Source organism: Anaerovibrio slackiae (assembly GCF_009695585.1).
In the GTDB taxonomy this organism is placed as follows: domain Bacteria; phylum Bacillota; class Negativicutes; order Selenomonadales; family Selenomonadaceae; genus Anaerovibrio; species Anaerovibrio slackiae.
Genome location: NZ_VUNR01000020.1, coordinates 1 through 49,376, shown reverse-complemented (window position 1 = coordinate 49,376; position 49,376 = coordinate 1). Strand labels below are relative to the sequence as shown.

The window sequence follows — 49,376 nt, the reverse complement described above, 5'->3', positions numbered from 1 at the left end:
GTAGGAATTACGGAAATTAACGCCCACGGAGAGTGTGTAAGTCCTTTTGCCAAGGCAGAAGGCTGTTCTCGTAGAAGTGGGAATCTCCCTCCTCAAACGCCTAGGCGTTAGGAGGGAGTAATTCAAAAATTGCCGGAGTTGTGATATGATTATAGCCAGGGGAATATAATTGTACTAGTGCTGTTGTTTTTGTTATGTGTGCTGCTAAACTGAGCGGCTTATGCTGCGAAATGAAAGTGGGGATGAATATGATGCGAAGCAGAAGAATAATCAGAACCAGAACCTTGAAACATAAGCTCATGCACTATGCCGGCATTGCTCTGGGCTGCCTGATTGCCAGCAGCTCTATCAATCTTTTTCTGGTGCCATCTCATCTTTTGACCGGTGGTGTGACGGGCATTGCCATCATATTTTATTATCTGGCAGACTTGCCTATTGGCGTGCAGACACTTGTATATAATGTGCCTTTATTGCTGGCGGCATGGAGGCTGATGGGGAAGAAGTACACGATTGATATAGTTATTGGTACGGTGCTTTTTTCTTTGTGCCTGGATGCTACGCGGTTTCTGAACGGGTATCTGCCGGTGGAGGATTTGATGCTGGCGGCGATTTTTGGCGGTGTGTTCAATGGTATAGGCTATGGTATTGTCTTTCGTATGGACGGCAGTACAGGAGGCTTTGATATTATTGGTGCCATTGTCAAGAAATATTATTCTTTGCACATGGGCGGTGTGATTTTTGGCTTTAACTGCCTGATTATGCTGGTTGCAGCATTTTTGTTCGGCGTGGCACCGGCCATGTTCACTCTTATCAGCATGTTCATCAATGCAACTGTTACTGACAGGGTGATTGCCGGTTTCAATAGCCGCAAGGCGGTGCTGATTGTATCTGAGAAGGCGGAGGAGATTGCAGAGGAAATCATCGTGGAGCTGGGGCGTGGCGTGACCTTTCTGCATGGGCAGGGAGCCTTTACCCACAAAGAAAGGGATGTGATTTTTGTGGCGGTGAAGCTTACCCAGGTGGCAAAGGTAAAAAGGCTGGCCAATGAGGTGGATGGTAATGCCTTCATGATTATCATGTCTGCCAACGAGGTAATGGGCAGGGGCTTCAGCAAGCCTGCCTCCCGTCCTGTCAGCACGGTAATTCATGAGCCTGACAACAGGATAGAGTATAAGTGATTGGTTAGCAATTGGCTGGTAATGGCTGAATAATGGCTTGCTGTAGTCTGCCCCGGAGCTGCAAGCATTAATCTGTTTTGAATAAAGTGCGGTATTTTGTGGCACTTTTGGCTTAATAGTAGTATAATGTCCGTATATGATATAATAATGCATTGTAATGTGTCAGGATGCAGCATAGATAGGGGATGTGATATTTTTGATAGATTTGCATGTTCATTCCACGGTTTCTGATGGTAGCTACAGCCCGGCAGGCTTGGCTAGGCTGGCGAAGGAAACGGGCGTGGAGGCTTTTGCCCTGACGGATCATGATTCTATTGCCGGTGATGATGAGGCGGCGGCAGAGGCGGAGAGGCTGGGCGTTGGCTTTATTAACGGCATGGAGATGACCATGGCGTATCGCGGCCGCAAAATCCATGTGGTGTGCCTGGGATTTAACCCTGAAAATAGTGAATTTCAGAAACTTTACAGCCGTTTGCGCTATATTAAAGAGGACTCGATGGCAGATGTGGTGGAGGTGCTTCGCCGCAGGGGCATTGAGATAGATATGGAGATGGTCAGGAGACATTCTGCTGTGCATCTGGACAGGTATGCCATCATGCGTACCATAGTGGATATGAATATCTTTGACGGCATTCAGTATATCTGGGACAACTACCTGAACCCGGCTGTCAAAGAGGTCGGCGTGGCAGGCGATATTCCGGCGGAGGAGGCCCTGCCTATCATCCGCGGGGCCGGTGGCGTGACATCCCTGGCGCATTTCCACAAGCTGATTGGCCTGAAGGGGCAGTCACGGCCGGAGCAGGAGGATTCCCTCCGGGAGCTGATGAGTTTCGGGCTTACCGGCATGGAGCAGTATTATCCAAATTATACTGATGAGGACAGGGCTTTTGCCAGGGCAATGATTGAGAAATACGATATGCTGCCGACGGGAGGCACGGATTTTCATGGTGCCAACCGGCCAGGTATCCTGCTGGGAACCGGCTACGAAAAAAATATGTCTGTGCCGCTTAAATTTTTAGAGGATATTCGGGAAAGATGTCGAATATAATCATGTGTGTGATGTAGGCTGCTCTGCCATGCTATGCATATGTTATGTTATGCTATGTAATGTAGTGCATATATTATGCCGATGTGTTCCGTATCTGTAATGGGGCAGGAGGCGTTGGCAGGGAAGCCGTATGATATAATATTTAGGAGGTTTGATTAATTATGAAGACTTGGGTTTGTGACGTATGCGGATGGGTTTATGATGAGGCTGCCGGTGATGCTGACAACGGTATCGCTCCAGGCACTGCTTTTGCTGACTTGCCGGAGGATTTTGTTTGCCCGCTGTGCGGCGTAGGCAAGGACCAGTTCTCTGAGCAGTGAGATTGTAAGAGAAAAACTATCCTGGCTATGCAACCCCGTAATGTGGTAACTGTGATGAAGTAACGGTTATGTAATGGTTGCAACTGAAAAAGCTATCCTTTATGAGATGTGATTCTCGTTGAAGGATAGCTTTTTTGTGTGCCATCGCTGTTGGCACTTGCATAGGATATCCATGATTAAGTTTGTTTATATCCACCATAGCTAAATATAGCATTTTTTACTCGTGTGGAAACGTTATGGCAATACTTTTGTATCAATGTACTTATTTAATGTACATTTTTTTGCACATAAACTTTGTTATCATGAGCTTAAAATGAATGCAGGGGGGATGTGTAATGGAGGAGCAGGGCATGAAAAATTGTGATGAATATTGGGATATTGAAACAGCTTTTCTTAGAGGCAGGGATGTCTTGGTGGTGATAAAGACCGGGGCAGGCGGTACTGTAAACGGCTATCAGGACAAGTATAAAAAATTGGCAGAGTATATTCATCACAGGACGGGATATGCAGTGCTGACCGTGGATAATCCTGCCGGTGCAGATAAGGAAGAAAATTTTGAGGTCACCATGACGGCGGCGGAATTTGCCAATGATGTAACGGAAGCTGCTGATGGGGGAGAAGTGCCAGTGTATTATATTGGTTTTTCCCTGGGGGCTTCCTTGGGTGCTATGTATGGCTGGCAATATCCATATATCAGGAAAATGCTTCTGATCAATCCGCCGCTGATGATAAATTGGCACAGGCAGAGGAATGGGCTGGAACAGTTTGACGGGGAACAGGCAGTGGTTGCCATTGGCTCCAGTGACCCATCCTATCAATTTGCAGGGCTGGTAGACTGTATTGATAATCCCTGTGTGGAAAAAACAATTTTGTATGATACGGGGCATAATCTTTCCGTGGATATGAATGCAATAATTTTCGGCATGTTATTTTCAAAGCAGGGGGATATGCCATGAGATATTTAGTTTACTTGAGTGCAGCAATGATTGTATAATTGAATAGGGATGGTGCTTTGATGGAAGAAAATGCGGAAAACTATGGTTTTGTACTTTGTAAAAACATAAAGCACTGAGAGTGAAAGATAAGCTGCTGCAGGAATGTAACTGTTGGCAGATATGTGATGGGGGGAGAAGGCGGTGCCAATGCAGGGCATTGAGACGCGCCTCGGTGCTTAGCAATACGCGAGCCGAAGGCGAAGCGTGAGCTTAGCATCCGCTAGGCGTGGATAATAGCGCGAGCGTGCCCGCATTGGCATTGCCTCTCCGCCCATTGGAGTATAGATGAAAAACAAATAAATTTACAAATAAATTTACAGATAAATTACTGGATGAATTTCCAAATAAATTGCCGGAGAATCGGATAATTTGACAGGGGAGTGAGTGTATGCTGGAGATTATTTCAGGCCGGGCTGGCAGCGGCAAAACCGCTTATTGCCTGGAGCAGATAAAGAATAAGCTTTTGGCGCAGCCGGTAGGAGATGCCATTATCCTGCTGCTGCCGGAGCACATGACATACAAGGCAGAGCGTGAGCTGGCAGCTATGCTGGCGAAGGAAGGCAGGGGCTTTTGCCGCTGCTATGTTTATGGCTTCCGCCGCTTTGCCTATCAGATTTTGCAGGAAACAGGCGGCGGTCTGGAGCCGGGGCTGACAGACCTGGGCAGGCAGCTGCTGTTGCGGCAGCTTTTGGACAGGCGGCTGAAGGACAAGAGCCTGTCCGCCTTTGCCAGGGCGGCAGGACAGCGGGGCTTTGCCGCGGAGCTGGGGGATATTATCAACGAGCTGAAAAGCTATTGCATTTCGCCGGAGCTCTTGCAGGAAATCGGCAGCCAGGTGGCAGAAAAGGATAAGCGTCTTTCCGGCAAGCTGCAGGATATGGCACTTATCTATCAGGATTTCAATGAAGCCATGGCAGGCAGCTACAATGACGGCAAGGATATTCTCTGCAAGCTTCTGGAAAAGCTGCCCAAATCGAAGATTGTGCAGGGGGCGGAGCTGTGGCTGGATGGCTTCCTGTTTTTCAATCCATTGGAAAAGCAGCTTTTGCAGGTGCTTTTCGGCCTGTGCAGCCGGGTACATGTATCCCTGACGCTGGATAATAGCACCTTATCTGACTGTCAGCCATGGCAGAATGTGCCACGGGAGGATATTTTTTACCGCAGCCAGAGCACGAGGAACTACCTGCTGGAGCTGGCAGGGGAAATGAACATGGAGGTAAGGGAGCGGTTCATGGCAGGGGGAGCCAGGTTTGTATCGCCGCTTCTGAGAGACATGGAGAGGCAGTGGCTTTCCCATCGCCCTGTACCTGTCAAGATTGCCAAGAGCCGCCAGAGTGATAAGGGGAATAATACCAATAATACTAATAATAATACTAATAATAATACTACTAATAATAATAATGGTAATAGTGATCAGAAAGATGCGATTAGTACCCAGCTGCGAATCACGGAAGCCGCTACCATCCGGCTGGAGCTGGAAGCCATGGCGGATGATATTGTGCGCCTGGTGCGAGATGAGGGCTATAAATGGCGCGATATAGGCATCCTTATCCGGGATGAAGACAGCTATGGCAGCATGGCAGGCATGGTCCTGCAGGAGTACGGCATTCCCTTCTTTAGTGCCACTCGCCGGAAATGCACCCATCATCCCTTGGCGGAGCTTATACGGTCAGCCCTTGCCATCTGTACCAGCCGCAGCAGCTGGAGCTATGAAAATGTCTTTGGCTGCCTGAAAACAGGCTTCTTCAAGGAGCCTTGCGGCCTTTTGCCGGATGCCATGGATGAGCTGGAAAACTATGTATTGGAGTTCGGCATCAAGGGCAAAAAAGTCTGGGCACAGCCGGAGGACTGGCAGTTTGTGAGCCGGTACAGCATTGATGAGGAAGATGGTGATGCCGATGCGAGCCAGCTGCAACGGGCGGAGCTGGCAGACAGGCGACGCCGTCAGGTGGCAGAGCCATTGCTCAGATTGCAGGAGGCGCTGCAGCCTGCCGGGACTGCCGCTGATATGGCGGAGGCGGTGTATGTATTTTTGACGGAGCTCAGGGTGCCGCAGCAGCTGGAGCAGTGGGCGGCAGAGGACGAGCAGCAGGGCAATCTGGCAGGCGCCAGGGAGCATCAGCAGATATGGCGCAGCATCATGGAGCTCCTTGACCAGCTGGCGGAGCTGGGGACAGGCTCCGGGGAGCCGTCCCTGGCTGAGTTTGCCGCTGTTACCGGGGAGGGGCTGGATAGCCTTTCAGTAAGCATGATTCCGCCGGGGCTGGATTATGTGAGCCTGGCTTCCTTTGACCAGAACAGCCTGGGCAACCTGCGGGCGATTTATGTGCCAGGTGCCAATGCCGGCAGCATGCCCCGCCATTCCAGCGAGAACGTCATCCTGTCGGATGCGGACAGGATTTATATCAATCAGGTGGAAGCCGGGGACAGGAGGACCGGCAGGCGGCTGTCCATCATCGGGCAGGAAAACAGCTACAACGAGGGCTATCTTCTGTACAAGGGCTTTACCCAGGCACGGGAATATCTCTGGGTATCCTATGCCCTGTCCGATGACTCAGGGGCTGGCAGGGAGCCTGCCAGGCTGGTGCAGTGGCTGAGGAAGCTGGTGCCGGAGCTGAAGCTGGGGCAGGTCCTGCAGGGAGATGGCTTTGTGGCGGAGGGCAGGCAGGCTCTTTCCGGCTTGGGCATAGCTCTCAGGCACTGCAAGGATTATGGCGTAATGGAGGAAAAATGGCAGGCGGTGTACAACTGGCTGCTTATTCAGCGTGAAAAAAATAAAAAATCAGCTTCTGCGCCTCTGGCAAAGGGGCTGACGGCTTTGCAGAAAGCCCTGGTCAGCAGGATGGGGGCGGACAGGCTGCCGGAGGAGCTGGCAGGTCAGCTTTTTGCCCCAAAGGGCTATCTCCGGGGTAGCGTTACCCGTCTGGAAAGGTACAATCACTGTCCTTTCCAGTATTTTGCTCAATATGGTTTAAAATTGCAGGAGCGGAAAATCCGCGGCTTCAGCAGCCCGGAGCTGGGAACCCTGCTCCACGGCGTGCTGCGTGAGTTTGGCGAGCAGCTAAAGAGGGAAGGCAGGCGGTGGAGCGATGTGGAGGAAGGGGAGCAGCGGCAGCTGTGCCACGAAATCCTGCACCGGCTGGCACCTCGCTTGCAGAATAATATTATCTTCCAGCAGAAGCAGCTGGCAATCCAGCTGAGGCGCATTGAGAATACGGCGAATTTTGCCTTGAAGCGGCTCTGTGCCTTTGACGCGGTCAGCAAGCTGCATCCCTGCTATTTTGAGCAGGGCTTCGGGATTTTTGCCCGGGATGAGAATGAGCAGGCGGTGGAGCTGGTCTACAGGCTGTCCAATCACAACATGCTGTCCCTGAACGGCCAGATTGACCGCATCGACATGACGGAGGATGGCAGCTACTTTATGGTCATGGACTACAAGACAGGCAGTGCCTCCATCAATATTATGGATGTGTACTACGGCATCAAGCTGCAGCTTCTGACTTATCTTCTGGTGGCAGGGCAGCTTTTGGCGGAGCAGCTGGGGCAGGGCAGCGTGCCGGTGGGGATGCTGTACTGCTTTTTGAAGCGGCCTATGGTGAGCCTGGCCAGCCATAGGGAAAGCAAGCAGGAGATGATTGCGGAGCTGGAAAAGCGGCTGAAGATGCCGGGCTGGATTGTAGCGGACGAGGAGCTGGTGCAGCTGATAGACAGCAGCCTGTCTGCCTCCGGGGAAAGCCGTTTTATCCATGCGAAGCTGAAAAAGGATGGCAGCCTGGGCAAATCCGAGGTTCATCTCAGGACGGAGCGTGAGCTTGAGCTTCTGCTTGCTTATGTGGAGAAGCTTTTGCAGGGTACCGGGGAGGCAATTCTGGCTGGGGAGATTGTGCCGGAGCCATATATGGACAGGAATGGCTTCAGCAGCTGTGCTTATTGCGGCTATCATGCCCTGTGCGGCTTTGATGCCCAGCTGGAGGGCTTTGGCTACAAGCAGGTGCTGCTGCAGAAGGATGTGGATTTCATGAAGAATATTGAGATGGAGCTTTCTCCGGAGCAGGTAAGGGCAGTGGATGAACGGCTGACAGGACGGCATGAGAAAAAAGCTGAACTGGTGAAGGCGGATAATAAGATGGAGACGGATAAGACGGATGTGACGGATAATCAGGCAGCTAAGCAGGAGGTGGACGGCTGATGGCATGGACAAAGGAACAGCAGAGGGCGATTGACCTGGATGGGAAAAATATTCTTGTATCTGCGGCGGCAGGCTCCGGCAAGACGGCAGTACTGGCAGAGCGTGTGGTGAGCCATCTTCTCCGGCCGGAAACGGATGAGGGTGCCTGGAACGTGGATGAGCTTTTGATAGTCACCTTTACCCGGGCGGCGGCAGCGGAGATGAGCGAGCGCATTGGCATCAGGCTGCAGCAGGCTATTGCGGCGGAGCTGGACAGGGAAAAGCCGGACAGGCGGCTGGTTAGCCGCCTGGAGAGGCAGGTCATCCTCCTGTCGGGGGCATCCATCTCCACTATTGACTCCTTCTGCCAGAGCATCATCAAGAATAATTTTTCTGCCCTGGATCTGGACCCGAAATTCCGGGTGGCAGATGAAAATGAGCTGCTGCTTTTGCAGCAGGATGTGCTGGATGAGCTTTTTGAGCAGCGTTATGAGGCCATGGACGAGGTGCTTTTGCACCTGGGAGAGCAGTACGGCACGGACAGGGGCGATGGCAGGCTCTACGATATTGTGCTGAAGCTCCATGAAAAGGCCATGAACCAGCCTTTCCCGGCAGAATGGCTAAAGGGGCTGGCAGAGGATTTTGCCGATATGTCCGGCACGGCCCTCCATCTGAGGGATTATGCCAAGTGGTGGCAGGTGCTGATCGATGAGCTCCGTACCGGCATGGCACGGGCGGAGGACGAGCTGGCAGAGTTCAGCCAGCTGGTGAGCCAGGTGGATGACAAGAAGGCCCGTGCCAAGTACGATGAGCGGCTGGACAGGGCCAGGGAGATTGTGGAAAGAATCATGTCTTCCCTGGATGGTGAATGGGAGGAGATTTATCAGGCCTTCCGGGTGCTGGACTACAAGGAATCAAGCTTCAAGACCATGCCGGGCGGCAAGCTGGAGGTGGATGCAGAGCTCAGGGAGCAGCTGAAGCAGGCAAATGCCGCCTTGAAGGCAACGGTGACCGGCTTGAAGGATAAGTATGTGCTGGATGATGAGGCCACCATGCTGGCGGATTTGCAGGGGCTGTCCGTGGATGCCGCCGGGCTGGCGGAGCTGGCCATTGCCTTCGGGGAGGCCTATGCAGCTGCCAAGCGGGAGCGGAACATCATTGATTATGGCGATATGGAGCATTTCGCCTTGCAGCTTCTGCTGTCCCCTGAGTCCGTGCCGGGGCATGTCCAGCCCTCGGAAACTGCCCTTGCCCTGCGCAGGCGGTACAAGGAAATCATGGTGGACGAGTATCAGGACACCAATGAGGTGCAGGATACCATTGTCAGGCTGATTGCCGGGGAAAATGGCGGCAACATGTTCACGGTAGGTGATGTGAAGCAGAGCATCTATGGCTTCCGTGCCTCGGAGCCGGGGCTTTTTATTGGCAAGTACGATGCCTATGGGGCGGAGACGGAGGTTAGTGGCGGTGCCAACGAGCTGATTTCCCTGGGGCGCAATTTCCGCAGCCGCCGGGAGATTTTGTCTGCGGTGAATTTTGTCTTTGCCCAGCTGATGACCAAGGAGCCCATGGAAATCGACTACGATGAGAATGCCATGCTGAACCCGGGGGAACCTTATGGTTATCAGGAGCCGGAGGAAGGGCGTATTATGCCCCTTGGCGAGGCGGTGGAGCTGGATATTATTGCCGAGAAGGGCCTTGAGGCTATAGAGGGAGCGGAAGAAAATCCGGTATCTGCTATGGGAAATAGTGCTGATGGGCAGGAGCAGGCTGCTTCTGATCCGGGTGGCGATGACCAGGAGGAATTAAAGAGCTTCCAGCTGGAGGCGCAGCATATTGCCGACAGGCTGAAGCAGCTGAAAAATGGCGGCTATATGGTGTTTGACAAGTCCCTGGGGGAGAGGAATAATGGCTACAGGCCGATGCAGTGGCGTGATGTGGTAGTGCTGCTGCGCTCCGTCAAGGGCAAGGCTGATGTGCTGCAGGAGATTTTTCAGGCCAATGATATTCCCGTCTTTGCCAGCACGGATGGGGGCTATTTTCAGGCCACGGAAATCCAGGTAGTGCTGTCTTTGCTGTCGGTGATTGACAACGTGCAGCAGGATATCCCGCTGGCGGCGGTGCTTTACTCCCCGATAGTGGGGCTCAGTGCAGCCCAGCTGGCGAAGCTCAGGCTGTCCTCGGAGGGAGGCAATCTCTATCAGGCCATGCTGAATGCCAACAGTGCGGAGGTGAAGCTGTCTGCTGCTATCAAGAACAAGCTGGCGGAGTTTCTGTCCAGCCTCAGCGGCTGGCGGCAGCTGTCCCGCCGTGCCGGGGTGGCGGAGCTCTTGTGGCAGGTGTACCGGGATACAGGGTATTATGATTATGTGGGCTGTATGCCGGGGGGTGTGCTGCGGCAGGCGAACCTGAGGATGCTGATTGCCCGGGCGGAGGAATTTGAGGGAACGAATTATCGGGGGCTGTTCAGGTTCCTGGGCTTTATTGAGAAGATGAAGAATATGGACACGGATTTGTCCGTGGCGAGAACCCTGGGAGAAAACGAGGATGTAGTCAGGATTATGACCATCCACAAGTCCAAGGGGCTGGAGTTCCCTGTGGTGGTGCTGGCGGACATGGGCAAGAAATTCAACCTGATGGATACATCTGACAGCATCCTGCTGCACAAGGATCTGGGGCTGGGGCTGGATAATATTGACGTGGAAAAAAATGTCAAGTATCCGTCTTTTTCCCGGCTGGCTGTCCGGGCGAAAATGGTGCAGGAGAGCAAGGCGGAGGAGCTGCGTGTCCTCTATGTTGCCATGACCCGTGCCCGGGAAAAGCTGATTATGGTAGGCAGGGTAAGGGATGCAGGCAAGGCTGCTGCCAGGTGGTGCAGCTACCGGGAATACGGCAGGAGCTGCCAGCTGCCAAGATATGCCATCTCCGAGGCAGGTTCCTATCTTGACTGGGTGGCAGAGGCAGTGTCCCGGCATCCGGCAGGGGCAGCCTTTGCCGGGGTGCTGGAGATGACCAGTGAGCAGTACGTGCAGCCCCTGGGGTACATGCATGCCGCCCCTGGCAGGGAGTCCCAGTGGCAGGTACGGCTGGTGAATGGCAGTGATATCCATCTGCCTCAGGTTGCCAGCCGGGAGGCAGGGGAGCTTCTGGCCTTGGTGGCAGGCAGTGAGCCGCTGCCGGTAGCGGAGGATGCCTTTTGCAAGATAGAGGGCATTCTTGGCTGGCAGTATGATTTCCTGGGAACGGAGGATGTTCCTGCCAAGCTTTCTGTTTCCGAGCTGAAAAGGCGGTTTGCCCGTCAGCTGCAGGAGATGGGGCAGCTGGCAGATGGCGTTTTTGCCATGGCTGTCAGGGAGCAGCGGGAGTACAGCTTTCCGCGGCCTGAGTTTTTGCAGCGCAGGGAGGAAGCGAAGCAGCGCCGCACCAGCGGCACGGAGTATGGCACCCTGATGCACAGCGTCATGCAGCACCTGGATTTGGCAGGGGAGCTGACGGAGGAAGGCATCAGAGGACAGCTGACGGAGCTGGCGGAGCAGGAAATCATCACGGCAGACCAGGTGGCTATGGTGAGAGCAGGCAGCATTGCGGCATTTTTTGCTTCACCTCTGGGCAGGCGCATGACAGGGGCAGAGAAGCTGTGGCGTGAGCTGCCCTTCTGCCGTATGCTGCCTGCCGGCAGGTATTATGCAGAGGTTCGGGATGAGGAAGCAGAGATATTCAATCAGGGCGTGATTGATGTGCTGTTCCAGGAGGCTGACGGCAGGGTAGTGCTGCTGGATTACAAGACGGACAGGGACACGGCACCGGATGTGGTCAAGGAGAAATATGCCATGCAGCTGGAGCTTTACGCAGAGGCAGTCAGGAGTGTGCTGGGACTTGCGGTGTCGGAAAAATATTTGTACATGTTGCGTGATGGCAGTGTAATTCAGCTGTGATTTGTGATATAATATACAAATTAGTGTTATATTTGTATGTTGTATGAGTAATAGAAGGAGAGTTGTAAATGTCTGACGAGGAGAGGGTGTTAGATAAGGAGCATGAATGGGATTTTATTGTAGCTGGCTGGCCTCAGGAGGTGCAGGAGGCTGATAAGGAGCTCCTGGCACTGGAGCAGTCCCTGGAGGATATGCTTGAGGTGGCGATTCAGCAGACAGTCAGCCGCTGCAAGCGTTATGCCCAGGATGGGGGCTATCCGTTTACAACCTTTCAGCTGAATAAGAGCCTGATTTTTTTCAACCGTGCCGTGGAAGAGCTGTCCATCAGGGATGTGCCTCAGGAGGAACGGACTGAGTTCAGGGACCAGCTGACGGAAAGGTTCCTCGCCTTTTTGGATGAGGTGATTGGCCGTATGCGCACGGATGAGCAGATTGCCAGGATGAAAAGCGGGATTGATAACGACCGTTTTCCAGGGGATATTATCGGCATGGCGCTGATAAAGCAGTCTCTGCGGCTTCTGGCCAAGGTGCTGGCGCCTATGGTGGAGATGAAGCGGCATGATTATATGGCAAAGAACCGGGGCGTGCTGATAGAGCTTTTGAACAAGCACGCCAGCCAGCTGAACCTGGGCAAGGAAATATGCTGAGCCATGGCTTGTGGTATTTGTTGCAGTATATGTGTTATATTTATTGCAGTAGTATTTATTGTATTGTAGTTTTGTGATGAGGTGTTTGAATGGCAGGTTTGCGTTTTTTGACTGCCGGTGAGTCCCACGGACAGTGCCTGACGGCTATTGTGGAGGGTATTCCGGCAGGTCTGCAGGTGGATATTGAGGCAATCAATCGTGATCTGGCACGCCGCCAGCAGGGCTATGGCCGCGGCGGACGCATGAAGATTGAGACGGACAAGGCTGATGTGCTCAGCGGCATCCGCTTCGGCGAAACCATGGGAGACCCGGTTACTTTGCGTGTTGTCAACCGTGACTGGCAGAACTGGACTGACCGCATGAGCGTATTCGGCCCTGAGTTCGGTGACAAGGTGACGGCAGTACGTCCTGGGCATGCCGACCTGACAGGCGTGCTGAAGTATGACAGGGACGATGCCAGGGACATCCTGGAGCGTGCCAGTGCCAGGGAGACGGCTACCCGCGTGGCTGTAGGCGGCCTGTGCAAGGAGTTTCTGCGTGCCTGCGGCATGGAGGTAGTGAGCCATGTGGTGAAGATTGGCGGCGTTGCCGTGGATGAGGCACGGATTGACCGGGAGCAGATCGGCAGCGGCACATCGGAGCTGAACTGCTATGATGCAGTAGCGGAGGAAGCCATGAAGGAGCGCATCTGCCAGGCCATGCAGGAGGGGGACACCCTGGGGGGAGTCTTCGAGGTGATTGTCCGAGGCGTGCCTCTGGGGCTGGGCAGCCATATCCAGTGGGACAAGCGGCTGGATGGCAGGCTGGCCCAGGCTATGATGGCGATTCAGGCCATCAAGGGCGTGGAAATCGGTGCAGGCTTCCAGTGCGGCGAGCTGCCGGGAAGCCGGATTCATGACGAGATGTTCATGGACGGAGAGCAGAACGTGTACAGGAAAACCAACCGTGCCGGCGGCCTGGAGGGCGGCATGAGCAACGGTGAGGAAATCGTGGTGCGGGCATGCATGAAGCCGATTCCTACCCTGATGAAGCCGCTGCATTCCGTGGATATTGCCTCCGGGCAGCCGGTGCTGGCATGCAAGGAGCGCAGCGATGTGTGTGCTGTGTCTGCCGCTTCCGTGGTAGGCGAGGCCATGGCGGCCATGGTGATTGCCGAGGCGATGCTGGACAAGTTCGGCGGCGATGCCATGTGCGACGTGCTGGCAGCCATCGAGGCTTATAAGGGCAGGGTGCAGGCATGAAGAACGTGGTCCTGATTGGCTTTATGGGTACTGGCAAATCCAGCTGTGGCAAGGCTGCCGCCCAGCAGCTGGGCTATCGCTTTGTGGATTTGGACAAGGAGATAGAGGACAAGTACGGCATGACTATCCCGGAGATGTTCCGGAAATACGGTGAGGCGTATTTCCGGGAGCGGGAAAAGGAAATGGTGCGCTACTGGGCGGCACAGAAAAATACGGTTATCTCCACCGGCGGCGGCACGGTCAAGGATGCTGAGAACGTGGCAATGCTGAAGGCAAACGGCAAGATTGTCTGCCTGACTGCCGATGTGGATACGCTGCTGGCCAGGACAGAGCGGCAGGGAAAAAGGCCTGTGCTGGATGCCAGGGCGGCAGAGCTGGGGGGAGATCGCAGGAAGGCGATTCAGTCATTGATTGATGAGCGGCAGCCCATGTATGACCAGGCGGACTGCACTGTAGATACAGGGGAGCTGAGCCCTTTGCAGGTGGCTGTCAAGCTAGCCGAATACATCAGGAAATTCTGATATTGATTGGTACTGGACAATTGGTTCCAGATAAATAAGCAAAAAAATACCGGTGTAGGCTGGCAGGCGCTGTACCTGCTGCCGATACCGGTATTTTTTATTTCGCATTTTGGCAAACCAGGCTGTAAAGCTAGATGGTAAGGTGGTTGCCAGTGAATTTCTTGCTTTTATAGAGATGCTGGTCGGCTTCCGCGTACAGCTTCTCAAAGGTGGCACCGTTTTTGCCCTTGTAGATGACGGCACCTACGCTGACGGAAATCTTCCTGCCATCCATCTGAGGGAGGTAGATGCTGTCCAGGATGGTAAAGAACTTGGAAACCATGGAGGTCAGCATGGTGGTAGTGGTGCAGTTCAGCAGGTAGAAGGCAAACTCATCGCCCCCCAGCCTCAGCACCACATTGCGGGAGCCGAAGGCCTCCTTCAGGCTGTTGGCCACGGTAACCAGTACCTTGTCCCCCACACCATGGCCGTAGTTGTCGTTGATGCCCTTGAAATCATCGCAATCCAGCACGCCGAAGGCACCGGGATGGCGGTTCTGCACATAGGCACTGATTTTCCTTTCGCCGCTGGAGCGGTTGTCAATGCCGGTGAGGCCGTCAGTTTCGGCAATTTTTTGCAGGTGGTTCTGCATGCGCTTTTCCTCGTCAATAATCTCGCACACATAGAGAAAATGCGTTGGCTCGCTGTTCTGGTTGTACTGGGCAGGCACCAGGTAGCCCCGGATCCAGCCCATGGTCTTGGATTCGTATTCAATGGTGATGTACGGCTTGTCCTTGACGCGCTGGGCAAGGGTGTTCAGGTCGGAAAACTCAAACAGCTTCCGCCAGTAGTCAGGATATGCATCAGAGCGGATGTAGGCAAGCATGGCTTCCCTGGCACTGCGTCCGCTGGTGAACACCTTGCGCATGACGTTGTTGCCCTTTACCTCCAGGAACCTGTCCGCTGTCAGGTCAAGGTAATAGCAGCTGTCAAAGATGGACTGCAGCCCCTGCACGATGCTGTTGAACTCCACCAGCTCGCCGTAGGCGGTCTCCAGCTCCTTGTGCTTGCTCTCCAGCTCTGCCTGCTTTTCCTCCAGCATGGCGGCACTCTGCTCGGCGGCAGCCTGGGCTTCCTTCAGGAGCCGCTGCTCCTCGTATTCCTGCTTTCTTTGCAGGGTGATGTCGTTGCCGATAACAGTCATGACCACATGGCAGCTCTGAGGGTCCACGGAAATCAGGCCGGTAATGCGGTGATAGGTATCTGTGGACTTGTGCCAGAACTCTGCCTCGCAGTTGCTGATGCCGAAGTAAAAAGCTTTCAGGAGATTTTTGCAGGTCCAGTTCATGCCGCTCTTGCCGTTGGAGCTGATGAACTCCAGCCCCAGAAAGTCGATGGCATTTTTGATAAATTCATCGTAATTGCATGGGACAGTGATGTTCTCAGCCTGCAGTGGCTTCAAATCGCTGCGGCAGGTGAACTGGTCCAGCAGCATGCCGGTAGTCAGGTCTACATGGTATATGTAGTCAGAGAAGTGCATGAGGACGCTCTGGGCGGAGTCCCTCTCGTTGGTGGCGATATAGCATGCCGTCTCCAGCTGCTGGTTCATCAGCACCCGGGAGGTAACATCTGTCACCACGTCAATGATGATGTTTTCGCCGCTTTCCAGCAGGATATTCTTGGAGGAAACGGCCATGTGATGCACAGAGCCGTCTGCATGGGTAATGGAGCACTCAATGTCGGCTGTTTTGCCAACATGCTGCAAAATCGGCATGGACGGCACATCCTCCGTGTCATCGGTAATGACTACCCGCTGGCGCAACGCCCCAATGGTCAGCCCCCTGTAGCCGCTGTTATAGTTGATTTCGTACAGATCCATGGCGGTATCGTTCATGTAGAGGATTTCCAGCGTATCGCATTTGTAGGCAATGATGCCTGCCTGCTGCATCTTCAGCATTTCCTGGTACATGCTGTTCTGGAACATGTACTCCTGCATATCGTCAGCCAGCTGGAAAAGGGCATCCTGGCTTTCCAAAAGCTCCTTGTTCAGGGCGGAAAGTTCCTGGTTCTGGGCGAAAAGCTCCCTGTTCTGCTGCTCGATGGCCCTGTCATGCTGGGAGGTCTCGCTGCGGAGCTGGGAAATCAGCTCATACCGCTTCTGCTCGGCAAGATGCTCCTTGGTAATATCCCGGGCAGACAGGACGACATGATGGGGCATGCCGCACTCCATGTCCACCAGGGTAACGAAAAAGTTAAGCCAGCGTTCGTTGTTTTTTACCCTTACAGGCACCTTGATGCCGAACTCCGGCGTTTCCTTGTTCACATGGTTGCGGATATATTCGCAGGATATTTTCAGCTGCAGGTCAGCCCGGTGAGAGTCGGGAATCATTGCTGTGATAAACGTAGCTATAGCTGTGCTGTAAAGCCCGTCCTGGGGAAATTCCATGGGAATCTTGCTGGACCAGCGGACACATCTGAACCAGTCATGCTGAACGTCTATATAAAAAGCCGCCACAGCCGACCGGAATATGGCCATAACTGTAGCTTCCGCGAATTCTTTGGTTTTCAATTCATCACTTCTGTCCATCTCAATTATCCCTATTAATAAATATTCACAAAATTATTGAATTTAATACGACACCTAATTATAGCATAATTAGGGGGAAGGGGTAAAGAGGGGAGACGTATATCCCGGAAAAAGTTTTTGTAGGTAAAGTATTGCTGGCAATTTTTCTAGCTGTTAATGGTTTGACTATTTGCTAAAACGTGATACAATAGACCTGGATACTTGCTTTTGTGTTTTAGACTGCTAAAATGGCAGTGATGTCGTTCAGGGGTGCAGGGAGAGAAGCTATGGATATTCATGTGGATTTGTTGACGGGGCTGCCGGACAGGAGATTTTTCTGGCAGCTGGTGGATGAAAAGCTGGCAGAGCACAGCGAGGGTGCCTGCATGCTCACGATGAATATAGAGCATTTTAGTTACTACAACAAGTGGTACGGCAGGCAAGAGGGGGACAAGCTGCTGGCTGAGATTGCAGCTTTTTTGCAGCAGTGCTGCAGGGATTGGGGCGTCGTTGCCGGATATATGGGTGATGATGTTTTTTCTGTTTTCTTTTATTCGTCAGCGGTAGATGTGGCGGAGAAGGTGCGCCAGGGAATCATCGCTATTATGCAGACAGTGCGGGATAATGAAATCTTTAGGCCTATTTTCGGAGGCTTTGTCCTCAAGAAAGGCATGGAAGCCGGGGCTATAGATTTGTTTGACTACACTGTAAACGCCATAGGGCAGGCGGTGGATTCCCTCAATATGGGGATATACTGGTTTGATGAGCAGATGGCGCGGCAGCTGATAGAGGAAATGGAGCTGATGCCGAAGATTACCAGCGGCATGGAAAAGGCGCAGTTTACCTTTTATTTGCAGCCGAAATGCCAGATACGGGATGGCAGGATTGTGGGGGCGGAGGCTCTCATGCGCTGGATTAGCGATACTGGCGAGGTCATCCCGCCGGACAGGTTCATACCTGCCCTGGAAAAGAACGGCTACATCATCCAGCTTGACAGGTATATCTGGGAAAAGGCCTGCCAGGTAATCTGCCGCTGGATGGAGCAGGGCAGGCGCATCCTGCCGATTTCGGTGAATATTTCCCGCATAGACATTATGGAAATGGATGTGGTGGAGGTATTCGGTCAGCTTTTGGATAAGTACAAGATTCCGGTGGAGTACCTGGAGCTGGAGATTACGGAAAGCGCCTACGCCGCCAAGGAGGCCCTCATCAAGGAGGCGGAAAAAGGGCTCAGGAAGCTGGGCTTCAAGATTTTGATTGATGACTTCGGCAGCGGCTATTCCTCCCTGAACATGCTGAAGGATATTCAGGCTGATGTGCTGAAGCTGGATATGCGGTTTCTGGATATGAACAAGGATAACTACCTGAAGGGCAGGAATATTGTCAGCTCCGTGATTACCATGGCAAATCAGATTGACCTGCCGGTGATAGCTGAGGGGGTTGAGACTCTGGAGCAGAGCGAGATGCTTCTGAGCCTTGGCTGCAGCTTTGCCCAGGGGTATTATTACTATCGTCCGATGCCCATTGCCGAGTATGAGTTCCTGCTGGAGGATGAGAATAACGTTGCCGCTTCCAATATCACCAGCCGCAAGTCCGGGGCGGCATATCTGAGGGACTTGGCACAGTATTTTGGCATGGTGGCGGAGGTAAATCCCTTTACGGGGGAATACCATGTCATTCATCACGATGACAACTTCCGGCTGTCCTTTGGCAGGCGGCCGGACACGATTACAGAATATATTGAGGAAAGCGTAAGCGAAGGCTGCGTGCATGCCGATGATGTGGCAGGCTACCTGCGTCGCAGCAGCTTGTCCTATGTCAAGGAAAGGCTCTTGGGCAAGAGGCTCAGGATTTTGTATGATTTGCGCTATCGCCGCAATGGCGTGTACAAGTGGTACACTTTCGAGTGCCAGCAGCCAAAGTCTTTTTCCCTGGATTCTCCCTGGGTGCTGTTCACCTGGAAGCGTGCCAATGAGGAGGCCTCGGAGCGTATTGATGCCCTTATGCTGATGCACAACATCTTCCGCAAGGTTATCAGGGTGAACCTGCGCAGCGGCTGCTTTGATGTGCTGAAAAAGGACAAGGACGAGCAGCCGGGGCTTTATCGTGATGCCCACAATATTGTGGATTATGCTACGGCTTTTGCCAGGAGGTTTGTGCATCCTGATGACCGTACTACCTTTGAATGGTTTGTGGAACAGAGGCGTGTGCTGCAGCATTTCCGGGATACCGATGGCGAGCCGCTGCGCATGAATTTCCGGCACAAGACGGCTGAGGGCTACCGGGACTGCCAGATTGAAATCTACAGGAGCGTGGAGTATTCTGCTTCCAAGCCGGTCCTGCTGGTGACCATCAGGGATCTGTACAAACTGTAAATATTTTGCCAGGCTGAAAAATACTCTTTACAAAATCATTTCAATATAATATACTACCGTATGCTGTGCAATGGTGATGGTGTTCCGGCAGTTTTTGACCGGGAACCGGGGATGACTTTGCAGGGCACAGAGGTGTAGTTTTATGTTGAATGGGTGAGGATATAGATGAAGCTTGAAGGATTGGGCAGGCTGCGCCAGCACAAGGGGTACAGCATGCACATGATGGCGGATTTTTTGCAGATTTCCCTGGAGGCTTATGCAGAGCTGGAATTTCAGCTCAGGGAAGCCAGCAGCAGGGAAAAGAAAATCCTGCGGCTGCTGCTGGAAGTGGAATAGTTTTTGCAAAATTTCCCTGATAAGACTTTTGGTTTATTCCTGAATGACATATTTTATGGTAAAATAGTTGTTGCAGTGGGGAGACTCATTGCAGCAGCTTTTTTGCTGTACAGCATGTTTTCAGAGTCGAAGAAGGGAGCTGATTACATGATTGGTTATTTCCTTAGTTCTATCAGAAGCAGGTGCGGCTTTACACCTGATATGATGGCAGCTGCCATGGGCATGAGGCGCGATGAGTACGACAGGCTTGAGCGTGAGCGGCGTGTGGCAACGAGGGATGAGCGTGCACTTTTGGAGAGTATGTGCGCTAATTTGCGCATTGCTGTCTAGGCTGCGCACCAAGGGGGATGCCGGGCTGATATGCATGTGGATGTGACATCGGAGCCGGTGTCCTTTTTGGTTGTTTATTTTTTCGTTTATCTTGCATATTTTGCCCGTTTGTTGTAGAATATAGAGTACGCGAAATTTGATATTTTATCCGAGAGGAGTTTTTATATGCTGGATATTAATGATACTAAAATGAGATATGAGGATAACCCGGATAACAAAAACCACGCTACCTGTACCTGTGAGCCGCTGGACCGCGGCTATGGCACTACCATTGGCAGCAGCCTGAAGCGCATACTGCTGTCTTCCCTGAAGGGTGCAGCTGTAGTGGCAGTGAAGTTTCAGGGTGCCGATAGTGTCACTGACCAGCTTGCGGGCGTGAAGGACAGCGTGCAGGAGATCGTCCTGCGCCTGCGGGAGCTGAGCATCCGTCCGGTAGAGGCTCCTGTAAAGGCTTTTGTGCGGGTGACCGCAGCTGAGGAGGATACCGAGGTAACTGTAGCTGACATCGTTTGCGAGGATGAGGAAGCTGAACTGGATATTCTGGATCAGGATAAGTACCTTGCCACAGTGGAGGCAGGCCACACACTGGAGCTGGAGCTTTTGATTGATAGCGGCTATGGCTATGTGCCTGCGGAGAAGAACATTCTGGCACCTGAGGGCATGATTGCCATGGACTGCGTGTATTCCCCGCTGCGCCGGGTGGAGTACAAGGTGCAGAATACCCGTGTGGGCAACACCACTGACTACGACCGGCTGATCGTGGAGGTGGAGACTGATGGCACCATTACTCCGGCAGATGCCCTGAACCAGTCTGCCAGCCTGATGATTGATTCCCTGTCCCCGATGTGGGAGTTGGCTGATACGGAGATTGAGGAGCCGAACCCTGAGCTCAACAATGTCATTTACCAGAGCGGCGATACTGTTGCAGGTGGCGATACCAACGGCAAGGCAGATATTCTTGAGCGTCCGATTGAGGATCTTGAGCTGAATGTGCGCCCTGCCAACTGCATGAAGCGTGCCGGGATTGTCACTATCGGGGATTTGGTACAGCGTACCGATGAGGAAGTGAAGAATCTCAGGAACCTGGGCTCCAAGTCCTTTGATGAGATTGTGGACAAGCTGGCTGAGCGGGGCCTGGCATTGCGTCCTGCTGAGTAATCCATAGAGATGATTACAGATTAAAATTTACTGCTTCCAAGGCACAGAAATGTGATTTGTGCTTTGGAAGCTCTTTTGTTGTGCTGAATAATATAGTATAATAGTGTAATGGCAAAATTGTGTGGTTGTGTAATGGTATAATATCAGAATAACAGAATAACAGAGAGAAGGACATAGGATGCATATCGCCTGCTTGGACACTGAGTCTACAAGTACGGGAAAATTTAATGAAATACTGGAGCTGGCTATTTACAGCGCCAGAGGTGAGCTGATACTGAACAGCTTGTACAAGCCAAAAAGAAATAGGCGCTGGCCCCATTCGGAGAGGGTTCACGGCATCAGCCCGCTGATGGTGCAGGATAAGCCCCATTTTCAGGACTGCCTGCGGAAAATCCAGAAGATTTTTGACAGGAGCCAGATGGTGCTGGGCTTTGCGCTGGACAACGATATCCGTATCCTGGAGCAGTCCGGGGTGACCGGGCTGGTGCCGGAGAAATGCCTGGATGTACGGGAGCTGTTCTGGGGTGTTTATGGTGATGAGCTCGCCATGGACTTTTATCATGTTCCAAGCCTGATTAAGTGCGCTGAGTTCTGCGGCTATGTATGGGAGGAAGGCTCTGCCCATTCGGCGGCGGCTGATGCCAAGGCGACACTGTACTGCTATGAGGTGCTGATGCGCAAATTTATTCAGAAGTACGAGCTTTGCCAGCTGCCTGATGAGCAGGAGAAGCTGACAGATGAACAGATTTATCTGGGCTGGCGCAGGCTGCAGGAAATGGTGCGGGTGGAGCTGCACAACAGGGCGGTGGAAAAGGCAAAGGGGTGGCTGTACCTGATTGATTGCCCGGAGGGGGTATTGCTGGTGGCAAGGAAGAAGCCGCTGGCGGCGAGGAAGTCCAAGCCATCAGCTGATGGTACCGGTGCAGGTAAAGATACAGGTATAGGTGCAGGTATAGCTGCAGCTACAGCTACCGGGAACGATGCCTATGGAGCCCCCTCCCGTGGGGAGGCCGGGCAGTCCAAAAGCAGGGTGCTGGCAGGCATAGAGCTGGCTGATTACGCCAAGGGGTATGATGTGATGTATGCCAGGTTCAAGGATAAGATGCTGCCCCACGGTCCCGGGGAGAAAAATTATTACAGGCTTACAGAGGCGGATATAGAGGAATTTAAGCTGTATACGAATGTTTTTGAGGCATGATATATAATATATGATATATGATATATCATGCATGGTATATGATATATGATGCATCATATACGATGCATGATGCAGTGTGACCGGTGTATTATCGGGCAGAATAGGGGTGTTAATGTGGACGATATGGGGGCAGGCTTGCGTCAGGCTTTGACGAGGGCTGAATCGTTGAATCAATCCCTGCAAAAGGAAGTAAATATGGTGCGGGCCATCAGCAAGGTGTTTTTTGCTACATGGCGCCTGGACCTGTTGCTGGACAAGGTAACGCCGGTGGTGGAGCTGGATGGTCATGCGTTTATGTGGCGGAACGGTGCACTGACGGTGAAAGATGCCATCAATATCGTGATTGACCGTGCAACCTATGAATATAAGGATGTGCTGCGTGATACTTTGCGGATAGAAAACCTGCAGGTTAAGCTCAGGCACAAGGATACCATGGAGCTGGAGTATTATACTGCCAATATGGGCTGGATACGGCTGAATATCATGGTGGTTGAGCGGGATACCTTTACGGATGTTGTATCCCTGCTGTTTGGCTGGCAGAGCATTAATGAGGAAAAATGGAAGGAAAAGGAGCACAAGAGGGAGCTGGAGGAGGCCAACTCCCATCTGCTGGAGGCTCTGGCGGAGGCCAAAAGAGCCAGTGAGGCAAAGTCTGATTTCCTCAGCCGCATGAGCCATGATATGCGCACGCCGATGAACGGGATTATCGGCATGGCGAATATTGCCATGGAATGCCTGGATGATAAGGAGCGCGTCAGGGAGGCACTGCAGAAAATCCAGTCCGCCAGCCATCAGCTGCACATGCTGATTAATGATGTGCTTGATATGAGCAAGATTGAGAGCGGCAAGATTCAGCTGCTCCGGGAGCATACGGATTTGAAAAAGATTGTGGAAAGCCTGTTGCCGGGGATGCAGACTATTGCCAAGAAATATGATGTTGATGTGATTTACAAAGGATTTCAGGCAAAGCATCAATATATTTATGGCAGTCCTGTGCACATTCAGCGTATTGCTTCCAATATTCTGTCCAACGCTATTAAGTATAACCGGGAAGGCGGCACGGTGACGATATATGTGACAGAGAAACCGATTGCAGGCGATACAGAGAAGGCAATGTTTATCCTGACTGTGCAGGATACAGGGATGGGCATGAGTGAGGATTTTCTAAAAAACAAGCTGTTTACCCCCTTTGCCAGGGAGTGCTCCGAGGAAAAGGTGCCGGGCACCGGGCTGGGGATGGCGATTATCAAGGAAATTGTGCAGCTCATGGGCGGAGAAATCAAGGTGGAAAGCAAGCTGGGGGAAGGCAGTACCTTCAAGGTTTACACTCCTATGGAGCTGGCACCGGAGCTGGTAGAAAGCAAGCTGAAAAAAGAATGCGATGACAAGAATGTTTTGGATGGCAAGCGGATTTTGGTTGTGGATGATAATGATGTGAATCTTGAAATCGCCACATTCCTGCTGGAAAATCACGGAGCGGAGTGCCTTGTGGCGCATAATGGCAGGGAATGCCTGGATGTTTACCAGGGCAGGGAAGCTGGCTTTTTTGATATGATTCTGATGGATGTCAGGATGCCGGTTATGAATGGTTATGAAACGACAAAGGCTATCAGGGCTACCAACAAGGCGGATGCCATGACCGTGCCGATTGTGGCTATGACGGCCAATGCCTTTACGGAGGACAAGCGCAAGTGCTGGGCAGCAGGCATGAATGACCATATCGCCAAGCCGATAGATGTGGAGGTTATGCTGGAGACCATCGGCAGGTATATATAGCGATGTGGCAAAATGGCTTTCCATAATCTAGTTATATTGTTGGCTTATCAATAATCTGGTTATATTGTTGGCTTATCAATAATCTGGTTATATTATGGCTTGTCAATAATATAGTTATACTGTCGGAGCATTCCTTTGTATTTTGAAAAAAAGATATTTTTGTGTTGACTTTTTGATTAATTAGTGATACTATATCAATAGTTTTCATGTTCTTGAAATCTCTGCGAAATGAGGTTTCCCTTTATAGGGGGATGTAAAGGTTTCGACGGGGGTGGCTGGAGTATGGATAGCGAGCCGGGGGTTCACCTAGCCCCGTCAGTAAGGTGAAACTTTTATTTAAATATAAAAGCAAACGAAAACTACGCTTTAGCAGCTTGATGCTAACCCCTGTTCACTTAGCTCCCGCCTGAGGGAATAAGGGGCCAATTGCGGGATACCTGATGCCTGACTCCTGGGGGGCTGAATGGGAAATTTTTCCAGGATAGGATGGACGGCGGTTGTTTGTGTCTGCCCATATCTGAAGCTTAAACATAAACTGCGCTCGGAGAAGTCGGTATGACAACGCTTTCGGACGGGAGTTCGATTCTCCCCATCTCCACCACATATTAGGGCGAAAAGGTAAATCTTCGTCTTTAACATAGAAAGTCCAGTTGGTTTTGTGCCAGCTGGGCTTTTTTCGTGAGGTTGGGGAATGGGATGGAGAAAGCTGGGGAAGTGCTGGTGCTGATGATATGGGATGGAGAGGGGCAGGGGGCTTGTCTTCGTGCATGGGATGCTGGACGGGTGTAGAGGGCTGACGGCTGGGAGTATGGGCTTGCAGGACAGTTTTTGAGGGATTTGGATGGTTTATAGGCAGGGAAATTAGCGTAAATGTGAGGAATATATCTAAAGTGTGGGGGCAGTGAGTCCTTTGAGCCATGAAGTTGTGGCATGGGGGAATGTTAGGTAATTAGTGGCAATAATGGAATTAACGGCATACTAAAACCCGATTAGTGTTTGCGTGGGGCAGGGCTAATCGGGTTTTCTCATGGAATAATTTAGGTTTGCTGTTTGATACATTCCTTACGTTGCCATGAAATAAACTTTGCATATTGGATAAGTGAACTAACATCATCTTCTGAAAAGTGCTTACATTCCTCAAGCAACTCCTGTAAATATGATGGGAGTTCCAGATTGACGGATTTGATATATCCCCAAAGGCTGAGAAGGTAATTATAATCAAGGCGATAAGCGGACGCAATCATTTCCAATGTTTCAGGAGTAGGCTTATTTGTAATGCCAGTGCGCTTGTCGACACCTTTTTCAAGAATGTCAAGATATGTGTAACTGATACCTATCATCTTAGCAGCAGACCGCAAACTAAGTTTCATGGATAATCGTTTTTCCTTTATTAAATCTGAAAATACACTCATTACACAGCCCTCCTTTGAATATTGTAAAGCATAACTGCATATAATAGATGATGAATATATTTGACATAATGGTGAATATATTCTATAATTACCATACCTTAACGAATTGACAGCCTTTATAATGTGGGAGATAAATAATGAGATTGTCTTGTCTAATACTTACTAAAAATAATGGAAAAACATTAGATTATGCAATGAGGAGTATTTTTCCTTATGCTAATGAGATAGTTTTGCTGGATTCAGGTTCTGATGACAATACATTAGATATTGCAAAAAAATACACGAACAAGATTTTATATCATGAGTTCGATGGCAATTTTGGTAATCAAAAAAATTATGGAATGAAGTATTGTACAGGTGATTGGATTTTTATTTTAGATGCTGATGAACTTGTAGGAAAAAACTTTTATAGATGCTTTTACTATTTAAATTCATCTTATAGAAGCATTGCATTGCCAAGATGCCACATCATAGATATACAAAACGAAAAACAGTTGATTACTCCAACGCACTATTATGACTGGCAGACACGTTTTATTCGTAATGATGGTAAAGCTTTTTATGCAGGAAATCCTGTTCATCATGCCTTACAAGGTAATAAACCTAGGCTACATTGTTGTGAAGCAAATATATTTCATTTGGATTTTTTAATTAATGATTATAAAGCCCGCAAGAAAAAAGTAGAATACTATGACAGTATTGCAGATGCAGGTTTTCCTACCATGTATTTACCAGAAAATTATCCATATCATACTATTAGTTTAATGGAATTACCTGAAGATAATATTCTTAGGGACTTAAAAGCTAATCTTGCTTTTAATAGGTATGAGTTAAATGATAGTGTATTAATTACATCTAGGGAAAAGGTAAAATGGATTTTAAGGCAGTTTGTTAGTCGAGTGCGAGGAACTGTTGGAGTTTAAGTTGTATATTTAATCTGATAATATAGAAAAGGATAATAAAAATGCCTAGCGGCATTTTTATTATCCTTTTCTTAATATAACCCCATTCGCTCATGCCATTCTGCCGCCGTTAGAACACCTTGTAAATAGTTGCCTAGAGTTGCCATAGGTTGTTACATGTTCACGCAGGGCAGCCGTATTGAAGCTGATGGCACGTCCCATGTTCTGTAAATTTGCAAGCTTGGATAGCTCCTCTGGCTCACCCTCTATTTCAAAGTAATCAGGGTAAACTTCTACATGGCTGGTTGGAAATACCTTGTGGACACTGTAAATGATGGATTTAGCGAAGTCCTGTAAATCAGTGGATTGTCTGGCATTTACGGATTTTAGATGATACCTTAAAATCATGGATTGTCACCTCTTTTCTGCATGGAGCTGAGGGCATACTGGCAAGCCTGAAATACTATTTGGCTGATAGATGTACCAGATGAATGGGATATTTCCCTAATTTTGTCTAAAAGCTCATCAGGAAAACGCAAGGTGATGTTGGATGTTGTTTCCTTGGGTTGTAATTCGAACATGTAATCAGTCCTTTCAAAAAATGATTTTTAATTTGCTCTATTAATTTGTTGTCAATTCCGCAGAAAAAAAACAAAGTGCAAAAAATTAACAAAAAAATAATATTTTAGGATAATCACATCAGGCAATTAGAATAACAGGCAAATAGCACTCTTAATGAGTTGCTAGATGCCTGTTTTCTTGCGGAAATTTAATGCTGAAATAAAACCTAAATACCATCACTTCTGAACAACTGCGGGATTGGTTGTGCTTCCTTGATGCTGAGAAAACCTGTATCAGAAACAATGATGTGGTCTAGCAGGGGGATTGCTAAAAGATTTCCTGCTTGAGATATTCTTTTAGTAACTTCAATGTCAGGCTTGCTGGGGGTATTGTCGCCGCTGGGGTGATTGTGTACCATGATGATGCCCTCAGCATTGTGCAAAAGGGCAGTTTTGAATATTTCCTTTGGGGAAACGAGAGAGTAGGATGTTGAGCCTCTTGAGATTTCCTGTACCCCCATAATCATATTTTTGATGTTCAGGGAAATCAGTATCAGGACTTCCTGAGCTTCCTGTTCGAGATGAAAAATATCCATAGCTACTTGGGCGGCATCTTCTGGGCAGGTAATGCTTCTGGGGAGGTCGTAGCGGTGGCAACACTCCTTCACTAAGCATATTTTGTTGATGGTGATGTTGATAGCCATATCAGTAATACCTCAATTTTTAAAAATCAAAAAATAGTCGATAAAATACACAATCCGCCTAGCTTGAGTCCGGAAGGAAGCTATAGGCGGATTGTGCTTTTAAAAATATGCTGATTACTTACGTTTTTTCTTAAGCCTGTTCACGGCTACGGCAGTAGTTGCTCCCAATGTAAAAGCTTCAACTGCCGCTGTTGATACAAGGGCTGCTACTGGTGCTAAAAAGAACATGTTAAAATACCTCCTAATCGAAAATGCTGTCTGTAGTTTCCATGATGGCAAAAGTTGTGGCAAAACCGCCAATGAACCATCCCATAGTACCTACGCTCCTCTCACATGTGAGCCATAATGCTCATAAATCATTTTTCTTGTAAAATCCACTTCCATCTCCAAGGATAATCCAGAATCATAGTTTTCACCTGCCTTTAAAATAAGCTTCACATCAAATTTAGACACCCTGATTTCGCTGATAAAGCGTTGCAGAAGCAGTCTGTACTCCTCAGAGCCGTACATTGCATTATTGTATTCTTTCATCACCCCCTCTGGTGTCCACTCAATAGCATCTGATACCTTTTTCGGTATTTCATTCATACATGTTTCTAGCCTTATTTTTTCTGAATTAAGTTTTTCAATCTTCTGATACAATGCCTCGTTCAGCAAGCCCTTCTCAACCAGCTGCATGAGGTTCTTTAGTTTCTCATTAACGGCTGTTAGTTCGTGCTGAAACTGCTCCAATTTTTTAGTGGTACTGCCTGATAATTGTTTTACTTTTTCCGCATAATCAGCTTGGATTTTTGTGAGATTTTCCAGTGTGAAAAAATGTTCTTTCATATAGTTGTCGATAAAATCATCAAGGTACAGGTGATTGATTTCACGATTTCCACATACAGTACGAAGCTGGGCGCAGCGATAGGTGGACAAATAGTATTTTTTGTTGCCTGAGCGTCTGCTACTGCCTGACATGTGCCTACCGCATACACCGCATACTACCTTGCTGCTAAGCAGATAATATTTCTTTGTGATTCTGCACTCAACCCTGTGGATATTCATGCTCAATCGCTTTTGTACACGCTGGAACGTTTCCTTGGGAACAATAGCTGGACAGCCACCTTCAACGCGCACAATTTCTGAGCTATCCTTGTATTTGTGCCCGTTCCGTTTGCCTGAATTATCCTTGCTGGCAAGGCGGTTGTACACATAGACACCGTTGTATTTCTCATTGTGCATAATTGTGTACAGGCTGTTCTTGTTAAAAATATTGCCATTTCTAGTGCGATAGCCTTCCTGCTCCAGCTTTTTCATGATATAGGTGTACTGAAAACCTTTGTCATAAAGGTCGAAAATCATGCGGACAATCACAGCTTCATTTTCGTTGATAACCAGTGTCTTGTCAGGGGCAAGGGAATATCCTAGCGGTGGCTTTCCGCCAGTGTGCTTGCACTTCAGGGCATTTTCATTCAGTCCCTTCATGACCTCTCTGGACAAGTTTTTGGAATAGTATTCGCTCATGCCCTCAAGAAGCGACTCCATGATAACGGACTCAGGGCTGTCGTTAAGCTTTTCCAAAACACTGAACACAGTAACTCCGTTACGCTTCAGCCTGTTTTTGTACATGGCTGAGTCATAGCGGTTGCGGCTGAACCTGTCCAGCTTGTGAACCAGCAGTATATCAAAAAGTTTTTTGTCGGAGTCCTTAATCATCTGCTGGAAGGCTGGTCTTTTGTCACTGGTGGCGGATTTTGCCTCGTCAACATAGGTTTCCACAATCAGGTAATGATTTTCCTGACAATATTTTTTCATGGCACGGATTTGGGCATCAATGCTTTCCGCTCTCTGATTGTCAGAAGAAAATCTTGCATAAAGGGCTACACGCTTTAGCGTGGTCATATAATTCACCTCATCCTATTGCTTGGAATACATCAGGAAGCGATTTCCTGAGTACCAGAATGATTTTCATGAGACTGCACTGCCTGTGCTGGCTCAGAGGTAGTACAGGATGTAATTGCCTCATTTTCCTGCGGTTTTACGCCATTTGTGCCAGCTTTTTCAGCCTTTTCTGATGTGCCTTTGACGGATTTTTTCTTGTCAGGTTCGGATTTTTTTACAAGGGACAGGCTCGCCTGATAATTCTTCATCCATGCTTCATAGGCAAAGTCCTCCAAAATCCAGCCGTTGCGCACCTGTGGTGTCAGAGGGTGCAAGCCAATCCTGCCTGTGGTATCGCCGATTAATTTTATCTTGTGGCTGTGCTTTTCCAGCAGCTTCAGGATGTCATGCTGACGTTTCTTTACCCTCTGATTGTTTTCACCGATGGTTCCCCAGGCAATGATGATAAGCTGTGCCTTTTCAGCTGATTTCATGATGTAGGCATCAGTATCGGGATGGAGCAGGACTTCATCGCTGTTGAAGCGGAAGCTAATCTTGTTTGTCATAAGGCTGTACATGTTGGCAATCTCCACAGCACCATAATCCAGTGCCTCGAGGTTGTTGAGAATACATACAGTGGTCATATCGGTATGAATCAGGGCAGAGGAGCTTGGATTAATCATAATCACAAGGGCGGTCGGCTTGTTTCTGTCCCATTCCCTGCGCAGGAATAAACGATGGTTTTTGTCATCGGAAAATACTGCTTCACTCTTGATAGTTGCTTTTTTAGTTTCCATGATAATTCACTCCAAATCTTATAATAGTTTGCTAATTCATTCCCTTGCCAGCAAGCTGATGGTGCCTGTGTCACAGGCAGTAAGCTTACATTCAAAGATACTGCCATCAGTTTCCATGAACACCACCTGTTCAAAGGCAGGGATTTTCTGATAATGCTCTATTCTCTGCACAGGCTTGCCATTCATCATAGCAACTGATAAATCAAAAAATTGCTCTGGAGTTTTTGCAACAGAAGCTGGCATAGAGTCAATCAAGTGCCAAAGAAATAGCTGTGTTTTCACAGGCAAATCATCGACTGATGATGATATATAACGCTGGTTGCTAAACATGGTCTGTCCTCCCAATTGCAATTAATGTTCATCAATATTCATGTGCCCAGAGCATGGTACTGTGGTCTCCGTCATCAATAACGAAGATTTTCCCATTCTTGATGTCATGGGCAGGAAGGATGCCGAGGTGAGCGACTTCCTGATAATTTGGCATTTCCTGTTTGTGGTGCACCTTCTGTACTGGCTTGCCATCGACAATTTCCTTGGAAAGCTGAAATACCTGAAGGTAGTCCTTTGGTTCAGGCATATCATCAATCATTTTCCACAGAAGAAGCTGTGTCGGAAAGGGCAGGGACGCATCAATTCCTGCCGTGAGATACCTCTTGTTCTTAAACATAGTTTCTTATATCCTCCTCATCTAATATTGCCATGTGAAAATAGATACTACGCATGATTACCACCTGTATTTGCCGTGATTTCCTGCAATTCATCAGGCGAAAGCAGTACGGATGGTAGCAGGAGATTGTAACTGAATTCAGTACCAGCCATAATCAGCAGATTGAGGTACTGTAAGCCATTTTCCTGCTCAATAACATCGGCATATTCCACGGCTGTAATGTCCAGGGACGGATGATTGTGCAGGAATTTTCTAAGTTCCTGCATAGAGCTGATAATAACACAGCTACCGCCATCAATGCCTGCACTGGTGTAATACCTGTCCAGCAGGCTGACACATTCCTGTGCGGCAGAAAACAGCTTGCTGTCGATTTTTGTGCGGATGGCAGAAAGCTCACGCATGGACTTTACTTCATACATAAATATTCCCCCTAAATAAACGCCCCTGCCATCGGATAAGGATAGCAGGGGAAATAACGCTTCTAGCTACCTGATTTTGATAGCTAAAATGATAATATATGTTTGTAAAATCTGAATTTACGATTTTGCAGAGGTGCTGTTAAAAATGTCCTTCCTAATCTGCATATCACCCTTCTAATTTTTGCGGGTTTTCGGGTTTTTCTCCTGTAACACTAATAAAATCAAGGCATGGCGGTGCAACCCGTTCGGGTTTTTTGTGATTTTCTAATCGGAAATCGGGTTTTGGAATACACTGTTTTCTGTCTATCAGGAATGGACAAAATACAAGAAAAGTTTTTTAAAATTGTGATTTTGTACGTCATTTCGCTTGTTCATAAGCAAGAGTTTTTTAATACATATTACAAAGTATAACCCTTTTTTCCAGGTAATTTTGTATAGTTGTGACTCGAAGGTAACCAAGGTTGAAGAAACCCCGTAAAACGCTTATTAGCGGTGTTTTCGGCAGTTTGTCAAATTCATACAATAATGGTAGAATTTTAATAGTTAATTAATTTCTATATTTAGTACAAGGAGGTACAAGAAAATGGAACTTACACAACTATCTGTAGGTGAAGTAGAGCAACAACCTGTTCTACAAGAAGCTGATGAAGACCAAGAAGCATTTCTAAACGTAGAGGACGAGATTCTCGATGATGATATGCTGGTCGATGAAGTTTCAGATGATGTTGTCAGGGAGGATGAGGTGTTGGAGTCTAATCTCGGTTCTGAGGTGGAGGAAAACAGCTATGAAGAACCTGATACATCAGAAGCGGAAATGACATGTGATGTTGTACCACTGCCAGATGAAGCGGATAATGTCACGCAAGATGATGATAATTATGTTCCAGATGAAGTTGTTGAGGAATATGGTCTTAGTCAAGAACAGGTGGATGATATTGCAAGTTACAATCTTACTGTTTTGAAATGCATGGAAAATCTTTCAGATAGGCAGGTTTACATTGAGTTTTTAGGACTGAATTGGTATGGCAATGGTGTCACATTCATGTTAAAAGGTTCAGAAGCCTTTTCTAGTAAGCTTTTTGATGTGCTTTTGGATAAAGGCTTTGATGTTGACTTGATGATGGGAAAAGAGGAAAAAATCGCTTTTTGCAATGCCATGAAGGAAAGTGCCAAGCGGTTGGGGCAAGGCTGTTTTTTGTATGATGGTCTGGGATATCAGCTGGATGCAAAAGGTGAGCGTAAGTATTTTCCAGATTTTGCTGGGGAAAATTACGATTATGCAGGTGATGTGGATATTAAGGCATCAGGGCGTGCAAAAAAATGGGCAAGCATGTATAATGAATGGGTTTCAGGACATGCTAAACTGGAACTTGTTGTTGCTATTGCTTTGACAGCACCAGTGATTTACAGGATTAATCAGTTCCAGCCGATTGGTAACTTTCTAGTTTCATTTATCGGGGAGAGTAGCACAGGCAAAACCACAGCGTTACAGCTGGCTCTGAGCATCTATGGAAAGCCTACGCGGGGCAATGGCGGACTGATGGACACATTGCATGGAACTGTCAATGCCATTACAAATTCAATTCGCAAGAAAAATGGTTTTCTAAACGGCTTTGATGAGGCTACAGGCACACTCTTAAAATCAGGGAAGGCATCTGAAATCTGGAATAACATGATTTACGACTTTTCCACGGGTGAAGATAAAAAGCGGATGCGAAGTGACCTGTCCATGAATGAGCGTAGCTGTTGCTATAGCACGACGATTTTTACTTCTGAATTGTCAATCATTGAGTCACTGAATAATTCAATCGAAGGGCAGGCAGTGAGGCTGCTGGAAATTGAGGGTGGTTTTACTGATACACCAGAGCAGTCAAATGAAATTAAGAAATTGAGTCTTGCAAACTACGGCTGGATTGCAGGATATTTTGTTCGAAGACTGGAAAAACTTGATGATGACGATTTGAGGGAATTGTATGAAGCTTGCAAGAAAAGATTAGCGGACAAAACTTCTGTTGATAGCAGATACAGGACGAGAATATTGGAAACTCTGGCTGTGGTGCTGGTAGCAGCGAAAATTGTCAACGAGGTTGCTTATAAGGGAAAGCCCATGCCAATCGAAATTGATGAGGAAATGCTGATAGAAAGCTTAGTCGAAGTATCTCAAAGTGCGGTTCCCAAAGAACTTACGGCAGAGATGATTTTGGATACTATCACCAATAATTTACTCAAGGCAAAGGCTTCCAAGACAGGCTACTCTGACAAGTGTGGCACTTTGACAAGTCTTCCTGATGGGACACTGGAAGCATTCATCGTCACGGATTATTTCAAAAAATGGCTTAATGAAGCTGGTGGTGGTTCAAAGAGTGAAAGAAGTCTTATCAGCAAGCTGGTGGATGCTGGTGTGCTGGTGCTTCCAAAGGATAAGTCACACAAAACTTTCCAGCGCAAGATTGGCGACCTGACCGTACGGGGATACCTGTTGAAGTTTAAGTCACAAGAAAATGTAGAAAAAGAATTAAAAAAGTCAGTAAAGCACAGAAAAAAGAAGGAAAAGAAAACTCTGCTGAAAGATGATGATTAATTAAGAAAATATGTATGAGTGTAGTGCAGAGGTACAAGATGAACAAAGGAAAATTCTTACTGACGGTGTCTGTTCAGGAACTGAACGGCTTTGATATAGAGAAAATTGACATACCTGAGATGCCAATGCTAGAAATGCGGAAAATAAGCCTTGACCTCTTGTTAGAGGTTTTGGAACATAATAGACAATTAAATAAAAAATTACAATAAATAAGTTTAGTGAAGGGCAACCAGCATAATGTTGGTTGCCCTTCTTAAATAGGGGGAAGCATGATGGAAAATCAGGCTGGAACAAAATGCGTGGCATATTGCAGATACAGCAGCTACGGGCAGAATCCATTGAGCATAGAACAGCAGAAACACTGCATAGTCCAATATGCTAAAATGATGAATTTCACAATTGTAAAATGGTTCACGGATGAAGCAAAAACAGGAACAAATGCTAAACGTGATGGATACATTGCGATGCTGGATTACATTGCCATCCATTACAAGGAACTCTCATTTGTTGTGGTCGACCAAGTGGACAGACTGCATAGGAATGTGATGAACTACTATTCATTTAAAAAAGATTTGACATTGAAAAACATGGATATAAGGTCAGTCAAGAATGAGGTAGAAGATACCGTGATTGGGCACTTGACGGAGTCGCTTGCGGTCAGCGTGGCACAATACCTTGCAGAAGTGACTGGGGTGAGGGCAAAGCAGAGGTTGATGGAAACAGCTGAGAAGGCACAGCATTGTGGCGGAACAGCACCTTTGGGGTACGATGTTCGAAATGGAAAACTTGTCATCAATCAACTGGAAGCACCAGCGGTCAAGGAAATATTCCTGCTTTACAACGAGGGATACGGCTACAAAGCCATAGCACAGGAACTTAATCGCCAAGGATACTTGACAAAGAAAAAGCAGCCTTTTGTGCAGAACTCAATCAGGGATATTCTTTTCAATGAAAAATACATGGGAACATTCATCTACAACAAGGCAGAAGCCAAGCAGAAGCATGGCGAAAGTGCAGGGAAAAGGAATACCCACAAAAACAAGGCTGATGAGGATATCATACGGATTGAGAATGACCATCCTGCTATCATCAGCAAGGAGCTTTTTTTTGCCGTGCAGGAAAAATTGTCTGCTAAAGGGAGCAAAAATACGTCTAAGGATAGAAGCTACCTGCTTAGAGGGATGATACACTGCAAGGACTGCGGTGCTACATTTACAGGTGACACTTCTACCTCTGGCAAAAGCAAGAAAAAATATTCCTATTACAGGTGTCCTTCCAAGGAAGTGGGGAAATGTTCCACCAAGAAGCTCAATCGCTGGATTTTGGATAAGCTGGTCACTCAGTTGATTTTTGCAGGAACTTTTGCCAAGAAATCAGCTACAAAATTGTCTTCAGTGCTTAATCAAAAAATACGGAAGGATGAAATACTCAATAAAAAATTGGAAATGCTGTCGAAGAATATTGCTGACCAAGAGCGGAAGCTGGGAAATCTTACTAATACACTTTCGGTGATTGACAATGAAATTACAAGGAAGCGGATTTTGAATCAGATGGACACAGTTAATGCCAACATGAAGGTTTTGCAGGATGAGCGAAATACTATGGAATCACTGCTGGCAAGGCAGTACACAGCAGAAGAAGTGCAGGAAGCTATCAGAATATTGCCGGAATACATCAGGACTCATAATACCATACTAACAAGGCGATGGCTTCAAGCACATGTACATAGTATTGATGTTGATAAAAATAATGTAGAAATAAAGTTCTCCTAGTTGACAAGAGGGGAATTTTCATAGTAAAATGAAGAAAAGTAAAATTCATGAAAGTTCCCTAGGGGGAGTTTTCATGAGTGTGACATTGATGATGGTTTCGCATTTCGCCCAAAAGGTTAGGTGCGAACCATCTCCACCAGACATTCTGCCGATTACGGAATTGATTATGGATTTTGGACATAATCGGCTACATATATGTGTCAGAAGTGGCACTGTGAGCCAGCTGGTATAGTGCCAGCTGGCTTTTTGGTTTACAGGACAGGGAGTGATTGAGATGATGCACCCATTCATGGAGCTAAATGATGGAACCCAGATAGTTCATTCTGATGTGATGTACGATGAGACGGGCAAGGAAGTGGTTGAGGTGTATGTGGAAAAGCCTATAAACCTTGGATTCAAGTCTGCGTACTGTTACCTGCCTGCGTACAAGTGGGATAAGGTGGATGGTTTTGATGAGGAAGAAATGAGGCAGTTAGAGGAAATTATTCAGTCTACTGCACATCTGATTATCCAGTTTGCCAGACAAGGAGGTCTTGGCAATGCCGCAAATTTTTAGGATTGCAGGTTACTTGATTTATTTCTGGTCTAATGAAAGTGAGCCATTGGAGCCTGTGCATGTGCATATAACGAATGGAGTGCCAACGGCAAATACTACTAAAGTGTGGATTACCAGGAGTGGAAAATGCTTGCTGGCAAATAATGCCTCTAAAATTCCTGACAGGGTTTTGAGAGATTTGATGGCTGTTATAGAGGCAAGGTCAGGAGAAGTTGTTAAGAAGTGGTATGAATTTCATAAGGAGATTTCTTATTATTGTTAGTAGACAAATATGTTCTATTGATTGATATAATTGATGTGCTATAAAAGCTCAGTTTGGTTTGTGCCAGCTGGGCTTTTTTCTTAGACTAGGGCAAGGAAAGGAGAAAGCTGGGGGATTGCAAATATGATAAAACCCGATTAGTATCTGCCTATAGATAGTACCAATCGGGTTTTAGTTTTTCGATAAATTTTTAGTTTTTTATTAGAAGGACATTTAGTGGGTGTATCGTTTGGTAAAATCAATGTAGCATTGATTGGGGTAATATATTAAACGGATGTTAGATATGGTGTTATGTATGTCAGTTTTTGTTAGGCGAGTGTTTTTCCAGCAAGAATTGTGCAAACTGTGTCATGTAATTAACATCAGACTTTGGCAGTTTGCGACAAGTTGCTAATAATTCCTGCAAGTGTACTGGCAGTTCCAAAGAGGTTTCCTCAATATATCCACATGATTGGAGCAGGCAATTATAATCCAAGTCATAGGCAGTTGCAATAAGTTGGAGTGTTTCCGGTGTTGGCTTATTTTTGATGCCGGTGCGGTGGTCACCCCCTTTTTCCAGATTGTTTAGGTAGGTGTGGCTTATGCCAATAAGTCGAGAAGCATTGCGTAAGCTGAGTTTCATGGCTAATCGCTTTTCTTTTATAATGTCAGGAAAATTGTTCATCTGCACACCCCTTGTATGAAAGGACTGGATTCAAGCGGACTGAATATGCCTCCCGTGTGTTTGACCATGTGTCAAAGCGATATATGAAGGGCCTCAGGCTATTGACCTTGGGCTGGACAGATGGCTGCACGTTCATGCCAATCAATTCTTCTTTGCTGGCCTCAAATAAGGAAGAAAACATCCTTGGTACACGTAGCAAGATTGACAAAAGGACTATCTCTGGCCAGCGTCGTCTTATGGCTTGCCCAAAAGTTACTGATGTCATGATATATTTGTTGAAAACAGCATTGGGAGCAGGACACAAGGCAAAATATGTGTTGTTTGACAGCTGGTTTTCCAATCCCAAACAGATTCTTGATGTAAAGGAACTAGGGCTTAATGTAATAGCTATGGTCAAACGCAGCAGCAAACGGAACTACATATTTGAAGGCAAACATATGAGTATCAAGAAGATATTTGCCTCTTGCAAGAAGCGACGTGGTCGCTCTAAATATCTTCTTTCTGTTCCAGTGAAGGTAGGCCAGGACAAAAATGGCGACAATGGCATTGATGCCCGTATTGTCTGTGTCCGCAATCGCAATAAACACAAGGACTGGATTGCCATTATCTGCACTGATATGAGCCTGAGCGAACAGGATATTATCCGTATTTACGGCCATCTCTGGGCTATTGAGGTATTCTTCAAAACTTGCAAAAGCAGTCTGCTATTGTGAAATGAATATCATGGCCTTTCCTATGACGGCCTTACCGCACATGTTGCAATGGTTTTTACACGCTACATGCTATTAGCAGTTTCTAAGCGAGATAACGAAGATGACAGAACTCTTGGCGAGTTATTCTATCTTATGGTATCCGAAGTAGCAGATATAACCTATCATGAATCAATGATGATCATAGTTGAAGCTATGCTGGCAACAGTGCAGGAAGAATTCCATATCACTGATGAGCAGATTGAATGCTTCTACAATGAATTTATGTCCAAGTTGCCTGAGTCCATGCAACGCTTATTGCAAGCTAATTGAGAAATTTATCTTTTGAAATATACAGTTTTCAAGGAGCCGTTAGGATTTTCTGTGTGGGAAGTTTGAGTTACATATAATTATTTGGGCAGTACACATTCTGCCCTATACAGTTCCACTGCCTACACCAATACCACGTTTTCTCCCAACTGCATCAACAGACAGTTCACATCTATGATTTTCATTTTCTTCTTCAAAGCATAGAAAATCACGCTGTCCCAGGGATTTCTGACATACAGCTGCCTTACGCCAGCACAGTAGAGCAAGAACTGTGTCTCCTCTACGCTTAACTCCATGGCAATAGCCAAAGCCAATATCTTTTCCCTGCCCGGACGCTTCCTACCGGAAAAAATATGATATGCATATACCTTGTCCAGCTTGGAACGCTCTATTACCTCAGCTTTGGTCAGCCCCTTCTGTTCCAATAGCTGCTCCAGATATTCCGGCAAGCTAAAAGACCGCATGCTTTCCTGATTCATGCACAAATATGCCTCAATATCCTGATAGTTGCCAATATTCTCTATTTCATTCTCCAGTTGAGCTGTATCCTTTACTTTTTCAGTACAATTCACACTATTTCCTCCATGTTATAAACACTACATTATTGAAAGAAAATTCCTCTGCATTTTTTTCAATGAGGTGACCACGAGGATGGATATATTAGCCCCACCCTGTCATATCATATTATACTAAATTTCAGCTAACTTTGTTTACCCAATAGGACAATAGTTTTTTTATAAATTATTTGACTCCCATTCCCGTATCTTGGATAATAAACTAAAAGCATTGGCAAAGGAAGTTTTACTGTGAAGGATTTTGCTACAGAGTTCATATTGAACAAATATCAAAGGCTCCAACTCCTGCACAACAGTCCCAAGGGCAAGGTGTGGCGGGCGATAGACCAGGATAGCAACCAGAAGGTCATCCTGCGGGAGCTGTCACGCTTCAATCCCGTCTATGAGGAGCTAAAGAAGTATAATTTTTCTATATGTCCGGAGATTTATTTTTATACCCAAGGAGAAAGCAGCTCCACTGTTATTGAGCAGTACATAGAGGGCAGTACCTTGGCGGATTTGCTTGCCCAAAATTATGAATTTTCTCCCCAGCAAATCCAGCAGATGCTCAGCCGCCTTTGTCATGGCTTGAAAGAACTACATGAATGTGGCATCATCCATCGGGATATCAAGCCTGCAAATCTGATTCTCCAAAATCCAGAGCTGCCAGAAAGCCTCTATCTGATAGATTTTGATGCCGCTCGCCTGCTATCTGGTCACAAGGCTACTGACACGGCACTGCTGGGTACCCGTGGCTACGCTCCCCCGGAGCAGTATGGCTTCAGCCAGACCGATGCCCGCAGCGATATCTATGCCCTAGGCTGTACCTTCAAGGAAATCTTGGGTCCTCAATACCGTGGCAGGCTCATACTCATTCTAAATAAATGCTGTGCTATTGATCCCCAGGCACGTTATCAGAATGTGGATAAGCTGCTAAAGGCATTGAACAGGCCGCCAATTTTCCAATGCCTTGCCCAGCATAAACGCAATATCCTTGGCCTTGGCATGGCTGTAGGAATGACCGCCATCTGCTTTACCGCATATATTAATTACACAAAAACTGAACCTGCCCCTGCCATTCCCCAGCATGAGACAACGGAAAGCCAGACAGAAACCACCCTGCCCTCTTCCGATGAAGCTGCGCCCCAAGTCAAAGACACCACCGCTCCATCTACTCTGTCCCCAGCGACTGCCCCTAAACAAGCTGTGTTAAAACCGGCCCAGAACATTATCTATCCCCAGTATTACGCCAATGGCAATCCCCTCCTTAGCCATGAGGATGGTGTATATATGCCAAGTACTAGCAGCAGAGTCACCATTTCCAACCAAGAGCTACAGGCATCTGGCGGACATTTTCCCGGCAATACTCCTATCAGCCTCTCCATCACCAATCCCACCGCGGCCAATCTGGAAAGCCCTGTCCTGTCCATTATCTACAACGATATGGCCGGCATCAGCCACACCAGCCTACAGCTCCCTACCATTGCTCCAGGCGATTCTGCCCAAATTTCCCTGCCTATGGAAGAGTTTGCCTGTCAGGAGCCTCTATCCTTGGTCGTCAACATCTCTAGCCCCAGCCCACAACGGATATTCGCCAAGGAAATGCTCATCGTTTTTGATATACAATAAATAATCTGTCTTTTGTCCCAACGGGTAAACACAAAATATTCATAAGCTTGTATAATGCAAAGTATCAGCACATTAAGTATTCATATGAAAGATTTTTTTATTCAAGGAGTGAGACTTATGAGTAAGGTTTGTGAAAACTGTGGTGCAGAATTACTAGATGAGGCAACGAGCTGTCATGCCTGTGGCAAGGAGGTTGCCACAGAGCATGCATTGAACCTGGTTCCACAAGAACAATCCCAGGTTCATGTAGAAGGTGGCCAAAGTCCACAAGTTCATACAGAAGGTGGGCAAATTCCTCAGGTTCATGCAGAAAGTGGGCAAAGTACTCCAGTTCATGCAGAAGGTGGGGAAAATTCCTCAATTGTAACAACGATGTTTTGTGACCGTGTCGAGCGCATGAGCATTCTAAAGTTCATGTTATATTCCTGTTGTACGCTGGGGATTTATAGCTTCTTTTGGTGGGCAAAGCTTGTCAATACAGTTCATACCTTGGTGGGTAGAAGGACAACTGCCTCAGGCGGAACAGCTGTCTTTTATATCATGATAACCTGTGGTATTTATGGTATCTATCTGATGTGCAAACTAACCGATGCCTTAAATGAAGCTATGTACCAGCGCGACATTAAAGACAGCCGTGTCTCCACCATCTTAGCTATATTATTCCCTATTTTCGTTTTAATTCCGGCGGTCAATAGAATTATCGACTTTGATTATTCCAGGGGCGTTCGCTATTTGTCATATCGGTAAGAGGTATATTATCATGAAAAAATTATTATTGGTTCCAGCTTTCATGTTGGCATTTTTCTTCTCCACAATATCCAGCGTCAGTGCTGCCGATGTCTGGGTGGATCATTGGGACTCTGAAAACAAGGATATCTATGTAGTAGAAGATACTATTTCTGGTAACAGCACTAATTTTTCAGTCGTCGTAAAGGAAGTACGAAATGGCAGACTAATAAATCAGCAGTCTTGGTATTTCAATAAATTTAAAACTGACTTTTGGCGTTGTCAATCAGACGAAATGCGAATCAAGGCAGCAAAGAAGGGCATCGGAGCACCGATGTCTGTAGTTTGTGCACCAAACGGAGTGTTTGAGTATTGTGCAGACAGCTTGGGAATCTACTACTATATCGATGGTTACTATTACTACTAATATCCCCTGAGCAAATTTAAACAATATACAATTTTTCTTTTGTCCCCACGGGTAAACAAAACCCGTGGGGATTATTCTATAATATCACTATCAAATAATTATTATTTACTCATGTTTTAAGGGGATGATTTTATGGAAACACTATGGTGGTTAGTAGGGAAGTTTTTTTGGCTGATGGCTATATTGATGGGCTTAACAAGCTTTTATTGCCTTATTCGGCTAAAACTTTTAACATTTGTTAAGCTTGCTTTTTTTGCTTCATTGGCTCTCGGTATTGGTGGATGTGCTGATGAACAAGCCCAACTGGCAGCTATGACGCCTGAACAGCGAGCCGAATACGAGTTAAAACAAGAACAAAAGAAGCAAGAAGAAAAAGCCGCTAAAGAAGCTAAGAAAGCCCAGGAAGAAGCGGACAAGAAAAATGCTGAGGAAGTTGAGCAGGCAAAGCAGGCTGAAGCCCAAAGCATAGCTGAAGGAAAAAAAGCGGAGGCCGAACGCCTAGCGGAAATTGAAGCTCAAAACAAGAAAATCGAAGCTCAAAGAAAACAACAAGAACGAGATAATACCATCAGTATAGGTGATTCCAGAGCCAAGGTTGAACGACTTCTTGGCAGGCCTAATGATATTACTAGTATGGAATCGGCTCTGGGTGAAGAAATCCACTACTACTACTATAAAAACGGTATAAATATCCTTGGAGGAATGGACATTTATTACTTCTCCGATGATAAATTAGTATTAGTTCAACATGAATAAGCAAGGAGGACAAACATGATTATCAAAAAATATTTTGCAACTTTATTTATCTGTTTAGGAGTGCTCATCGGCAATATGGCCCTGGCTGCATCATCTGCCTCGGCAGCCGATGCCTGGGTCTATGAAAAAAACGGCATCGATACCTATGTTGTAACTGACAGCGTAAACTACAACACCGGATTTAAAGCCGGATATGCTATAGTAGACATCAAGCATGTCCATCACAATAGCGGCAGCCTTGTTTCCCGGCGTACATTTAGCTTCAACCACTTCATAGATGCCGGCATCAATACAATAAGCATCTGGGATGAGGTAAATGAATTTTCCTTGGGCACGATTGATGACAATCCAGAAGGTGCCGCTATTTATAGCTGGCTGAAAGCTAACGAATAATAATTATTACGGGATGGAATTTACTACACCTATAATGACTGATTCTATGATTGATATTCCCCTGACAAAATAGTTAAGAGCCATATCCCCAAACGGTCTGAAACTAGATTAATGTCTGCATTGCAGCAGTATTAATCTAGTTTTTGATTTTTAGCGGAAATTTTTGAAGTTTTGCCCTAGAGGGACATATTGTGGGGGCATGGTTTGATACAATCAAAATGACGAGTAGAGTAGTAGGAATATAAAATAAAGATACTAAATGTTGATAGCTTTATGTGTTATATAACGGGGCATATATATACCGTACAGGAAAACAAAAAATATTTATGTGAAAGCAGGATTTTTGACATGGATGTAGAAGTAATATATAACGAAATGTTTTATAGATATCAATTATGGTATTTGAAATGTATTATATCGCAATTCCCAATAAATACAACAAGGCAGTTATGAGTTATTGATACTTATAATTGTATAGCTTTTAGGAGGATTTATAATGGCAGAATCAAAAATATTCAAGCTGAAGGATGGCATTACTGACAAAGATATTGCTAGTTGTGTCGAAAGATTTCTCAGTGTAGAGAAAGAACTGTATGCTGAGACTGTTCAAACTAGTGAAGGCTATTTGGTACAGGCTAAGGAGTCAGATTCCTGGAAAAAATTTGCTGGCATGAGCAAAGCTACGCAGGTGCAGATTTATCCAACCGCAGATGGGGTGATGGTCAATATAGGAGCTGGCAAGTGGATAGATAAGGCTGGGGCGGCAACAGTAGGGATGCTGGTATTTGCTCCGTTAGCAATTACCGCAGCTATTGGTGCATGGGGACAGAAAAAATTGCCGGAAGAAATATTCAGTGCGATTGAGAAGTTTATTGTTAATGGTGGTACGTCATGTGTTTTGAATATGGGTACAAAACCAGCTGTAAAAGATGGTGAAAGCTTATGTCCCAAATGTCATGCGGCAAATGATAAAAACGCAAAATTTTGTTCAGGCTGCGGAGCGCAGTTAGCAAATTGCTGCCCAAAATGTGGGAGTCAGATATCTGCTGGTGTTAAATTTTGCCCTGAATGCGGTGAGAAACTGGAGACAGAGAAGCACTGTCCAAATTGTAATGTAGTAGTTACTGACGACCAAAAATTTTGTTTAGAATGTGGTACTAAGTTGTAATTATGAAAATAGTGGAGGGATAAGGTATGTTTTGTTCAAATTGCGGTACTAAATTAGAGGATGGAGTAAAGTTTTGCTCCGGGTGCGGAACACCTATTGGAGGTGCAGCTCCGATTGCACCATCAGCACAAAAGCAGGTGGAAAGGCCTAATAATGTTAATGAAGAAATTTTAGCTAAGAATAAAGTTGGAATGAGCAAGAATAACTCCTTTACTGGTTCGACAGGTACAGGCATGGTCACCAATAAACGGGTAGTGTTTAAGAAGATTTCTTTAGCAAAAATTTTGGTGCTGGGGCCTTGGGCATTACTGACTGAGGGCAATCTGGATTTAGATTTACCATATAGTGAGATTCAGGATGTAAGAATTGGCAAAATAAAGTTTACAAAAGCTGTTATTATTACGGCAAAGGATGGCAATGAATATGCATTTACCTCACAGATGGGACCTTTATCCGATTTTTCTCAAGAGTGGTACAACCATATTAAAAAGTTTATCTAATTGGTGAAATGTGATGTATTCATCAGAAACTGTAAATACTGGATAATATATCATTCCTAGTTTATTTCTTATAAGGAGCTGTGAAAAAGATGTTTTGTACTAATTGCGGACAAAAAATGCCGGATAATTCTAGATTTTGTACTAATTGCGGGACACAACTTAGTTCTGCATCAGCACCAACACAAGCACCAGAATCAGCATCAGAACCTATATCGTCAACAGTTGAAACTGCAACGCCTGAATTGGTATATGATGGCAATTTTTCAGTAAAGCAGGAGGAGGGGGGTAACAGATGTTGTGTGTCTGAGCTTGGAGCAGTAAAGGTATATGAATACAAAAAAGATTTATCAACGAATCCACTTTCAGCAATGTTTGCATATTATGCGTCTGAAATGAATATACGCAAGCGTCAGGTATGGATTGAATTGAACGATGATTCGTACCGCTTGCAAGCTGGCGCTATGCAGATGATGGTAGGCAATATTGCTGTAAAGTCAGATGTAAAAGATGTGGGCGATTTTCTAGGGAAAATGGTAAAAAGTGTCGTAACTAACGAATCTGCTGTTAAACCACTGTATTCAGGTAATGGCACGTTGATACTTGAGCCGACATATAAGCATATTTTGTTGGTTAATCCAAGTGATTGGGATGGCGGAGTAGTTGTGGAAGACGGCATGTATCTTGCAAGCTCTGGCGATATAGAGATTGATATGCAGTCAAGAGCCAATTTTTCTTCTGCACTTTTGGGCGGAGAGGGATTGTTTAATACCAAATTGGTTGGCAACGGAGTAGCTGTATTGGAGTCCTCTGTACCCTATGATGAATTGATGGAGATTACCCTTGAAAATAGTGTGGCAAGGATTGATGGACCATATGCTGTTGCCTGGTCTGGCAGTTTGGATTTTACTGTTGAGAGGGTTAATGATTCTATTATTAGCAGTGCTGCCACTGGCGAAGGGGTAGTTAACGTGTATCGTGGGACAGGGAAAATTCTTGTAGCCCCGATTGATGATTTGGGCGAAGAAAAGGCAATCGAAAATACATCATCTTCAAATGCTAATCCAGATTCACAAACAGCTTCCAAAGCTGGTACTGCATTGAAGCTCATTAATAGTTTTCTCGATGATTAACTAGGGGTGAACTTTTGCAACTGGATATAGGGAAGAAAAGGTATTAGCATAGAAGGTCTAGTTGGGTGTATCAGCTGGACCTTCTTTTTTTGCTTGATGGGATGCTCAGAAATATATGATTACAAGTAGATGTTGTTTTCAAATGCAATAGTAACAACGTTTGTTTCATTGACTTCCAAAACGTATTGTTTTAAAATCTACACTAGGTGTTTGTGTCCGTATACATGAGTATATATGACCATATACTGTTTGGGCAGCGTTGTGTAAGCGCGTAACTGTATTTTTAGAATTTTTAGGAGTGAATGTATTATGGGGAAAAAATGTCCGACATGTGGAAATGAAGTTGAAGGCAATAGCAGGTTTTGTGGAAAGTGCGGTAATAGTGTAGATACAGAAACTGAAGTATCTGACAGGGAAGCTTTGGGAGAGAATTTTCTGCAAAGCATGTCTGTGAAGATAGGTATATTTAGTGCTGTTATTGCTGTGCTTGGTTTTTTATTCAAAAAGGTGGATCCAACTATCGGTGCAATTGTCTTTGCATTAGCAGCACCAATGTTTATTATGAGTGCAGTGGTTACTATATATAATTTTATTTTTGGAAGAGCTGGTTTGTTAATCAAATTAGCATGTTTTTCACTTTATGGTGCTATGACCGGGTATATGCTGGGGATGAAGAGTGCCGTTACTATCGGTGTTGGTATTTGCTTCGTAATAGTTGCAGGAGAAGCATTTAAAAGGATTTTTTTGCATAAGTAGCTTATGTGCAGCCTGCTAGCTTTATACACCAATTTTTATAGTTTTTCTTTACAAGGACATAATATGGGGCTGTTGTTTTATATAATCAGGATGTGATTAAGATGGTATAACCGATTTTAGTGAGAGGCACATTAGATTTTATTTTTATAGAATGGAAAGGAGCAAATGTATATGGGAAAGTTTTGCGAACAATGCGGAAGTCAGTTGAAGCCGGGTGCAGCGTTTTGCGAAGCCTGCGGTGCCCGTGTAAAAAGTTTCTCGGCTAATGGCAATATGGGTAGTGGTGGCACTAGTAATGTTAGTGGTGGCACTAGTAATGTTAGTGGTGGCACCACTAAGGTTAGTGCTGGAAATACTGGCAGGATTGGAACTGTCGCTGCTTCAGATGTTACCAGTAAGGGAAAATCAAGCGGTGTAGTAGCAGGTATTGTGTTGCTGCTGGCTTTGTTTGGTGGCGGCTGGTATTATTATCAAAATTACATGGAGGTTACACCTACAGCTACGGTCATGGATGAGGCTGGCAGTACAAAATCTGCTGAGGTATCAGATAATAAGGACAAGGTACAATCTGATAAGCAGGCTGTGAAACCAGAGGAAACGCCGTTGGAAAAGGCTCAGACGCAACTTTCCGCTAAGGGCGTCAAAGGGACTGTAATAGCTTCCACTATAGAGAAACGCAATAATTCCGGGTATTTATCCATCGTAAAAAATGGAGAGCAGTACAGTATTATTACCTATGATTTGAGAAATCAGCGCATCGGGCAGACTGCCTTTGATAAAAGGCTGCTGTATTTTACCAATAAGCGGCCAAAGGCTGGAGATTCGGAAGTGGTTATTTTTGATATAACGATTTTTGATGATGTGCACGATGCTGATGATAAGAGTGGTGTTTGGAATGGCAATAATCATTTGCTGCCGGTTTATGCTTTTTATAAACTGGATGCTGATGATAATGTTATTCCGGGTATGCTGAATACGGGAAGCGGGGCAAAACCATCTCATTTTCACAGTTATTTTAATGAGCAGCGCAATGTGGATACGATTAATCTTTTCCTTACGGATATTAAAAATTTGCAGGAAAATGTGAATGAAAATCAGGTGGCTCTGCCGTGATTTATCGGCTTCAATGCGTGATATTGCTGCCTGTTGACAAATGTTGATTTGTTTTTGGGCAGGTTTTATATTAGAGGTTTGTGGGAGGAATAATCAATGAAGTTTTGTAGCAAATGTGGAACTAAGTTGTCTGATGATGCAGTTTTTTGTTCAAGTTGCGGAGCTAGGATGGAGGCATCCGTGAGTGCTCCGGCAAGTACCGGGACAGAGGGAGTTAAGCCTGGTGTGCCTAGCAGTACCAATGGTGGTCAGGATTTGACAGAGGTTGCTGGCAATGTTGTTTCTAATCTGACTAATACGGTAAATCAGGCTCTCAATAGCGAAAAGGGACAGGAATACCTGACAAGCAGCAGCAAGCTGGGAAATATCGGCTATGCAGCGGCTGTATTGGGGGCAGTATCCGTATTTTTTCCGGTAATTTCTTTTGGCGGCTTGGGAGGTAATGGAACCAGCATTATGCAGGAGAGCAAGCTTATAGGTTTGTTGATAATACTTGTTTCTCTTTTTGGTGCCTATGGTGTAAATGTCAGGAAATATGCTGTGACCTTGGCATCAGGGCAGGTTTTGATGGTTTTGAGCTTTATGGGGTTTGCGGCCTATAATAGTCATCTCAATAATAATTTCATTGGCAGGATGATGGGATATGATTTGGGAATTTATTTACCTCTGTTGGCAGGCATCGTAATGGTTCTGATGGCTGGTTTTCTGTCCCTTGCTGTCAAGCAGATAAAGCCTGATATTGTAGGCGCAATCAATGAAATTAGGGCAATGGAGTTCAGTACGGTGGAAATTAATGGATATAACATAAATGTTGTTGTTCTAACTGTTATATTATTGGTGCTTGTTTTTCTTGGTGGAGTGCTATCTAAATAATTGTTGCCATTAATTATTTGACTAGCACTATTTATCTTAAGTGTGTGTCAGTTAGAGTATGTAGACTGTTTGAGTTCTTTTCCTTAATAAAAAGTGGCCTGTTTCAGATTGTTATCTGGACAGGCATTCTTTTTATATATTAATGGTTATTGATCGCAAATATAAGCAGCGAAGGATATATTTTCTTTGCAATACTGTGCAGGTTGTGGTAGCATACAATTATCCGTCAGGAGTTTTGCCTGCCGGTATTTCACAGAATAGGAGCGAATGAATCGATATGGATAATAGTTATCAGTCTTCCAGTAATTCACAGCAGAAATTCAAGGTTATTTTCAATTCACCGGTGGTTGTATCTTTTTCGGGTATCTGCCTGGCGGCAATGCTGCTGGATTATGTGACAGGCGGCTGGAGCACGGTTACATTTTTTTCTACTTATGAGTCATCCTGGCTGAATCCCCTGACTTATGTGCGGCTGGTGGGGCATATTTTTGGACACGGCTCCTGGGAGCATTTTTTCAGCAATATTACGATTTTGCTGCTTATAGGGCCCATGCTGGAGGAAAAGTATGGCTCCAAGTTTATTTGTGAATTTATTTTCCTGACCGGCGTGGTGACGGGGCTTGCCGCGGCACTATTCTACACCAATATTCATCTGATGGGTGCCAGCGGCATAGTGTTTGCTTTTATCATGCTGTCGTCCTTTACAAGCTTCAAGGGCAGCGGCATCCCGATTACCTTTATTCTGGTGGCTGTTATTTATCTGGGCGGCCAGATAATAAGCGGCATGACCATGAATGATAATGTATCATACCTGACACATATTGTAGGTGGCTGCGTAGGCAGCCTGGTGGGGTACAATTTTAATCAGAAAAAGTGAGGGAGCAGTGGCTGTTACAGCTTCCTCTGCAGATAAATCATATCCACCAGCTGTACACCGCACTCAAATATAGGGTGGTCGTAGTTGTCCGTGAAAAAGTTTTTGATGATATGGTGACGGATAAAGCCGCATTTTTCGTAGAAGGGAATAGTGAGGGGGCTGTCACCGGTGCCAACCTGCAAGATAGCGTAGGTATTTTTGTATTCAGCAACAAGATATTCAATAAGCTTTTTGGCATAGCCTTTGCCCTGATATTCAGGTGCAGTGGCTATGTTTTTTATCTTAATGTGGCAGAAGACTCCCTGCCTCTATAGGCGGGAGATGAATGCCACGTCCACCGAATTTACGCAAGTAATTGAGGTGGACAATAGAACGTATCGATGATATAATAATAGGTGGCAGGAGGTGAATGATGTGTTACAGCAAAAAGGCTATCTGTATCGAATATATCCCACTAAGCAACAGCAACAGCTAATCAATCAGACACTGGGATGTGTCAGGTTTGTGTATAACAGGTTTTTGAAT

General features: G+C 46.6%; 48 protein-coding genes and 1 other RNA gene. 37 read left to right on the top strand and 12 right to left on the bottom strand.

Annotation, left to right across the window (positions count from 1 at the left end; genetic code table 11):
• Nucleotides 1-248 precede the first annotated feature (248 nt).
• The 9 genes from FYJ84_RS10120 (at nucleotide 249) to FYJ84_RS10080 (ending at nucleotide 14,053) form a co-directional block, all read left to right on the top strand.
• Nucleotides 249-1,178 carry a YitT family protein gene (locus FYJ84_RS10120; protein WP_235901419.1) on the top strand — a complete coding sequence of 310 codons (930 nt, stop codon included), beginning with the start codon at nucleotides 249-251 and terminating at the stop codon, nucleotides 1,176-1,178.
• 187 nt (nucleotides 1,179-1,365) lie between these two features.
• Entirely contained in the window at nucleotides 1,366-2,226 is an 861-nt protein-coding gene (locus tag FYJ84_RS10115; protein WP_328596371.1) for a PHP domain-containing protein, read from the top strand.
• A 161-nt stretch (nucleotides 2,227-2,387) separates the two neighbouring features.
• On the top strand, nucleotides 2,388-2,546 hold the full coding sequence (rd, locus tag FYJ84_RS10110; protein WP_154407490.1) for a rubredoxin: 159 nt from the start codon (nucleotides 2,388-2,390) through the stop codon (nucleotides 2,544-2,546).
• A gap of 350 nt (nucleotides 2,547-2,896) precedes the next feature.
• Nucleotides 2,897-3,502, top strand: a complete 606-nt coding sequence (locus FYJ84_RS10105; RefSeq protein WP_154407489.1) for an alpha/beta hydrolase family protein — start codon at nucleotides 2,897-2,899, stop codon at nucleotides 3,500-3,502.
• 427 nt (nucleotides 3,503-3,929) lie between these two features.
• On the top strand, nucleotides 3,930-7,730 hold the full coding sequence (locus FYJ84_RS10100; protein WP_154407488.1) for a PD-(D/E)XK nuclease family protein: 3,801 nt from the start codon (nucleotides 3,930-3,932) through the stop codon (nucleotides 7,728-7,730).
• Entirely contained in the window at nucleotides 7,730-11,644 is a 3,915-nt protein-coding gene (gene addA / locus FYJ84_RS10095; protein WP_154407487.1) for a helicase-exonuclease AddAB subunit AddA, read from the top strand. The genes FYJ84_RS10100 and addA overlap by 1 nt, the downstream gene beginning before the upstream one ends.
• Before the next feature lie 68 nt (nucleotides 11,645-11,712).
• Entirely contained in the window at nucleotides 11,713-12,291 is a 579-nt protein-coding gene (locus FYJ84_RS10090) for a hypothetical protein (protein WP_154407486.1), read from the top strand.
• An 89-nt stretch (nucleotides 12,292-12,380) separates the two neighbouring features.
• Nucleotides 12,381-13,532, top strand: coding sequence for a chorismate synthase (gene aroC, locus FYJ84_RS10085; protein WP_154407485.1), 1,152 nt, complete (start codon nucleotides 12,381-12,383; stop codon nucleotides 13,530-13,532).
• On the top strand, nucleotides 13,529-14,053 hold the full coding sequence (locus FYJ84_RS10080; RefSeq protein WP_154407484.1) for a shikimate kinase: 525 nt from the start codon (nucleotides 13,529-13,531) through the stop codon (nucleotides 14,051-14,053). The genes aroC and FYJ84_RS10080 overlap by 4 nt, the downstream gene beginning before the upstream one ends.
• A gap of 130 nt (nucleotides 14,054-14,183) precedes the next feature.
• Here the strand turns inward: FYJ84_RS10080 and FYJ84_RS10075 are convergent, their stop codons facing one another.
• Nucleotides 14,184-16,619, bottom strand: a complete 2,436-nt coding sequence (locus FYJ84_RS10075; RefSeq protein WP_154407483.1) for a GGDEF domain-containing protein — start codon at nucleotides 16,617-16,619, stop codon at nucleotides 14,184-14,186.
• A gap of 266 nt (nucleotides 16,620-16,885) precedes the next feature.
• On the opposite strand from FYJ84_RS10075, the gene FYJ84_RS10070 reads away from it, so the two are divergent.
• From FYJ84_RS10070 to ssrA, 7 genes are all read left to right on the top strand, one after another.
• On the top strand, nucleotides 16,886-18,973 hold the full coding sequence (locus tag FYJ84_RS10070) for a putative bifunctional diguanylate cyclase/phosphodiesterase (protein WP_205764200.1): 2,088 nt from the start codon (nucleotides 16,886-16,888) through the stop codon (nucleotides 18,971-18,973).
• Nucleotides 18,974-19,138: 165 nt separating this feature from the next.
• Nucleotides 19,139-19,309: a hypothetical protein gene (locus tag FYJ84_RS10065; protein ID WP_154407481.1), complete on the top strand. Its 171-nt coding sequence runs from the start codon at nucleotides 19,139-19,141 to the stop codon at nucleotides 19,307-19,309.
• A 147-nt stretch (nucleotides 19,310-19,456) separates the two neighbouring features.
• Entirely contained in the window at nucleotides 19,457-19,639 is a 183-nt protein-coding gene (locus tag FYJ84_RS10060; protein ID WP_154407480.1) for a helix-turn-helix domain-containing protein, read from the top strand.
• A 165-nt stretch (nucleotides 19,640-19,804) separates the two neighbouring features.
• Nucleotides 19,805-20,797, top strand: a complete 993-nt coding sequence (locus FYJ84_RS10055; protein WP_154407479.1) for a DNA-directed RNA polymerase subunit alpha — start codon at nucleotides 19,805-19,807, stop codon at nucleotides 20,795-20,797.
• A 178-nt stretch (nucleotides 20,798-20,975) separates the two neighbouring features.
• Nucleotides 20,976-21,995: an exonuclease domain-containing protein gene (locus FYJ84_RS10050; RefSeq protein ID WP_154407478.1), complete on the top strand. Its 1,020-nt coding sequence runs from the start codon at nucleotides 20,976-20,978 to the stop codon at nucleotides 21,993-21,995.
• 123 nt (nucleotides 21,996-22,118) lie between these two features.
• Nucleotides 22,119-23,771 carry a hybrid sensor histidine kinase/response regulator gene (locus FYJ84_RS10045; RefSeq protein ID WP_235901422.1) on the top strand — a complete coding sequence of 551 codons (1,653 nt, stop codon included), beginning with the start codon at nucleotides 22,119-22,121 and terminating at the stop codon, nucleotides 23,769-23,771.
• A 247-nt stretch (nucleotides 23,772-24,018) separates the two neighbouring features.
• Nucleotides 24,019-24,372, top strand: a transfer-messenger RNA (tmRNA) gene (gene ssrA / locus FYJ84_RS10040).
• Nucleotides 24,373-24,808: 436 nt separating this feature from the next.
• On the opposite strand, the gene FYJ84_RS10035 is transcribed toward ssrA, so the two are convergent.
• The gene (locus FYJ84_RS10035; protein ID WP_154407476.1) at nucleotides 24,809-25,183 is read right to left on the bottom strand and encodes a helix-turn-helix domain-containing protein; all 375 of its coding nucleotides are present in this window, start codon (nucleotides 25,181-25,183) and stop codon (nucleotides 24,809-24,811) included.
• A 137-nt stretch (nucleotides 25,184-25,320) separates the two neighbouring features.
• Here FYJ84_RS10035 and FYJ84_RS10030 point away from each other — a divergent pair, with 137 nt between their 5' ends.
• Nucleotides 25,321-26,106: a glycosyltransferase gene (locus FYJ84_RS10030; RefSeq protein WP_154407475.1), complete on the top strand. Its 786-nt coding sequence runs from the start codon at nucleotides 25,321-25,323 to the stop codon at nucleotides 26,104-26,106.
• 90 nt (nucleotides 26,107-26,196) lie between these two features.
• Here FYJ84_RS10030 and FYJ84_RS10025 read toward each other — a convergent pair whose 3' ends face one another.
• The 7 genes from FYJ84_RS10025 to FYJ84_RS09995 all read right to left on the bottom strand — a co-directional run bounded on the left by FYJ84_RS10025 (nucleotide 26,197) and on the right by FYJ84_RS09995 (nucleotide 31,095).
• Nucleotides 26,197-26,493, bottom strand: coding sequence for a hypothetical protein (locus FYJ84_RS10025; protein ID WP_154407474.1), 297 nt, complete (start codon nucleotides 26,491-26,493; stop codon nucleotides 26,197-26,199).
• A 379-nt stretch (nucleotides 26,494-26,872) separates the two neighbouring features.
• The gene (locus FYJ84_RS10020; protein WP_154407473.1) at nucleotides 26,873-27,349 is read right to left on the bottom strand and encodes a JAB domain-containing protein; all 477 of its coding nucleotides are present in this window, start codon (nucleotides 27,347-27,349) and stop codon (nucleotides 26,873-26,875) included.
• Between the two features lie 318 nt (nucleotides 27,350-27,667).
• Entirely contained in the window at nucleotides 27,668-29,233 is a 1,566-nt protein-coding gene (locus FYJ84_RS10015; RefSeq protein ID WP_154407472.1) for a recombinase family protein, read from the bottom strand.
• A gap of 32 nt (nucleotides 29,234-29,265) precedes the next feature.
• A complete protein-coding gene (locus FYJ84_RS10010; RefSeq protein WP_154407471.1) occupies nucleotides 29,266-30,009 on the bottom strand; it encodes a DUF1643 domain-containing protein in 744 nt (247 codons plus the stop codon).
• 36 nt (nucleotides 30,010-30,045) lie between these two features.
• Entirely contained in the window at nucleotides 30,046-30,339 is a 294-nt protein-coding gene (locus FYJ84_RS10005) for a DUF960 family protein (RefSeq protein ID WP_154407470.1), read from the bottom strand.
• A gap of 31 nt (nucleotides 30,340-30,370) precedes the next feature.
• A complete protein-coding gene (locus FYJ84_RS10000; protein WP_154407469.1) occupies nucleotides 30,371-30,676 on the bottom strand; it encodes a DUF960 family protein in 306 nt (101 codons plus the stop codon).
• A 47-nt stretch (nucleotides 30,677-30,723) separates the two neighbouring features.
• Nucleotides 30,724-31,095 (bottom strand): hypothetical protein, encoded by a 372-nt coding sequence (locus tag FYJ84_RS09995; protein ID WP_154407468.1) that lies wholly within the window; start codon nucleotides 31,093-31,095, stop codon nucleotides 30,724-30,726.
• A 583-nt stretch (nucleotides 31,096-31,678) separates the two neighbouring features.
• On the opposite strand from FYJ84_RS09995, the gene FYJ84_RS09990 reads away from it, so the two are divergent.
• The 5 genes from FYJ84_RS09990 to FYJ84_RS09970 all read left to right on the top strand — a co-directional run bounded on the left by FYJ84_RS09990 (nucleotide 31,679) and on the right by FYJ84_RS09970 (nucleotide 36,266).
• The gene (locus FYJ84_RS09990; RefSeq protein ID WP_154407467.1) at nucleotides 31,679-33,676 is read left to right on the top strand and encodes a DUF927 domain-containing protein; all 1,998 of its coding nucleotides are present in this window, start codon (nucleotides 31,679-31,681) and stop codon (nucleotides 33,674-33,676) included.
• Nucleotides 33,677-33,714: 38 nt separating this feature from the next.
• Nucleotides 33,715-33,885 (top strand): hypothetical protein, encoded by a 171-nt coding sequence (locus tag FYJ84_RS09985; protein WP_154407466.1) that lies wholly within the window; start codon nucleotides 33,715-33,717, stop codon nucleotides 33,883-33,885.
• Nucleotides 33,886-33,945: 60 nt separating this feature from the next.
• Nucleotides 33,946-35,448: a recombinase family protein gene (locus FYJ84_RS09980; protein ID WP_154407465.1), complete on the top strand. Its 1,503-nt coding sequence runs from the start codon at nucleotides 33,946-33,948 to the stop codon at nucleotides 35,446-35,448.
• A 289-nt stretch (nucleotides 35,449-35,737) separates the two neighbouring features.
• Entirely contained in the window at nucleotides 35,738-36,004 is a 267-nt protein-coding gene (locus tag FYJ84_RS09975) for a hypothetical protein (RefSeq protein WP_205764197.1), read from the top strand.
• Nucleotides 35,988-36,266, top strand: a complete 279-nt coding sequence (locus tag FYJ84_RS09970; RefSeq protein WP_154407463.1) for a DUF4160 domain-containing protein — start codon at nucleotides 35,988-35,990, stop codon at nucleotides 36,264-36,266. Before FYJ84_RS09975 ends, FYJ84_RS09970 begins: the two co-directional genes overlap by 17 nt.
• 298 nt (nucleotides 36,267-36,564) lie before the next feature.
• Here FYJ84_RS09970 and FYJ84_RS09965 read toward each other — a convergent pair whose 3' ends face one another.
• Nucleotides 36,565-36,930 carry a helix-turn-helix domain-containing protein gene (locus tag FYJ84_RS09965; RefSeq protein ID WP_154407462.1) on the bottom strand — a complete coding sequence of 122 codons (366 nt, stop codon included), beginning with the start codon at nucleotides 36,928-36,930 and terminating at the stop codon, nucleotides 36,565-36,567.
• An 11-nt stretch (nucleotides 36,931-36,941) separates the two neighbouring features.
• On the opposite strand from FYJ84_RS09965, the gene FYJ84_RS14490 reads away from it, so the two are divergent.
• Nucleotides 36,942-37,643: an IS4 family transposase gene (locus FYJ84_RS14490; RefSeq protein ID WP_268878728.1), complete on the top strand. Its 702-nt coding sequence runs from the start codon at nucleotides 36,942-36,944 to the stop codon at nucleotides 37,641-37,643.
• A 66-nt stretch (nucleotides 37,644-37,709) separates the two neighbouring features.
• Nucleotides 37,710-37,952, top strand: a complete 243-nt coding sequence (locus tag FYJ84_RS14485) for a hypothetical protein (RefSeq protein ID WP_205764195.1) — start codon at nucleotides 37,710-37,712, stop codon at nucleotides 37,950-37,952.
• A gap of 119 nt (nucleotides 37,953-38,071) precedes the next feature.
• On the opposite strand, the gene FYJ84_RS09955 is transcribed toward FYJ84_RS14485, so the two are convergent.
• Nucleotides 38,072-38,521 (bottom strand): helix-turn-helix domain-containing protein, encoded by a 450-nt coding sequence (locus FYJ84_RS09955; protein WP_328596370.1) that lies wholly within the window; start codon nucleotides 38,519-38,521, stop codon nucleotides 38,072-38,074.
• 234 nt (nucleotides 38,522-38,755) lie between these two features.
• Between FYJ84_RS09955 and FYJ84_RS09950 the strand changes: the two genes are divergently transcribed.
• From FYJ84_RS09950 to FYJ84_RS09895, 12 genes are all read left to right on the top strand, one after another.
• Nucleotides 38,756-40,132, top strand: a complete 1,377-nt coding sequence (locus FYJ84_RS09950) for a serine/threonine protein kinase (protein WP_154407461.1) — start codon at nucleotides 38,756-38,758, stop codon at nucleotides 40,130-40,132.
• A gap of 117 nt (nucleotides 40,133-40,249) precedes the next feature.
• On the top strand, nucleotides 40,250-40,879 hold the full coding sequence (locus FYJ84_RS09945) for a DUF4234 domain-containing protein (protein WP_205764194.1): 630 nt from the start codon (nucleotides 40,250-40,252) through the stop codon (nucleotides 40,877-40,879).
• Between the two features lie 13 nt (nucleotides 40,880-40,892).
• Complete coding sequence (locus FYJ84_RS09940; RefSeq protein ID WP_154407459.1) at nucleotides 40,893-41,285, top strand: hypothetical protein; 393 nt, start codon at nucleotides 40,893-40,895, stop codon at nucleotides 41,283-41,285.
• A 132-nt stretch (nucleotides 41,286-41,417) separates the two neighbouring features.
• Entirely contained in the window at nucleotides 41,418-42,041 is a 624-nt protein-coding gene (locus tag FYJ84_RS09935; RefSeq protein ID WP_154407458.1) for a hypothetical protein, read from the top strand.
• A 15-nt stretch (nucleotides 42,042-42,056) separates the two neighbouring features.
• Nucleotides 42,057-42,434, top strand: coding sequence for a hypothetical protein (locus FYJ84_RS09930; protein WP_154407457.1), 378 nt, complete (start codon nucleotides 42,057-42,059; stop codon nucleotides 42,432-42,434).
• A gap of 496 nt (nucleotides 42,435-42,930) precedes the next feature.
• On the top strand, nucleotides 42,931-43,602 hold the full coding sequence (locus FYJ84_RS09925) for a zinc ribbon domain-containing protein (protein ID WP_154407456.1): 672 nt from the start codon (nucleotides 42,931-42,933) through the stop codon (nucleotides 43,600-43,602).
• A gap of 26 nt (nucleotides 43,603-43,628) precedes the next feature.
• Complete coding sequence (locus tag FYJ84_RS09920) at nucleotides 43,629-44,102, top strand: zinc ribbon domain-containing protein (RefSeq protein WP_154407455.1); 474 nt, start codon at nucleotides 43,629-43,631, stop codon at nucleotides 44,100-44,102.
• 89 nt (nucleotides 44,103-44,191) lie between these two features.
• The gene (locus FYJ84_RS09915) at nucleotides 44,192-45,232 is read left to right on the top strand and encodes an AIM24 family protein (RefSeq protein ID WP_205764202.1); all 1,041 of its coding nucleotides are present in this window, start codon (nucleotides 44,192-44,194) and stop codon (nucleotides 45,230-45,232) included.
• 309 nt (nucleotides 45,233-45,541) lie between these two features.
• Nucleotides 45,542-45,988, top strand: a complete 447-nt coding sequence (locus FYJ84_RS09910) for a zinc ribbon domain-containing protein (RefSeq protein WP_154407454.1) — start codon at nucleotides 45,542-45,544, stop codon at nucleotides 45,986-45,988.
• Between the two features lie 165 nt (nucleotides 45,989-46,153).
• Nucleotides 46,154-47,101, top strand: coding sequence for a zinc-ribbon domain-containing protein (locus FYJ84_RS09905; RefSeq protein ID WP_154407453.1), 948 nt, complete (start codon nucleotides 46,154-46,156; stop codon nucleotides 47,099-47,101).
• Nucleotides 47,102-47,197: 96 nt separating this feature from the next.
• A complete protein-coding gene (locus tag FYJ84_RS09900; RefSeq protein ID WP_154407452.1) occupies nucleotides 47,198-47,974 on the top strand; it encodes a zinc ribbon domain-containing protein in 777 nt (258 codons plus the stop codon).
• A gap of 277 nt (nucleotides 47,975-48,251) precedes the next feature.
• Nucleotides 48,252-48,851, top strand: coding sequence for a rhomboid family intramembrane serine protease (locus FYJ84_RS09895; RefSeq protein ID WP_154407451.1), 600 nt, complete (start codon nucleotides 48,252-48,254; stop codon nucleotides 48,849-48,851).
• A gap of 14 nt (nucleotides 48,852-48,865) precedes the next feature.
• On the opposite strand, the gene FYJ84_RS09890 is transcribed toward FYJ84_RS09895, so the two are convergent.
• Nucleotides 48,866-49,132, bottom strand: coding sequence for a GNAT family N-acetyltransferase (locus FYJ84_RS09890; RefSeq protein WP_328596373.1), 267 nt, complete (start codon nucleotides 49,130-49,132; stop codon nucleotides 48,866-48,868).
• 124 nt (nucleotides 49,133-49,256) lie between these two features.
• Between FYJ84_RS09890 and FYJ84_RS09885 the strand changes: the two genes are divergently transcribed.
• The coding region (locus FYJ84_RS09885; protein ID WP_328596372.1) for a helix-turn-helix domain-containing protein at nucleotides 49,257-49,376 on the top strand (120 nt) is incomplete at its 3' end.

What these genes read in the sequence shown, in the direction of transcription:
- FYJ84_RS09945 (WP_205764194.1), top strand. Translation starts at nt 40,250, where the DNA reads ATGAGTAAGGTTTGTGAAAACTGTGGTGCAGAATTACTAGATGAGGCA.
- FYJ84_RS09940 (WP_154407459.1), top strand. Translation starts at nt 40,893, where the DNA reads ATGAAAAAATTATTATTGGTTCCAGCTTTCATGTTGGCATTTTTCTTC.
- FYJ84_RS09995 (WP_154407468.1), bottom strand. Translation starts at nt 31,095, where the DNA reads ATGTATGAAGTAAAGTCCATGCGTGAGCTTTCTGCCATCCGCACAAAA.
- FYJ84_RS10010 (WP_154407471.1), bottom strand. Translation starts at nt 30,009, where the DNA reads ATGGAAACTAAAAAAGCAACTATCAAGAGTGAAGCAGTATTTTCCGAT.
- FYJ84_RS10105 (WP_154407489.1), top strand. Translation starts at nt 2,897, where the DNA reads ATGAAAAATTGTGATGAATATTGGGATATTGAAACAGCTTTTCTTAGA.
- FYJ84_RS09990 (WP_154407467.1), top strand. Translation starts at nt 31,679, where the DNA reads ATGGAACTTACACAACTATCTGTAGGTGAAGTAGAGCAACAACCTGTT.
- FYJ84_RS10045 (WP_235901422.1), top strand. Translation starts at nt 22,119, where the DNA reads ATGGGGGCAGGCTTGCGTCAGGCTTTGACGAGGGCTGAATCGTTGAAT.
- FYJ84_RS09980 (WP_154407465.1), top strand. Translation starts at nt 33,946, where the DNA reads ATGATGGAAAATCAGGCTGGAACAAAATGCGTGGCATATTGCAGATAC.
- rd (WP_154407490.1), top strand. Translation starts at nt 2,388, where the DNA reads ATGAAGACTTGGGTTTGTGACGTATGCGGATGGGTTTATGATGAGGCT.
- FYJ84_RS09915 (WP_205764202.1), top strand. Translation starts at nt 44,192, where the DNA reads ATGTTTTGTACTAATTGCGGACAAAAAATGCCGGATAATTCTAGATTT.
- FYJ84_RS09905 (WP_154407453.1), top strand. Translation starts at nt 46,154, where the DNA reads ATGTATATGGGAAAGTTTTGCGAACAATGCGGAAGTCAGTTGAAGCCG.
- FYJ84_RS09920 (WP_154407455.1), top strand. Translation starts at nt 43,629, where the DNA reads ATGTTTTGTTCAAATTGCGGTACTAAATTAGAGGATGGAGTAAAGTTT.
- FYJ84_RS10005 (WP_154407470.1), bottom strand. Translation starts at nt 30,339, where the DNA reads ATGTTTAGCAACCAGCGTTATATATCATCATCAGTCGATGATTTGCCT.
- FYJ84_RS09925 (WP_154407456.1), top strand. Translation starts at nt 42,931, where the DNA reads ATGGCAGAATCAAAAATATTCAAGCTGAAGGATGGCATTACTGACAAA.
- FYJ84_RS09895 (WP_154407451.1), top strand. Translation starts at nt 48,252, where the DNA reads ATGGATAATAGTTATCAGTCTTCCAGTAATTCACAGCAGAAATTCAAG.
- FYJ84_RS09935 (WP_154407458.1), top strand. Translation starts at nt 41,418, where the DNA reads ATGGAAACACTATGGTGGTTAGTAGGGAAGTTTTTTTGGCTGATGGCT.
- FYJ84_RS14485 (WP_205764195.1), top strand. Translation starts at nt 37,710, where the DNA reads ATGCTATTAGCAGTTTCTAAGCGAGATAACGAAGATGACAGAACTCTT.
- FYJ84_RS09900 (WP_154407452.1), top strand. Translation starts at nt 47,198, where the DNA reads ATGAAGTTTTGTAGCAAATGTGGAACTAAGTTGTCTGATGATGCAGTT.
- FYJ84_RS10065 (WP_154407481.1), top strand. Translation starts at nt 19,139, where the DNA reads ATGAAGCTTGAAGGATTGGGCAGGCTGCGCCAGCACAAGGGGTACAGC.
- FYJ84_RS10025 (WP_154407474.1), bottom strand. Translation starts at nt 26,493, where the DNA reads ATGATTTTAAGGTATCATCTAAAATCCGTAAATGCCAGACAATCCACT.
- FYJ84_RS10080 (WP_154407484.1), top strand. Translation starts at nt 13,529, where the DNA reads ATGAAGAACGTGGTCCTGATTGGCTTTATGGGTACTGGCAAATCCAGC.
- FYJ84_RS10070 (WP_205764200.1), top strand. Translation starts at nt 16,886, where the DNA reads ATGGATATTCATGTGGATTTGTTGACGGGGCTGCCGGACAGGAGATTT.
- FYJ84_RS10030 (WP_154407475.1), top strand. Translation starts at nt 25,321, where the DNA reads ATGAGATTGTCTTGTCTAATACTTACTAAAAATAATGGAAAAACATTA.
- FYJ84_RS10015 (WP_154407472.1), bottom strand. Translation starts at nt 29,233, where the DNA reads ATGACCACGCTAAAGCGTGTAGCCCTTTATGCAAGATTTTCTTCTGAC.
- FYJ84_RS09985 (WP_154407466.1), top strand. Translation starts at nt 33,715, where the DNA reads ATGAACAAAGGAAAATTCTTACTGACGGTGTCTGTTCAGGAACTGAAC.
- FYJ84_RS10050 (WP_154407478.1), top strand. Translation starts at nt 20,976, where the DNA reads ATGCATATCGCCTGCTTGGACACTGAGTCTACAAGTACGGGAAAATTT.
- FYJ84_RS09970 (WP_154407463.1), top strand. Translation starts at nt 35,988, where the DNA reads ATGCCGCAAATTTTTAGGATTGCAGGTTACTTGATTTATTTCTGGTCT.
- aroC (WP_154407485.1), top strand. Translation starts at nt 12,381, where the DNA reads ATGGCAGGTTTGCGTTTTTTGACTGCCGGTGAGTCCCACGGACAGTGC.
- FYJ84_RS10055 (WP_154407479.1), top strand. Translation starts at nt 19,805, where the DNA reads ATGCTGGATATTAATGATACTAAAATGAGATATGAGGATAACCCGGAT.
- addA (WP_154407487.1), top strand. Translation starts at nt 7,730, where the DNA reads ATGGCATGGACAAAGGAACAGCAGAGGGCGATTGACCTGGATGGGAAA.
- FYJ84_RS09930 (WP_154407457.1), top strand. Translation starts at nt 42,057, where the DNA reads ATGATTATCAAAAAATATTTTGCAACTTTATTTATCTGTTTAGGAGTG.
- FYJ84_RS10090 (WP_154407486.1), top strand. Translation starts at nt 11,713, where the DNA reads ATGTCTGACGAGGAGAGGGTGTTAGATAAGGAGCATGAATGGGATTTT.
- FYJ84_RS09965 (WP_154407462.1), bottom strand. Translation starts at nt 36,930, where the DNA reads ATGAACAATTTTCCTGACATTATAAAAGAAAAGCGATTAGCCATGAAA.
- FYJ84_RS10020 (WP_154407473.1), bottom strand. Translation starts at nt 27,349, where the DNA reads ATGGCTATCAACATCACCATCAACAAAATATGCTTAGTGAAGGAGTGT.
- FYJ84_RS10000 (WP_154407469.1), bottom strand. Translation starts at nt 30,676, where the DNA reads ATGTTTAAGAACAAGAGGTATCTCACGGCAGGAATTGATGCGTCCCTG.
- FYJ84_RS10120 (WP_235901419.1), top strand. Translation starts at nt 249, where the DNA reads ATGATGCGAAGCAGAAGAATAATCAGAACCAGAACCTTGAAACATAAG.
- FYJ84_RS09910 (WP_154407454.1), top strand. Translation starts at nt 45,542, where the DNA reads ATGGGGAAAAAATGTCCGACATGTGGAAATGAAGTTGAAGGCAATAGC.
- FYJ84_RS10075 (WP_154407483.1), bottom strand. Translation starts at nt 16,619, where the DNA reads ATGGACAGAAGTGATGAATTGAAAACCAAAGAATTCGCGGAAGCTACA.
- FYJ84_RS10060 (WP_154407480.1), top strand. Translation starts at nt 19,457, where the DNA reads ATGATTGGTTATTTCCTTAGTTCTATCAGAAGCAGGTGCGGCTTTACA.
- FYJ84_RS10035 (WP_154407476.1), bottom strand. Translation starts at nt 25,183, where the DNA reads ATGAGTGTATTTTCAGATTTAATAAAGGAAAAACGATTATCCATGAAA.
- FYJ84_RS09975 (WP_205764197.1), top strand. Translation starts at nt 35,738, where the DNA reads ATGGAGCTAAATGATGGAACCCAGATAGTTCATTCTGATGTGATGTAC.
- FYJ84_RS10100 (WP_154407488.1), top strand. Translation starts at nt 3,930, where the DNA reads ATGCTGGAGATTATTTCAGGCCGGGCTGGCAGCGGCAAAACCGCTTAT.